The organism is Streptomyces sp. NPDC048507 (genome assembly GCF_043199995.1).
Lineage (GTDB): Bacteria > Actinomycetota > Actinomycetes > Streptomycetales > Streptomycetaceae > Streptomyces.
This window is the reverse complement of the sequence record NZ_JBICWZ010000003.1, coordinates 553138-610172: the sequence shown is the minus strand read 5'-3', so window position 1 is coordinate 610172 and position 57035 is coordinate 553138. Positions and strand designations below refer to the sequence as shown.

50 protein-coding genes, 1 tRNA gene and 1 pseudogene (2 of these 52 only partly in view) are annotated in these 57035 nt (G+C 72.7%); 39 read left to right on the top strand and 13 right to left on the bottom strand.

Translation table 11 applies throughout. From position 1 onward, the window contains the following. The 8 genes from ACGFXC_RS11875 to ACGFXC_RS11840 form a co-directional block, all read left to right on the top strand. Positions 1-499: the 3' end of an amidohydrolase gene (locus ACGFXC_RS11875; RefSeq protein ID WP_393712221.1), read on the top strand. Its footprint begins 746 nt before the window's first position; only the last 499 of its 1245 coding nucleotides appear in the window; the start codon falls outside the window, past its left edge; the stop codon is at positions 497-499. 242 nt (positions 500-741) lie between these two features. Next, positions 742-1803, top strand: a complete 1062-nt coding sequence (locus ACGFXC_RS11870) for a BMP family protein (protein ID WP_393711898.1) — start codon at positions 742-744, stop codon at positions 1801-1803. A 174-nt stretch (positions 1804-1977) separates the two neighbouring features. Then, positions 1978-3723, top strand: a complete 1746-nt coding sequence (locus tag ACGFXC_RS11865; RefSeq protein ID WP_393712219.1) for an ABC transporter ATP-binding protein — start codon at positions 1978-1980, stop codon at positions 3721-3723. After that, entirely contained in the window at positions 3720-4835 is a 1116-nt protein-coding gene (locus ACGFXC_RS11860) for an ABC transporter permease (RefSeq protein ID WP_393711897.1), read from the top strand. Before ACGFXC_RS11865 ends, ACGFXC_RS11860 begins: the two co-directional genes overlap by 4 nt. After that, on the top strand, positions 4832-6094 hold the full coding sequence (locus ACGFXC_RS11855) for an ABC transporter permease (RefSeq protein WP_393711895.1): 1263 nt from the start codon (positions 4832-4834) through the stop codon (positions 6092-6094). The genes ACGFXC_RS11860 and ACGFXC_RS11855 overlap by 4 nt, the downstream gene beginning before the upstream one ends. After that, entirely contained in the window at positions 6091-6489 is a 399-nt protein-coding gene (locus tag ACGFXC_RS11850) for a cytidine deaminase (protein WP_393711893.1), read from the top strand. Before ACGFXC_RS11855 ends, ACGFXC_RS11850 begins: the two co-directional genes overlap by 4 nt. A gap of 102 nt (positions 6490-6591) precedes the next feature. After that, positions 6592-7869 (top strand): thymidine phosphorylase, encoded by a 1278-nt coding sequence (locus ACGFXC_RS11845; protein ID WP_393711892.1) that lies wholly within the window; start codon positions 6592-6594, stop codon positions 7867-7869. Positions 7870-7991: 122 nt separating this feature from the next. Then, positions 7992-8330, top strand: coding sequence for an STAS domain-containing protein (locus tag ACGFXC_RS11840; protein ID WP_393711890.1), 339 nt, complete (start codon positions 7992-7994; stop codon positions 8328-8330). Here ACGFXC_RS11840 and ACGFXC_RS11835 read toward each other — a convergent pair. The 3 genes from ACGFXC_RS11835 to ACGFXC_RS11825 all read right to left on the bottom strand — a co-directional run bounded on the left by ACGFXC_RS11835 (position 8217) and on the right by ACGFXC_RS11825 (position 11468). Then, on the bottom strand, positions 8217-9227 hold the full coding sequence (locus tag ACGFXC_RS11835) for a sigma-70 family RNA polymerase sigma factor (protein ID WP_393711888.1): 1011 nt from the start codon (positions 9225-9227) through the stop codon (positions 8217-8219). The two genes, ACGFXC_RS11840 and ACGFXC_RS11835, sit on opposite strands and share 114 nt — an antisense overlap. Before the next feature lie 79 nt (positions 9228-9306). After that, the gene (locus tag ACGFXC_RS11830; protein WP_393711886.1) at positions 9307-10023 is read right to left on the bottom strand and encodes a L,D-transpeptidase family protein; all 717 of its coding nucleotides are present in this window, start codon (positions 10021-10023) and stop codon (positions 9307-9309) included. Between the two features lie 155 nt (positions 10024-10178). Continuing rightward, complete coding sequence (locus ACGFXC_RS11825) at positions 10179-11468, bottom strand: MFS transporter (RefSeq protein WP_393711884.1); 1290 nt, start codon at positions 11466-11468, stop codon at positions 10179-10181. Positions 11469-11587: 119 nt separating this feature from the next. Between ACGFXC_RS11825 and ACGFXC_RS11820 the strand changes: the two genes are divergently transcribed. Beyond that, entirely contained in the window at positions 11588-12514 is a 927-nt protein-coding gene (locus ACGFXC_RS11820; protein WP_393711882.1) for a LysR family transcriptional regulator, read from the top strand. Positions 12515-12529: 15 nt separating this feature from the next. Here the strand turns inward: ACGFXC_RS11820 and ACGFXC_RS11815 are convergent, their stop codons facing one another. Continuing rightward, entirely contained in the window at positions 12530-13609 is a 1080-nt protein-coding gene (locus ACGFXC_RS11815; RefSeq protein WP_393711881.1) for a LuxR C-terminal-related transcriptional regulator, read from the bottom strand. Between the two features lie 139 nt (positions 13610-13748). Here ACGFXC_RS11815 and ACGFXC_RS11810 point away from each other — a divergent pair, with 139 nt between their 5' ends. Together ACGFXC_RS11810 and ACGFXC_RS11805 are read left to right on the top strand one after the other, a co-directional pair. After that, positions 13749-15182, top strand: a complete 1434-nt coding sequence (locus tag ACGFXC_RS11810) for an ATP-grasp domain-containing protein (RefSeq protein ID WP_393711880.1) — start codon at positions 13749-13751, stop codon at positions 15180-15182. Further along, positions 15169-16656 carry a CehA/McbA family metallohydrolase gene (locus ACGFXC_RS11805; protein ID WP_393712218.1) on the top strand — a complete coding sequence of 496 codons (1488 nt, stop codon included), beginning with the start codon at positions 15169-15171 and terminating at the stop codon, positions 16654-16656. Before ACGFXC_RS11810 ends, ACGFXC_RS11805 begins: the two co-directional genes overlap by 14 nt. A 33-nt stretch (positions 16657-16689) precedes the next feature. Here the strand turns inward: ACGFXC_RS11805 and ACGFXC_RS11800 are convergent, their stop codons facing one another. Further along, the gene (locus ACGFXC_RS11800) at positions 16690-17409 is read right to left on the bottom strand and encodes an alpha/beta hydrolase (protein ID WP_393711878.1); all 720 of its coding nucleotides are present in this window, start codon (positions 17407-17409) and stop codon (positions 16690-16692) included. A 113-nt stretch (positions 17410-17522) separates the two neighbouring features. Between ACGFXC_RS11800 and ACGFXC_RS11795 the strand changes: the two genes are divergently transcribed. The 3 genes from ACGFXC_RS11795 to ACGFXC_RS11785 all read left to right on the top strand — a co-directional run bounded on the left by ACGFXC_RS11795 (position 17523) and on the right by ACGFXC_RS11785 (position 19988). After that, positions 17523-18671 (top strand): adenosine deaminase, encoded by a 1149-nt coding sequence (locus tag ACGFXC_RS11795; RefSeq protein ID WP_393711876.1) that lies wholly within the window; start codon positions 17523-17525, stop codon positions 18669-18671. Positions 18672-18810: 139 nt separating this feature from the next. Further along, positions 18811-19080: a hypothetical protein gene (locus ACGFXC_RS11790; RefSeq protein WP_393711874.1), complete on the top strand. Its 270-nt coding sequence runs from the start codon at positions 18811-18813 to the stop codon at positions 19078-19080. Positions 19081-19208: 128 nt separating this feature from the next. Continuing rightward, positions 19209-19988, top strand: coding sequence for a hypothetical protein (locus ACGFXC_RS11785; protein ID WP_393711873.1), 780 nt, complete (start codon positions 19209-19211; stop codon positions 19986-19988). A 39-nt stretch (positions 19989-20027) separates the two neighbouring features. On the opposite strand, the gene ACGFXC_RS11780 is transcribed toward ACGFXC_RS11785, so the two are convergent. From ACGFXC_RS11780 to ACGFXC_RS11770, 3 genes are all read right to left on the bottom strand, one after another. Further along, on the bottom strand, positions 20028-20240 hold the full coding sequence (locus tag ACGFXC_RS11780) for a PspC domain-containing protein (protein ID WP_393711871.1): 213 nt from the start codon (positions 20238-20240) through the stop codon (positions 20028-20030). Positions 20241-20320: 80 nt separating this feature from the next. Further along, on the bottom strand, positions 20321-20896 hold the full coding sequence (locus ACGFXC_RS11775) for a VanZ family protein (protein ID WP_393711870.1): 576 nt from the start codon (positions 20894-20896) through the stop codon (positions 20321-20323). An 82-nt stretch (positions 20897-20978) separates the two neighbouring features. After that, a complete protein-coding gene (locus tag ACGFXC_RS11770; RefSeq protein WP_393711868.1) occupies positions 20979-21608 on the bottom strand; it encodes a PH domain-containing protein in 630 nt (209 codons plus the stop codon). Positions 21609-21746: 138 nt separating this feature from the next. Here ACGFXC_RS11770 and deoC point away from each other — a divergent pair, with 138 nt between their 5' ends. The 3 genes from deoC to ACGFXC_RS11755 are packed head-to-tail and all read left to right on the top strand — an operon-like array spanning position 21747 to position 25054. Next, positions 21747-22709 carry a deoxyribose-phosphate aldolase gene (gene deoC, locus ACGFXC_RS11765; protein WP_393712216.1) on the top strand — a complete coding sequence of 321 codons (963 nt, stop codon included), beginning with the start codon at positions 21747-21749 and terminating at the stop codon, positions 22707-22709. Positions 22710-22716: 7 nt separating this feature from the next. Continuing rightward, entirely contained in the window at positions 22717-24162 is a 1446-nt protein-coding gene (locus ACGFXC_RS11760; RefSeq protein WP_393711866.1) for an aldehyde dehydrogenase family protein, read from the top strand. After that, positions 24155-25054 (top strand): aldehyde dehydrogenase family protein, encoded by a 900-nt coding sequence (locus ACGFXC_RS11755; RefSeq protein WP_393711864.1) that lies wholly within the window; start codon positions 24155-24157, stop codon positions 25052-25054. The genes ACGFXC_RS11760 and ACGFXC_RS11755 overlap by 8 nt, the downstream gene beginning before the upstream one ends. Positions 25055-25121: 67 nt before the next feature. Here the strand turns inward: ACGFXC_RS11755 and ACGFXC_RS11750 are convergent, their stop codons facing one another. Beyond that, on the bottom strand, positions 25122-25472 hold the full coding sequence (locus tag ACGFXC_RS11750; protein WP_393711862.1) for a hypothetical protein: 351 nt from the start codon (positions 25470-25472) through the stop codon (positions 25122-25124). A gap of 166 nt (positions 25473-25638) precedes the next feature. On the opposite strand from ACGFXC_RS11750, the gene ACGFXC_RS11745 reads away from it, so the two are divergent. Continuing rightward, positions 25639-26274, top strand: a complete 636-nt coding sequence (locus ACGFXC_RS11745; RefSeq protein WP_393711860.1) for a uridine kinase — start codon at positions 25639-25641, stop codon at positions 26272-26274. A 145-nt stretch (positions 26275-26419) separates the two neighbouring features. Here the strand turns inward: ACGFXC_RS11745 and ACGFXC_RS11740 are convergent, their stop codons facing one another. Beyond that, positions 26420-27115 carry a SigE family RNA polymerase sigma factor gene (locus tag ACGFXC_RS11740; RefSeq protein ID WP_393711858.1) on the bottom strand — a complete coding sequence of 232 codons (696 nt, stop codon included), beginning with the start codon at positions 27113-27115 and terminating at the stop codon, positions 26420-26422. A gap of 173 nt (positions 27116-27288) precedes the next feature. Between ACGFXC_RS11740 and afsQ1 the strand changes: the two genes are divergently transcribed. The 6 genes from afsQ1 to ACGFXC_RS11710 all read left to right on the top strand — a co-directional run bounded on the left by afsQ1 (position 27289) and on the right by ACGFXC_RS11710 (position 36214). Then, positions 27289-27966 (top strand): two-component system response regulator AfsQ1, encoded by a 678-nt coding sequence (gene afsQ1, locus ACGFXC_RS11735; RefSeq protein WP_180291024.1) that lies wholly within the window; start codon positions 27289-27291, stop codon positions 27964-27966. Then, complete coding sequence (locus ACGFXC_RS11730; protein ID WP_393711856.1) at positions 27963-29450, top strand: ATP-binding protein; 1488 nt, start codon at positions 27963-27965, stop codon at positions 29448-29450. The genes afsQ1 and ACGFXC_RS11730 overlap by 4 nt, the downstream gene beginning before the upstream one ends. Then, positions 29443-30078: a hypothetical protein gene (locus tag ACGFXC_RS11725; protein WP_393712215.1), complete on the top strand. Its 636-nt coding sequence runs from the start codon at positions 29443-29445 to the stop codon at positions 30076-30078. Before ACGFXC_RS11730 ends, ACGFXC_RS11725 begins: the two co-directional genes overlap by 8 nt. A 1190-nt stretch (positions 30079-31268) precedes the next feature. After that, entirely contained in the window at positions 31269-33575 is a 2307-nt protein-coding gene (locus tag ACGFXC_RS11720; protein WP_393711854.1) for a HelD family protein, read from the top strand. 469 nt (positions 33576-34044) lie between these two features. Continuing rightward, positions 34045-35448, top strand: a complete 1404-nt coding sequence (locus ACGFXC_RS11715) for an NAD-dependent malic enzyme (RefSeq protein WP_393711852.1) — start codon at positions 34045-34047, stop codon at positions 35446-35448. A 484-nt stretch (positions 35449-35932) separates the two neighbouring features. Next, positions 35933-36214 carry an HU family DNA-binding protein gene (locus ACGFXC_RS11710; protein ID WP_007264399.1) on the top strand — a complete coding sequence of 94 codons (282 nt, stop codon included), beginning with the start codon at positions 35933-35935 and terminating at the stop codon, positions 36212-36214. Between the two features lie 196 nt (positions 36215-36410). Here the strand turns inward: ACGFXC_RS11710 and murA are convergent, their stop codons facing one another. After that, entirely contained in the window at positions 36411-37748 is a 1338-nt protein-coding gene (murA, locus tag ACGFXC_RS11705; RefSeq protein ID WP_266577095.1) for a UDP-N-acetylglucosamine 1-carboxyvinyltransferase, read from the bottom strand. A 262-nt stretch (positions 37749-38010) separates the two neighbouring features. Here murA and ACGFXC_RS11700 point away from each other — a divergent pair, with 262 nt between their 5' ends. From ACGFXC_RS11700 to ACGFXC_RS11670, 7 genes are all read left to right on the top strand, one after another. Next, on the top strand, positions 38011-38571 hold the full coding sequence (locus tag ACGFXC_RS11700) for a YqgE/AlgH family protein (RefSeq protein WP_393711850.1): 561 nt from the start codon (positions 38011-38013) through the stop codon (positions 38569-38571). A 29-nt stretch (positions 38572-38600) separates the two neighbouring features. Continuing rightward, on the top strand, positions 38601-38891 hold the full coding sequence (locus ACGFXC_RS11695; protein ID WP_267826198.1) for a DUF3039 domain-containing protein: 291 nt from the start codon (positions 38601-38603) through the stop codon (positions 38889-38891). Positions 38892-39077: 186 nt separating this feature from the next. Beyond that, the gene (locus tag ACGFXC_RS11690) at positions 39078-40733 is read left to right on the top strand and encodes a beta-N-acetylhexosaminidase (protein WP_393711847.1); all 1656 of its coding nucleotides are present in this window, start codon (positions 39078-39080) and stop codon (positions 40731-40733) included. Positions 40734-41146: 413 nt separating this feature from the next. After that, complete coding sequence (locus tag ACGFXC_RS11685) at positions 41147-42058, top strand: FAD binding domain-containing protein (protein ID WP_393711845.1); 912 nt, start codon at positions 41147-41149, stop codon at positions 42056-42058. Further along, a complete protein-coding gene (locus ACGFXC_RS11680) occupies positions 42055-44397 on the top strand; it encodes a 2Fe-2S iron-sulfur cluster-binding protein (protein WP_393711843.1) in 2343 nt (780 codons plus the stop codon). The genes ACGFXC_RS11685 and ACGFXC_RS11680 overlap by 4 nt, the downstream gene beginning before the upstream one ends. An 89-nt stretch (positions 44398-44486) precedes the next feature. Further along, the gene (locus ACGFXC_RS11675; protein ID WP_393712213.1) at positions 44487-46736 is read left to right on the top strand and encodes a xanthine dehydrogenase family protein molybdopterin-binding subunit; all 2250 of its coding nucleotides are present in this window, start codon (positions 44487-44489) and stop codon (positions 46734-46736) included. 144 nt (positions 46737-46880) lie between these two features. Continuing rightward, complete coding sequence (locus ACGFXC_RS11670; RefSeq protein ID WP_393711841.1) at positions 46881-47396, top strand: hypothetical protein; 516 nt, start codon at positions 46881-46883, stop codon at positions 47394-47396. Between the two features lie 19 nt (positions 47397-47415). Here the strand turns inward: ACGFXC_RS11670 and ACGFXC_RS11665 are convergent, their stop codons facing one another. Then, positions 47416-47727, bottom strand: a complete 312-nt coding sequence (locus tag ACGFXC_RS11665; RefSeq protein ID WP_393711839.1) for a hypothetical protein — start codon at positions 47725-47727, stop codon at positions 47416-47418. A gap of 1096 nt (positions 47728-48823) precedes the next feature. On the opposite strand from ACGFXC_RS11665, the gene mycP reads away from it, so the two are divergent. Genes mycP through ACGFXC_RS11645 form a run of 4 tightly spaced genes read left to right on the top strand, consistent with a single transcriptional unit; the run spans position 48824 to position 53261 of the window. Beyond that, positions 48824-49975 carry a type VII secretion-associated serine protease mycosin gene (gene mycP, locus ACGFXC_RS11660; protein ID WP_393711837.1) on the top strand — a complete coding sequence of 384 codons (1152 nt, stop codon included), beginning with the start codon at positions 48824-48826 and terminating at the stop codon, positions 49973-49975. Positions 49976-49995: 20 nt separating this feature from the next. Beyond that, a complete protein-coding gene (locus ACGFXC_RS11655; protein WP_393711836.1) occupies positions 49996-50412 on the top strand; it encodes a hypothetical protein in 417 nt (138 codons plus the stop codon). Between the two features lie 21 nt (positions 50413-50433). Beyond that, positions 50434-52716, top strand: a complete 2283-nt coding sequence (locus tag ACGFXC_RS11650) for a hypothetical protein (protein ID WP_393711834.1) — start codon at positions 50434-50436, stop codon at positions 52714-52716. Further along, entirely contained in the window at positions 52716-53261 is a 546-nt protein-coding gene (locus ACGFXC_RS11645; RefSeq protein WP_393711832.1) for a hypothetical protein, read from the top strand. Before ACGFXC_RS11650 ends, ACGFXC_RS11645 begins: the two co-directional genes overlap by 1 nt. A 62-nt stretch (positions 53262-53323) precedes the next feature. On the opposite strand, the gene ACGFXC_RS11640 is transcribed toward ACGFXC_RS11645, so the two are convergent. Next, positions 53324-53398, bottom strand: a tRNA-Cys gene (locus ACGFXC_RS11640). A 170-nt stretch (positions 53399-53568) separates the two neighbouring features. Here ACGFXC_RS11640 and ACGFXC_RS11635 point away from each other — a divergent pair. The 4 genes and pseudogenes from ACGFXC_RS11635 to ACGFXC_RS11620 all read left to right on the top strand — a co-directional run. Then, entirely contained in the window at positions 53569-55011 is a 1443-nt protein-coding gene (locus ACGFXC_RS11635) for an MFS transporter (protein ID WP_393711830.1), read from the top strand. A 34-nt stretch (positions 55012-55045) separates the two neighbouring features. Then, complete coding sequence (locus ACGFXC_RS11630; RefSeq protein ID WP_393711828.1) at positions 55046-55246, top strand: hypothetical protein; 201 nt, start codon at positions 55046-55048, stop codon at positions 55244-55246. 23 nt (positions 55247-55269) lie between these two features. Continuing rightward, a pseudogene (locus ACGFXC_RS11625) lies at positions 55270-55686 on the top strand (type II toxin-antitoxin system death-on-curing family toxin). Between the two features lie 120 nt (positions 55687-55806). Further along, positions 55807-57035, top strand: partial view of a DEAD/DEAH box helicase gene (locus tag ACGFXC_RS11620; RefSeq protein ID WP_393711826.1) — the 5' portion only. Its footprint extends 556 nt past the window's final position; only the first 1229 of its 1785 coding nucleotides appear in the window; the start codon lies at positions 55807-55809; its stop codon lies beyond the right edge, outside the window.

Genomic DNA, 57035 nt, shown 5'->3' with positions numbered 1-57035 from the left:
GGGCATGTCCGTCACCTGGGGCCGGATCGAGGCCGGGCACGCCTGCAACGTCATCCCGATGCACGCGGAGCTGTCCGGAACCGTGCGCTGCCTCGACCTGAACGCCTGGTACGAGGCCCCCGACATGATCCACGCGGCGATCGACGAGGTCGCCACCATGCACGGGGCGAAGTTCGAGATCAACCACGTGCGCGGGGTCCCGCCGGTGGTCAACGACCCGGTGGTCACCGAACTGCTCCGGGAGGCGATGGCCGCCCGGCGCGGTGCGGCCTCGGTCGAGGACACCGAGCAGAGCCTGGGCGGCGAGGACTTCTCCTGGTACCTGGAGCACGTCCCCGGCGCCATGGCCCGCCTCGGCGTCCGCAGGCCCGGCGACACCGCCAAGCGCGACCTGCACCGGGGCGACTTCGACGTGGACGAGAGCGCGATCGGCTTCGGCGTGGAGTTCTTCACCGCCGCGGCCCTGCTCGACGTCCGCCGCGGAGAGACCGCCGGGTAGGCCGCGAGCGGCAAAGCGGGAGCAAAGTCCGTACACCTGCCGCCGGTCCGCTGGTGGAGCTGTCCAGCCCTTGGTACACAAGGGCTGGACGACCAAGCAGTTACCGATCGGTCACTGTCCGGTTCGCGACGATCCGATAACGACTCATGAACGGGCCTTTAACTGACATCTACGCGCGTTACGATCGCCGCGAAACCAGCGCCGGTCGTGGCGCTTCGGTCAGGTTTTGAAGGAGCCTCCCCTTGCGCCGGATCACCAGGATCGCCACCGTGGGCATCGCGTCCGCGGCGCTGGCCCTCTCGGCCACCGCCTGTGGCGGTAAGAAGTCCTCGGACGCCCCGTCCTCCGACGGCAGCGCCAAGGCCGCCGCCAGCGCCGCCATCGCGTACGACATCGGTGGCCGCGGCGACCAGTCGTTCAACGACGCCGCCTTCGCCGGTCTCGAGAAGGCCAAGAAGGACCTGAAGGTCGGCGGCAAGGAAGCCGAGCCCACCGACGGCGAGGGCGAGGCCGACAAGGTCCAGCGCCTCACCGAGCTGGCCCGCTCCGGCAACAACCCGGTCATCGGCGTCGGCTTCTCCTACGCCCCGGCCATCAAGAAGGTCGCGGCGAAGTACCCGAACACCACGTTCGGCATCATCGACGACACCTCGGTGACCGGCCCGAACATCGCCAACCTGGTCTTCAACGAGGAGCAGGGCTCCTACCTGGCCGGCGTCGCCGCCGCCAAGGCCTCGAAGTCCGGCACGGTCGGCTTCATCGGCGGTGTCGAGGTCCCGCTGATCAAGAAGTTCGAGGCGGGCTTCGCCCAGGGCGTCAAGGACACCAACCCGAACGCCAAGGTGCTCTCCAAGTACCTCTCGCAGCCGCCGAACTTCGAGGGCTTCTCCAAGCCCGACCTCGGCAAGGCCGCCGCGCAGGGCCAGCTCGACGCGGGCGCCGACGTGATCTACGCGGCCGCCGGTCTGGCCGGTTCCGGTGCCATCGAGGCCGCCTCCGCCAAGGGCGCGTGGGCCATCGGTGTCGACTCCGACCAGTACAACCAGGCCGGTCTGTCGAAGTACAAGGAGCACATCCTGACCTCGGTCACCAAGGACGTCTCCGACTCCGTCTTCAACCTGATCAAGTCGGTCAAGGACGGCAAGCCCGAGACCGGTGAGATCCGCTACGGCCTAGACAAGGACGGCGTCGGCCTGGCCGACTCCAACCCGAAGTTCAAGGAGATGACGGACGTCATCGCCGCGGTGGACAAGGCCAAGGCCGACATCATCGCGAAGAAGATCACCGTCAAGACCACGCCGTAAGGCCCCGTCTGACGAACCCTCGTGGTCCGCGGGGTCCGGAAGCGGTCTCTACCGCTTCCGGGCCCCGCGCCGCGTCCGTTCGCCGGTCTCCTCCAGTCCGTGTTCACTTGTGGCCAGTTGGCCGCAAGTTTTCACTTTCGACAGTGCTACGCGCGTAGAGGCATCGTGGACGCGATACCTTCTCTCCCCCGCCCTGTCCCCCCTGCCAACTTGGCTTTCCAGCTCCTTCCGCGCCAAGGAGAGTGCGTCATCAACGCGTCCAGCCCCCCTCTCGCCGTCGAACTGCACGGCATCACCAAGCGCTTCCCCGGCGTCGTCGCCAACAAGGACATCGCGATCAGCGTCCGCAAGGGCACGGTCCACGCCTTGATCGGCGAGAACGGTGCCGGCAAGTCGACCCTGATGAAGATCCTCTACGGCATGCAGAAGCCGGACGAGGGCACCATCGCGATCGACGGCGAGCAGGTCTCCTTCAGCAGCCCCGGCGATGCCATCGCCCGCGGCATCGGCATGGTGCACCAGCACTTCATGCTGGCCGACAACCTCACCGTCCTGGAGAACGTCGTTCTCGGCGGCGAGAAGCTCTACGGCATCGGCGCCAGGGCCCGCAAGAAGATCAAGGAGATCTCGGACGCGTACGGTCTCGGCGTCCGTCCCGACGCCCTGGTCGAAGACCTCGGTGTCGCCGACCGCCAACGCGTGGAGATCCTGAAGGTCCTCTACCGCGGCGCGCAGATCCTCATCCTCGACGAGCCGACCGCCGTGCTCGTGCCGCAGGAGGTGGACGCCCTCTTCGACAACCTGCGCGAGCTCAAGGCCGAGGGCCTGACCGTCATCTTCATCTCGCACAAGCTGGGCGAGGTGCTGAAGGTCGCCGACGACATCACCGTCATCCGGCGCGGCACCACCGTCGGCACCGCCGACCCGCGCAACACCACGCCCAAGCAGCTCGCCGAGCTGATGGTCGGCGCGGAACTGCCGTCCCCGGAGACCCGCGAGTCGACGGTGACCGACGTACCGATGCTGGAGGTGCGGGGCCTGACCCTGGCCGCCGCCGGCGCCGTCGTCGCCGAGCCGGAGACCCTGGTCGCCGCCGACCCGGCCGACTCCGCCGTGCGCGAGCACGTCGCGGTCGGCCGCCTGCTCCTCGACGACGTCACCTTCACGATCCACAAGGGCGAGGTCCTCGGGATCGCGGGCGTCGAGGGCAACGGCCAGACCGAGTTGATCGAGGCCCTCATGGGCATGGCCGCCGCCGACTCGGGCGTCATCGCCCTGGACGGCAAGGACATCACCGACGCCCCCGTGCGCGCCCGTCGCGTGGGCGGCATCGGCTACATCCCCGAGGACCGGCACCGTCACGGCCTGCTGCTGGAATCCCCCCTGTGGGAGAACCGCATCCTCGGGCACGTCACCGAGGCCCCCAACTCCAAGCGCGGCGTCCTCGACCTGAAGGCCGCCCGCAAGGACACCGAGCGGATCGTGCGCGAGTACGACGTGCGCACGCCCGGCATCGACGTCACCGCGGCCTCGCTCTCCGGCGGCAACCAGCAGAAGCTGATCGTCGGCCGCGAGATGAGCCACAACCCCAAGTTCCTGATCGCCGCCCACCCCACCCGCGGTGTGGACGTCGGCGCGCAGGCGCAGATCTGGGACGCCATCCGCGAGGCCCGCCGCGAGGGCCTGGCCGTGCTGCTGATCTCCGCCGACCTGGACGAGCTCATCGGCCTGTCCGACACCCTGCGCGTGATCTACCGCGGCCGCCTGGTCGCGGACGCCGACCCGGCGACCGTCACCCCCGAGGAACTCGGCACCGCCATGACGGGCGCCGCCTCCGGGCACCTGGAAGCAACCGACAACCACTCCGCCGCCGGTACCGGCCAGGCCGCTACCGACTCCCCGGAGGACGAGGCCCGATGAAGAAACTCGACAAGGACCGGCTGCTCCTCGCCATCGCCGGGCCCCTGCTCGCACTGGTCACCGCCTTCCTGCTGACCATGATCGTGCTGGCCGCGACGGGCATCGACCCGATCGACCCGCTGCGCCTCATGGTCGAGAACGCCGGCTACGAGGACGTCCAGGTCCTCATCCTGAACCAGGCCGGCACGTACTACCTGGCAGCCCTGGCGGTCGCCGTCGGCTTCCGCATGAACCTCTTCAACATCGGCGTCGACGGCCAGTACCGCCTCGCCGCGATGATCTCCGCGGTCGTCGGCACGGCGGTCACGCTGCCCGGCCCGCTGCACATCCTGCTGATCGTCCTGGTCGCCATGCTGACCGGTGCCTTCTGGGCCGGCATCGCGGGCGTGCTGAAGGCCCGCCGGGGCGTCAGCGAGGTCGTTTCCACGATCATGCTGAACGCCATCGCGACCAGCCTGATCGCCTGGCTGATCCTGCCGAAGAACCTCGGCATCCAGCCCGAGGGCTCCAACGACCTGACGACCGGCGACATCGCCCAGTCCGGCTGGTTCCCGGCGCTGACCATCGGCGACGGCCTGGAGATCTACGGCTTCACCTTCGTGGCCTTCGCCCTCGGCGTCGTCTACTGGTTCGTCCTCAACCGCACCCGCTTCGGCTTCGACCTGCGCGCCACCGGCGCCAGCGAGTCCGCAGCCCAGGCCTCCGGTGTCGACGCCAAGAAGATGATCATCACCTCGATGCTGATCTCCGGCGCCGTCGCGGGCCTGTCCGGCATGCCGCAGCTGCTGGGCGAGACGCACACGTACAACCTGTCCTTCCCGGTGGGCGTCGGCTTCACCGGCATCACCATCGCGCTGCTCGGCCGCAACAGCCCGGTCGGCATCCTCTTCGCCGCCTTCCTGATGGCCTTCATCGACAAGGCCTCGGCCTCGCTCGACACGGCCGGGTACGCGAAGGAGATCGGCACGATCATGAAGGGCCTGATCGTGATCGCGGTGGTCGTCTCCTACGAGCTCGTCCGCCGCTACGGCATCCGCCGACAGCAGCAGAAGGTCGGCGAGGAACTGGCCGCAGGCCACGCCATCAAGACCGAGAAGGAGGTCGCGGCGTGAGCACCAGCACCGTTCCCGCGAAGAACGCCGCTCCGCAGAAGCCGGCCGGCCGCAAGAAGCTCACCCTCCCGGTGATCATGCTGATCATCGCGGGCGGCCTCGCGCTCGTCTCGCTGGTCCGCGTGATCAGCGGCGCCGATGACCTGACCTCCGTCGGCCAGGTCTCCGGGGCGCTCTCCCTCGCCGTGCCGATCGGCCTCGCCGGCCTCGGCGGCCTGTGGGCCGAGCGCGCGGGCGTCGTCAACATCGGCCTCGAGGGCATGATGATCCTCGGCACCTGGTTCGGTGCCTGGGCCGGCTACCAGTGGGGCCCCTGGACCGGCGTGCTCGTCGGCATCGCCGGCGGCGCCCTCGGCGGCCTGCTGCACGCGATCATCACGGTCACCTTCAACGTCAACCACATCGTCTCCGGTGTGGCCATCAACATCCTGGCGCTGGGCTTCACCCAGTACCTGTCGAACTTCACCTTCGCGGACGCCCCCGGCGGCTCCTCCAAGCAGTCGCCGCGCGTCGAGGAGATCTACAAGATCACCGTGCCGGGGCTGTCCGACTGGATGACCACCCTCCAGGGCAAGCACTGGTTCTTCATCTCGGACCTGGCCGGCGTCGTCGGCGGCCTGGTCACCGGGCTGTCCCTGCTGACGGTCGTCGCGCTGCTGCTCATCCCCGGCACCTGGTGGGTGCTGTGGCGCACCACCTTCGGCCTGCGCCTGCGCTCCTGCGGTGAGAACCCGACCGCGGCGGAGTCCCTGGGCGTCAACGTCTACAAGTACAAGTACATCGCCGTGATCGTCTCCGGCGCCCTCGCGGGCCTCGGCGGCGTGTTCCTCTCCGAGGTCGCCAGCCCGATCTACCAGGAGGGCCAGACCGGCGGCCGCGGTTACATCGGTCTCGCCGCGATGATCTTCGGCAACTGGATGCCCGGCGGCATGGCGCTGGGCGCGGGCCTCTTCGGCTTCGTCGACAGCCTCAAGCTGCGCGGCTCCGAGAACGTCCACGCCCTGCTGCTGCTCATGGCGATCCTGCTGGCGCTCGTCGCCGCCTGGCAGCTGTACAAGAAGAAGTACCTCCCCGGCGTGATCTCCGCGCTCTGCGCCATCGGCCTGCTGGTCTGGTACCTGGTCACCGACTCGGTGCCGAGCCAGTTCGTCGACGCCGCCCCGTACCTGACCACGCTGCTCGTGCTCGCCCTGTCGGCGCAGCGCCTGCGCATGCCCAAGGCGGACGGGCTGCCGTACCGCAAGGGCCAGGGCAAGTGACCGCGGACCGCGCGGTGGACTGGGACGTCCTGCGGACGGCCGCCCGGGAGGCGATGACCCGGGCGTACGCCCCGTACTCGGGCTTCCCGGTCGGGGTGGCCGCCCTGGCCGACGACGGCCGGGTCGTGACGGGGTGCAACGTGGAGAACGCCAGCTACGGACTCGCGCTGTGCGCCGAGTGCGGACTGGTCTCCTCCCTCCAGGCCACCGGCGGCGGCCGTCTCACCCACTTCACGTGCGTGGACGGCAAGGGCGAGGTCCTCGTCCCCTGCGGGCGCTGCCGCCAGCTGCTCTACGAGTTCGGCGGCCCGGACCTGCTGGTGGAGACCCCGGACGGGATCCTCCCGCTGAGCGCCATGCTGCCCCAGGCCTTCGGGCCCGACCACCTGAGATAGCCGTGTCGACGGCCCTTCGCCCCGCCGGGCGGAGGGCCGTCCCGCTTCCCTCCCCCCGAACTCCCTCCCCTCATCTCTATGCGCGTAGAAGGAAGTCACCTCATGGACGTCATCTCCGTCATCCGGACCAAGCGGGACCGCGGCGAGCTCAGCCCCGAGCAGATCGACTGGGTCATCGACGCCTACACCCGCGGGGTCGTCGCCGACGAGCAGATGTCGGCGCTGGCCATGGCCATCCTGCTCAACGGCATGAACCGGGCCGAGATCGCCCGCTGGACCGCCGCGATGATCGCCTCCGGCGAGCGGATGAACTTCGACTCCCTGTCCCGCCCGACCGCCGACAAGCACTCCACCGGCGGCGTCGGCGACAAGATCACCCTCCCGCTGGCTCCGCTCGTCGCCGCCTGCGGCGCGGCCGTGCCGCAGCTCTCCGGCCGCGGCCTCGGCCACACCGGCGGCACCCTGGACAAGCTGGAGTCCATCCCCGGCTGGCGCGCGCTGCTCTCCAACGAGGAGATGCTCAGCGTCCTCGACGGCACCGGCGCCGTCATCTGTGCGGCGGGCGACGGCCTGGCCCCCGCCGACAAGAAGCTGTACGCCCTGCGCGACGTCACCGGCACCGTCGAGGCCATCCCGCTGATCGCCTCCTCGATCATGTCGAAGAAGATCGCCGAGGGCACGGGCTCGCTCGTCCTGGACGTCAAGGTCGGCTCCGGCGCCTTCATGAAGAACATCGAGGACGCCCGCGAGCTCGCTTCCACGATGGTGGCCCTCGGCACGGACAGCGGCGTCAAGACGATCGCCCTGCTCACGGACATGTCCACCCCGCTCGGCCTCACCGCCGGCAACGCCCTGGAGATCCGCGAGTCCGTCGAGGTGCTGGCCGGCGGCGGCCCCTCCGACGTGGTCGAGCTGACCCTGGCCCTGGCCCGCGAGATGCTGGACGCGGCCGGCATCAAGGACGCCGACCCGGCCAAGGCCCTCGCCGACGGCTCCGCCATGGACGTGTGGCGCCGGATGATCTCCGCCCAGGGCGGCGACCCGGACGCGGCCCTGCCCGTCGCGCGCGAGCAGCACGTCGTCACCGCCCCCGAGTCCGGCGTGCTGACCCGCCTGGACGCGTACGGCGTGGGCGTGGGCGCCTGGCGCCTGGGCGCCGGCCGCGCCCGCAAGGAGGACCCGGTGCAGGCCGGCGCGGGCATCGAGCTGCACGCCAAGCCGGGCGACACCGTGGTGGCCGGCCAGCCGCTGATGACCCTGCACACGGACACCCCGGAGAAGTTCGAGTACGCCCTCGCCTCGCTGGACGGCGTCTTCGACATCGCCCCGGCGGGCACGGCGTTCTCCGCCACCCCGATCGTCCTGGACCGCATCGCCTGACCGGCGGGCACCCCGACGCGACGGGACCGGCGGACCCCCGCCGGTCCCGTCGCGCGTAACGGGCCCGTACCCGGCGCACAGCCGCGCCGATGAGTTCCGGGCGCCCGGGGAGTCACCCCCTCGTGAAGATCACCCGGCTCGCCCTGCCCGGCCCGGCCCCCACGCCCGGGGACGCGGCCCGGCTGTGCGCGCGACTGGCCCTGCTCTACGAGGAGGGGGCCACCGCGGTGGTCTGCGACGCCACGGCCGTCACCGCGCCGGGCCTGGGCGCCGTGGAGGTCCTGGCCCGGCTCCGGCTGGCCGCCCGGGGCCGGGGCGCCTTCACCGTGACGGGGGCCGGGCCCGCGCTACGCGCCCTGCTGGACCTCGTAGGACTCGTCGAGCTCCTCGGGCAGCCCGAACAGCGGGAACCACCGGTCGGTGTCGAGGAAGGCGTTGAGCCCGGTGATCCGCCCGCCTGAGATCTCCAGCACCTGGAGCGCCCACGGGGTCCAGCCCGGCCGTCCGTCCTCGCGCGGCCGGTACTGCGCGAAGGCCGGCAGACCGTTCGCCGTGGTCGGCAGCAGCCGGGAGCCCTTGCAGCCGATGCCCTGCGCGAGGTGCCAGGCGGCGATGTCCGCGCGGCCCCGCAGCCACAGGTCGAACGGCGGCATCGACAGCACCGCGTCCTCGTGCAGCAGGGCGGTGAGCCGGGTGATGTCGTAGGCCTCGAAAGCGGACAGGTACCGCTCCAGCAGTTCCGCCTGCCCGGCGTCGAGCGGATCCGCCGCGTCGCTCTCGCGCAGCCCCGAACCGGCCAGGGTCGCCCGCGCCCGCTGGAGCGCGCTGTTGACCGAGGCCACCGTGGTCTCCAGCAGCCCCGCCACCTCGTCGGCCTTCCAGGCCAGCACCTCCCGCAGGATCAGCACCGCCCGCTGCTTGGGCGGCAGGTGCTGGAGCGCCGCCACGAAGGCCAGCCGGACGGACTCCTTGGCCAGGGCCGCCTCCGCCGGGTCGGCGGTCTGCGGCAGCACCCGCCCGTCCGGCACCGGCTCCAGCCAGGTCACCTCGGGCCGCTCGTTCAGCACGGCCGAGGACTGGTGCTGCGGGGCGCTCAGGTCCATCGGACGGGCCCGCTTGTTCCCCGCGTTCAGCAGGTCGAGGCAGACGTTGGTGGCGATCCGGTACAGCCAGGAGCGCAGCGAGGAGCGCCCCTCGAACTTCGCGTGGGCCCGCCAGGCGCGGACGTACGTGTCCTGCACCGCGTCCTCGGCGTCGAAGGCCGAGCCGAGCATCCGGTAGCAGTAGCCGGTCAGCTCCACGCGGTAGCGCTCCATCGCGGAGTCCAGCTCCGGTGAGGTCGTCGCCAGATCGCTCATGTCGTGCCCCCAGGTAGGTCCGTCTCCTTCGGAAACTACCCGAGGGGTACGACAACGGCAGCCGCAGGCGCGGGGACCGTCAGGTTCCGGGCTTGCGCCCGTACACGAACACGTCCTCGCCGTTGCCCAGCAGGCCCCAGTAGGCCTTCGCGTCGGCCGGCGTCATGTTCACGCAGCCGCCCGAACCCGGCGGGTTCCACATGCTCTTGGTGACCGAGTGGAAGGCTATGCCGCCGTCGAAGAACTGCGCGTACGGCATCGCGACGTCGTAGATCGTCGACCAGTGGTCGATGCTGCGGTAGTAGATCTTCTTCGCGCCGGTCCGCGTCGGCGTCTCGGCCTTGCCGGTGCGCACCGGAACCGGTCCGTACTTCAGGACCGCGCCGTCCTGGATCCAGCTGAGCTGCCGGGTCAGGTCGACGCAGGCGATCCGCCCCAGGTTGGTGGGACAGGCGCCGCTCGCGTTCGGGTTCTTGCCCGCCGCCCGCTGCGCGAGCATCGTGCTCATGGTCTGCCAGGTCAGCGGACCGGCGTACCCCGCGGTGGGCGTGATGCCGTGGGTGGCCTGGAAGGCCTGGATGGCGCCGCAGTCGGCGGCCGACTGCACCCCGTCCACGGGCCGCCCCAGGAACTGCTCGACCTGGCGCTGGTACGGCCCCGTCGTCACGTTGCAGGCGGCGGTGCCCGCGGCCTGCGCCGCTCCGCCCCCGGTGACCAGCGTCGCCGCGGCCAGCGCCACCGCCCCGCCGGTCACCGCCGCAGCACGCCGCAGCGCGCGCACGCGTATCCCCGCCATCCGGTCCTCCCCTGACCCGCCCCGGCGTCCCGGGGCCCGGTGCCCCGCGGACGCGGCGGGCCGCTCCGCGAGCGTAGGGTCTGCGGCCGCATCCGTCAGGGGGTCCCGCAGGAAGAGGGGCGGCGGTCCGGCCGCGCCCGGGGCGGCCGGCCGGATCAGCGGGCGGCCGCGGCCCGGTGCGGGAGCCGGCTCGCGCGTTCCACCCGGGCCGCGTGGGACCCGTAGAGGGTGATCGAGGCGACGCCCACCACCGCCAGCAGCGCGATGCCGACCGTGGCCGCCCACCCCGCGGCGTGGTACGCCAGCGCGCCCAGGGTGCCGCCCGCGCTGGAGCCGAGGTAGTACGCGGACTGGTAGAGCGCGGAGGCCTGCGCCCGGCCCGACTTCGCCGTCCGGCTCACCGCCGCCGACGCCACCGCGTGCCCCGCGAAGAAGCCCGCCGTGATCAGCACCAGCCCCGCGAGGATCGCCGCCAGGGAGTCCGCCAGCGACAGCAGCAGGCCCAGCGCCGTCGTGGTCACCGCCAGGTACAGCGCCCCGCGCCGGCCCGTACGGGCCACCAGCCGGCCGGCGGCGGCCGAGGAGACCGTACCCACCAGGTAGACCAGGAAGACCGACCCGATCACGCCCTGCCCCAGCGAGAAGGGTTCGTCGATCAGCCGGTAGCCGATGACCGTGTACACGGCCCCGAAGACGGTCATGAACAGTGCGCCGATCCCGTACAGCCGCAGCAGCAGCGGATCGCGCAGGTGCCCGGCGACCGTACGTCCCACCGCGCGCGGGTTCAGCGACGCCGGACGGAAGAACCGCGCCCGGGGCAGCAGCACCAGGAAGGCCACCGCACAGGCCAGGGCCATCAGCCCGACCGTGAGCAGCCCGGCCCGCCAGCCCCACAGCTGCGCCGCCCAGCCGGTCACGATGCGGCCGCTCATGCCGCCGATGGAATTGCCCGCCACGAACAGACCGATCGCCCCGACCAGGGCCCTGGGCTTGACCTCCTCCGCCAGGTACGCCATCGCGGAGGCGGGGATGCCGGCGATCGCCGCGCCCTGCACCGCGCGCAGCACCACCAGCCACTCCAGGCTCGGCGCGAACGGCACGAGCAGGCCGACGCCGACGGCGGTCACCATCGACCAGGTCATCATCCGGGTCCGGCCGAACCGCTCGGACAGGGCGCTCAGCGGCAGGACGAACAGGGCGAGCGCGCCGGTGGCCGCGGACACCGTCCAGCTGGCCTGACCGGCCGTCACGCCGAAACCGGCGGAGACCGCGGGCAGCAGGGCCTGGGTGGAGTAGAGGAGCGCGAAGGTCGCCAGTCCGGCGGCGAAGAGCGCGAGGCTCATCCGGCGGTAGCCGGGGCGGCCGGGGGAGTGGGCTTCGGGCCCGGGGGACGACGGGGTGGAGGCACCCGGGATGACGGGTGCCCCGGTATGAGCGGGAGGCATACGTCGAAGGTAGGTCCCTGTTTTTCATGCGTCCAATGCACGAATTCGCCATAATCGATCCACTCACGCATCAGCACAGCTCAGGGGCGTACATGTCAACGAACCGTTACGAAGAAGACATGGCCGTGACACGCCTGCTGGCCCCGCGCCTCGCCTACTTCGCCGCCGTCGCCCGGCACGAGCACGTCACCCGCGCCGCCCACGAACTGGGCGTGCCGCAGTCCACGCTGTCCCGGGCGATGGTCCGCCTCGAACAGGACCTGGGCGTCACGCTGTTCGCCCGCAAGGGCCGCACCGTCTCCCTCACCACGGCCGGCCGCACCTTCCTGGCCTCCGCCGGACCCGCGCTGGACGGCATCGCCCGCGCGGCCGAATCCGTCCAGCAGGACGCCGACCCCTCCTTCGGCAAGGTCGCCTTCGGCTTCCTGCACACCCTGGGGCCCGAGACCGTCCCCGGGCTGATCCGCGCCTTCCGGGCCGACCATCCGCGCGTCCGGTTCTCCCTCGTCCAGAACTACGGCGAGGCCATGCTGGAGAAGCTCCGGGCCGGCGAGCTCGACCTGTGCCTGACCTCTCCGCTGCCCGACGCCCCCGGCCTGGTCACCCGCCGCCTCGACGAGCAGCGGCTGCGCCTGGTCGTCCCCGACGACCACCGCCTCGCCGTGCGCAAGCGGATCCGGCTCGCCGAGGCCGCCGAGGAAACCTTCGTCACCCTGGAGGCGGGGTACGGCCTGCGGCGCATCACCGACGACCTGTGCGCCGAGGCCGGGTTCACGCCGAAGGTCGCCTTCGAGGGCGAGGAGGCCGAGACCCTGCGCGGCCTGGTCGCGGCGGGCCTGGGAGTGGCCCTCCTGCCGCCGCCCGCCGTGCCACGGCCGGGGGTGGTGGAGCTGACGGTCACCGCCCCGCGCGCGGTCCGCCAGATCGGCGTGGCCTGGCTCGACGGGCACCCCGACACCCCGCCGGTGGCCGAGTTCAAGCGCTTCCTGCTGTCCCGCAGGGGCCGCCTGATCCCCGACCTGGAGACGCCGGCGGAGCCGGCCTAGGCCGGTCCGGGCCGTCTAGGCCTCCAGCCGGGACTCCGGCGCGAGCGCGGCGGAGGCGGCGGTGCCCGTGGTGGTTGTGGTCGTGCCGGCGGTGGCGGTGGCGAGCAGGTATCCCGCCTGGAAGCGGGACTTGGCGCCGACCGCCCGCATGACCTCCGCGATGTGCCGCTGGCAGGTCCGCTCGGACATCCCCAGCCGCCGCGCGATCACCTTGTCCTCCAGCCCCTCCGACAGCAGCCGCACGATCGTCTGCCGCAGCTCGTCCGAGATCGACCGGGCCGCCTCCGGACTCACCGTCGTCGGGAACGGCTGCGCCCCCAGCCACGACCGCTCGAACGCCGCCGTCATGAAGTGCACGACGCTCGGCTCCCGCACCACCAGCGCCGCACCCGTCCGGTCCGGCACCGCCATCAGCCCCGTCCGCTGGTCGAAGATCAGCATCCGCATCAGCCCGTCGCCCAGGGTCCGCACCTGCGCCCCGAGCGCCGTCACCCGCTCGACGTACGCCGCCGTGGGCCGCGAGTAGCGCGCCGTGTGCTGGTAGATCGTCCGCATCCGGACCCCGCGCGCCAGCAGCGACTCGTCCCGCCCGACCGCCTCCTCCAGCGTCTCCTGCGGCCGCCCGCCGCCCGGCTGCGAGGTCAGCAGCTCCCGCTCGCACCCCGCCACCAGCTCCGCGATCAGCCCGCGCACCGCCCCCAGGTCCGTGACCAGCTCCAGCCGCCCGGACCCGCTCGGGTCCCGGTGCGCCGTCCCCGCCTCGTACGCGGGCACCAGCGCCTCCAGCCGCCCGCGCAGCCGGTCCATCTCGTCGTGGGTCTCCCGTACGAGCAGCGCGAGCGGGGCCAGTGCCCGGGCCGCCGCCGCGCGGGGCGCCACCGCGCTCCAGCGTTCCGGGCCGGGTCCGGGGGCCCGCTGGAGCAGGTGGGCGGCGGCCAGCTCGGTGACGGCGGCGGCCGCGCGGGCGCCGAGCGCCGCGGTGGCCTCGGCCGCGGCGAAGGCCTGCCGCTCCACCGCGTACGCGTACAGACGCCGCGCGGCGGGACTCAGGTCACCGTCGTGCGTGCGCTCGCCCTCGACTCCCTCGGCTGGCATATGCCTATTCGTCCCTGTGCGTGCCCATTCGTAAACCCCTCGTGTTCCCGCAAGGCGGCAAGTCGACGCCCGAACGGCGGCTTCCGGCATATGCCGAACCGGCAGAGTGGGCGCACGGCGTGACGGGGGGAGCGCGGGGATGCCGATCGGGACCACGACCAGCCCACGGCAGCGCCCCGTGGCCTTCCTGCTCGGCCCGGGCCCCGCCGAGGTCGCCGCCGCCCGCCGTGCGGGTGCGCGCGCCGTGGTGGTCGCGCCGGGTCCATCGGTGCCATCCGACCGTGAGGGGGCGGTGCGGCGGGTACGGACGGACTGGCGCGACCACCGCAGCCTGGTCGGGGCCCTCGGCGGCCTGGCGGAGGTCCGCCAGGGCCGGGCCCGCGTCTTCGGCTTCGGGCCCGGCGCGGACCTCGCGGCCGCCCGCGCCAACGAGGCCCTGGGCCTGCCCGGCACCCCGGCCGCCGCCGTGGCCGCCCTCATGGACCGAGCCGCGCTGCGGGCCCGCTCCAACACCCTGCACGCCGCCCGGCCGGTCTCCTTCGTCCGCTGCGGCCGGGCCGCCCTGATCCCCTTCCTCGCGGCCCTCATCGGCTACCCCTGCGTCGTCCGGCCCCGGGCGGGCTCCGGCGGCGAGGGGGTGCGACTGCTCCGGGACGCGGCCGGGGCGGAGGCCGCCGTCCACGACTACCCCGAGGTCACGGACCTGCTGGTGGAGGAGTACCTGGAGGGCCCCGCCCTCACGGTCACCGCCCTCTCCCGCCAGGGCCACCACCGCGTCCTCGGCTGGACCCGCCACCACCCCGCCCCGCCCCAGGCCCCGGCCCGGGCCCCCGGAACCGGCCCGGCCCCGGCGGCCGGGGTGCGCGTCGGGGCCGGGGCCGCGGCCGCAGCCGGGTTCCGGACCGGCCCCGCCGCGGCGGGGCGTCCGCGTTCCGGGCCGGGGGCGGCGCGCCGGCGGGGCCCCGGGCACCAGGTGCCCGTCGCCCTCGACGCCGGGACCGCCGAGGCCGTACGGGCCCTCGTACGGGGAGTGCTCGACCTGGCCGGGCACCGCGACGGCCCCTCGCACGCCGAGGTCGCCCTCACCCCCCACGGCCCCCGCCTGGTCGAGGCGTACGCCCGGCCCGGAGCCGAGGAGTGCACCGAACTGCTGCGCCTGGCCCACGGCACCGACGTGCTCGGTACGGCCGTCGCCGCCGGCCTCGGACTGCCCGAGCCGGTCCGCAGGCCGCCCGTCGCCGCCCACGCGGCCCTGCGCTACGTCGACTTCCCGCCCGGCTGCCGCCTCGACGGCCTCGCCGGCGCCCTCGCCGCCGCCCGCGCCGTGCCCGGCGTGGTCCGCGCGCGGCTGACCGTCCCCGCGGACGCCACCGTCCACCACGCCCCCTGCGGGTCCCTGCACCACGCGTACGTCCTGGCCACCGGCCCGACCCGGCACGCCCTCGCCCGCAGCCTGGACCGCGCGACCGCGCTGCTGTGCGTTCCCGCCCCGGATCCGCCCTCCCACACACCGAATCCACGCGGGATTCACATCCCCCGGCCACGCTCGGGGCATGGCGATGACCAGACGTGATCTGCTGGCGAGCGGTGCCGCCGCCGCGACGGCCCCGCACCTGCCCGCCGGCCCGCCCCCCGAGACCCCCGCCCCCCGGACCACGACCCTGCGCGGCACCCTCCCGCCCGGCGCGCCGGACTACGTCGAGGTACCGCTGGACGTCCCCCCGGGCGTCAGCGAGTTACGCGTCTCCTACACGTACGACAAGCCCCCCGTACCGCCCGGCACCCCCGGCAACGCCCTCGACATCGGCATCTTCGACCCGCACGGCACCGCCCTCGGCGGCCGCGGCTTTCGCGGCTGGTCCGGCGGCGCCCGCGCCGAGTTCTTCCTGCGCACCGACGGGGCCACCCCCGGCTACCTCCCCGGCCCGCTCACCCCGGGCCGCTGGCACCTGCTGCTCGGCCCCTACGCCGTGGCCCCGCAGGGCCTCGCCTACGAGATCACCGCCGCCTTCTCCTTCGGCCCGCCCGCACCCGAGGCCCCCCGCACCTACCCGCCCCAGCGGGCCCGCGGCCGCGGCCGCGCCTGGTACCGGGGCGACTGCCACGTCCATTCCGTGCACTCCGACGGCCGCCGCACCCCGGCCGAGATAGCCGTCCTCGCCCGCGCCGCCGGCCTGGACTTCATCAACTCCTCCGAGCACAACACCCACTCCGCGCACACCGCATGGGCCGGCGTCGTCCCCCCGGAGCTCCTCGTCCTGACCGGCGAGGAGATCACCACCCGCACCGGCCACGTCCTCGCCGTCGGCACCGACCCCGGCACGTTCGTCGACTGGCGCTACCGCGCCCGCGACGACCGCTTCGGCCGCTTCGCCCGCGCCGTCCGCAGCGCCGGCGGCCTGGTCGTCCCCGCCCATCCGCACGCCACCTGCGTCGGCTGCGCCTGGAAGTTCGGCTTCGGCGAGGCCGACGCGGTGGAGGTCTGGAACGGACCCTGGACCCCGGACGACGACGTCGCGCTGGCCTCCTGGGACGCCACCCTGCGCGGCGCCCGGGGCGAGCGCCGGATCCCGGCCGTGGCGGGCAGCGACTACCACCGCGACCCCGACCGGATCGGCTCCCCGCAGACGGTGGTCCTGGCCGACGACCTGACCCGCGGCGCGGTCCTGGCGGGCCTGCGCGCCGGCCGGTGCTACGCGGCCGAGTCCGACCGCGTCACCGTCGCCTTCGACGCGGTGACCTCGCGCGGCGCCCGCGCGGGCATCGGCGAACGCCTGCGCGCCGAAGCCCCCGACGCGGACGTGCTGGTGCGCCTGTCGGCGACGGGACCCGGCGTCGAGGGCTGTGAACTGCGCCTGGTGACCGACCAGGGAGTCGTCCTCAGCGTCCCGGCCGCCGCCGCGGGCGCCCCCGCCCCGCTGGAGTGGCACACCACCCCCGCGCGCTCCGCCTACGTCCGCGCCGAGGTCCGCCACCCGCCGGCGGCCCCGCCGCTACCCGGTGCCCCGGCGGCCCTGACCAACCCGGTCTTCCTCGAAGCCCCCTGACCGGCCCGGCCCGGCCCGGCGGGGGCGAGGGCCTCACCCCCGCAGGGACCGGCCGAACCCCGAGGCCAGCGGCATCCGCAGCCCCAGCGGCGGCGGCGCCGCCAGCGCGTCCGTCACGGGCCGCGAGTACCGGCCGGAGACCATCGCGCCGAGGACGAAGTCCACCGCGAGCGCGACGACTTCCGCCTGGTGCTCGCGCAGTCCGTGACCGTCGGAGTGCACCTCGAACCGGCAGGTGGAACGGTTCGCCTTCTTGGCCCGCGCCGCCAGCAGGAAGGACGCCTCCGGGTCACTGCGCGCGTCGTTGGTGCCGTGCACGATCAGCACCTGCCGCCCGGCGAGCTGTTTCACCGGTTCAGGGGAGGCGTCGTGCCCGGCGTCCGTTAAACAAGGCGCCATCGCCAGCACGGAGTTGACGGCTCCGTGGCCCGCCGCCCGCAGCGCCGCCCCGCCGCCCGCGCCGTGCCCGGCCAGGCACACCGGCACGTCGCCGTAGAGCCGCACCGCCTCGTCCGCCGCCCACCGCGCGGCCTCCTCCCGGGGGCCCGCCCCGTAGCCGACGGCGTGCACCACCAGCCCGTCCTCCCGGCCCGCCCGGGCCAGCGCCCGCGCGAGCGGACGCACCGGACCGGGGGAGAATCTGGACGCTCCGGGAAGCAGGAGGACCACGCCACTGACCGTCGAGACCGAGCCGTTCGCGCCGGCCGCCCGCCCAAGGCGGGCCCCGCGCGCCGGCGGCGCATGCTGTGCCATGGCGGAACAGTCTCAGACCGACAGGTGTACGCCACCCGTCCGTACGGTCTCTGTTACATATCGACCCCGGCCGCCGACCGGCGCTCTACGCGCGTAGGAGCTAGAGTGCCCAGATGACGAGCGAGACCCCCAACCTGCCCACTCCGGATCAGATCCGCCGCTCCCCGAAGGTGCTCCTGCACGACCACCTCGACGGTGGTCTGCGCCCCGGGACCATCATCGAGCTGGCCCGCGAGGCCGGCTACGAGAGCCTTCCCGAGACCGATGCCGACAAGCTGGGCATCTGGTTCCGCGAAGCCGCCGACTCCGGCTCCCTCCCGCGCTACCTGGAGACGTTCGCGCACACCTGCGCGGTCATGCAGACGAAGGCGGCCCTCTTCCGGGTCGCCGCCGAGTGCGCCGAGGACCTGGCCGAGGACGGCGTCGTGTACGCCGAGATCCGCTACGCCCCCGAGCAGCACCTGGAAGCCGGCCTGACCCTCGAAGAGGTCGTCGAGGCGGTGAACGACGGCTTCCGCGAGGGCGAGCGCCGCGCCAAGGCCAATGGCCACCGCATCCGCGTCGGCGCGCTGCTGACCGCGATGCGCCACGCGGCCCGCGCGCTGGAGATCGCCGAGCTGGCCAACCGCTACCGCGACAACGGCGTGGTCGGCTTCGACATCGCGGGCGCCGAGGCCGGGTTCCCCCCCACCCGCCACCTCGACGCCTTCGAGTACCTCAAGCGCGAGAACAACCACTTCACCATCCACGCGGGCGAGGCCTTCGGCCTGCCGTCGATCTGGCAGGCCCTGCAGTGGTGCGGCGCCGACCGGCTCGGCCACGGCGTGAAGATCATCGATGACATCGAGGTCGCCGCCGACGGTTCGGTGAAGCTGGGCCGCCTGGCCTCGTACGTCCGGGACAAGCGCATCCCGCTGGAGATGTGCCCGACCTCGAACCTGCAGACCGCCGCGGCCGCCTCGTACGCCGAGCACCCCATCGGCCTGCTGCGCAAGCTGCACTTCCGCCTGACGGTCAACACCGACAACCGGCTGATGAGCGGCACCAGCATGAGCCGCGAGTTCGAGCACCTGGTCGACACCTTCGGCTACTCGCTCGACGACATGCAGTGGTTCACCGTCAATGCGATGAAGTCCGCGTTCATTCCTTTCGATGAACGACTGGCGATGATCAATGAAGTGATCAAGCCCGGTTATGCGGAGCTGAAGTCGGAATGGCTGTTCCAGCAGACCGCTTCGACCAGCGGTTCTGTCTCCGTCTGAGGCACGGAACAGCGCACGGAAAGCGCCCGGGTGCATCGGCTCCCGGGCGCTTTCTCCTATTGAAGGATGTTTGCGGGCCGGTGTTTGAAGTGGCTAGGTTGCGGAGCCGCCCAATTCCCCTTCGCAAGGACAATCCTTCATGAAGCTGTCAGCTGCCAAGTCCCTCGGTCTCGCCGTCGTCGGAGCCGCCCTCGCCGCGGGCGCGGCCGGTACCGCTTCCGCCGCCGGTCTCCCGGCCGCCAACCTGACGGACGCCCTCGGCTCCGTCACCGGGGCCACCAGCTCGCTCACGAACCAGACCGAGCAGGGCCACGACGGCCAGCAGTCCTCCGACCCCACCGCCCCGGTCACCAGCCTGCTCGGCGGCCTGGCCCCCGCCACCGGCGCGCTGAACGGCCTCGGCGGCTGACGCACGCCCCGCGGATTCGTACGTCCGCACGCGTGGCGCACGCCCCTTCGAGCGGTGTGCGCCGCGTCGCGCGGTGTGCCACGATCACCACCAACTGCCCGCCGACGCACTGGGTATGAGGTTCGGTCATGCGCATCAAGGCACGGTTCACGGTCCCCGCGACGACGCTCGCGCTGCTTCCCGCCCTGCTCCTCGGAGCGGTCGGATGCAGCAGCTCGACGAGCGGTTCCGGGGGTGCGCCGGCGGCCGGGAAGTCCCCGGACCCCAAGGGGTCCGCCGCCGCCCCCGCCCCGGGCGCCCCGGGCAGTCCGGCCGTCTCCGCCGCGCCCAGGGCCAAGGACGCCACCCTGGAGGCGGCCGCCCTCGCGCCGGGCGAACTGCCCGGCTACCAGGTCTCCGCGCAGGGCAAGAACCCGAACGCGCCCGACGGCCAGCCGCAGGCGGACAAGAAGGCCTGCCAGCCGCTCGCCGACATCATGGGCGACAAGCCCGACCCGGCCGCGGTGGAGACCGTCAACCGGGGCATCGGCTCGCAGAAGCAGATCGGCCTCGCCGTCTCCGCCTCCGTCAGCTCCTACTCCGAAGGCGACGCCAAGCGGGTCCTGTCCCGGCTGCGCGACGCGGTCGCCGCCTGCGGCGCCGGGTTCACCGCCACCGTCGAGAAGCAGACCGGCAGCTACCGGGACGTGAAGGCGGTCCCGTACAAGACCGGGGGCGACGAGAGCGTCAGCTGGACCACGACCGCCGCCGCCGCGGGCGTTTCGGCGCAGGTCCACCTGGTCGTCGTCCGCGAGGGGGACCGGGTGGTGCGGCTGATGGCCCTCAACGTGGCGGCCGCCGACAAGAAGGCGCTGGTCCCCCAGGAGGTCGCGGACAAGCAGCTGGAGAAGGTCAAGAGCGCGGGCTGAGCGCCGCTCGCGGCCCGCTCGCACCGGGCCGCGACGGTGTCACCAGGCGGTCTGCGCCGAGCCGGCCGCGGCCTTCTCGTTGGGCAGCAGCAGCCACAGCGCCAGGTAGACGAGGAACTGCGGACCGGGCAGCAGGCACGAGAGCACGAAGATGACGCGCATCGTCCTCGCCTTGATTCCGAACCGCCGCGCGAGCCCGGCGCAGACGCCGCCGATCATCCGTCCGTCGCGGGGTCGGGTCAGCGCGCTCATGGTGTTCTCCTTCGTAGGTGTTCGCGCGTTCCCGGATGTCTTCCGCGAGGGCGTTCCGCGAATGCGTTCCGCGCGATGCCTCAATATTCGCGCGGCACCGCCGAAAGGACCTCGGTCCAGGGGCCGAGGCCGACCCTGGTAATTCTCGGGGTGGACCCCTGAGGCTCCCGCGAGCGCCGCACCCGGGCGCGCAGGGCCGGCAGGACGGCGAGGTGGACGAGGACCACCCCGAGCGTGTTCAGCAGCAGCGAGTCCACGTCCACGACCTGGCCCGGCACCGCCGTCTGCAGCATTTCGATGCTCAGGGAGATCAGCACGGCGGCGGCCGCCGTCCGGGCCAGCGAGACCCAGGCGGCCAGCGGCGTCAGCACCAGCCGGCCCCCGGCCAGCGGCAGCAGCGCCCCCAGCGGGGCGAGCAGCGCCAGCCCGTCGCCGATCCGGTGGGCGGCCTCCAGCGGCCCGTACGAGAGGTCCGCGCGGATCCCCTCCAGCAGGTCCAGGTTCGCGGCCGCCGCCCAGGGGACGTCCAGCGGGCGCAGGGTGAGCCAGCCGACGAGGACCAGATGAGCGGCCAGCAGGGCCCCGCTCAGGAGGCGGAGCCGGAGCGGGAGCTGTGTGGCGGTGGCGGCGCTGCCGCTGCCCTCATGACGGTGCACACCTGCGAGGACGCGCCCCCCGGCGGCGCCGGTTCCGCTCAGCCCGTCCGAGTGACCCACGTCGCTGATCGCCGGCCGCGGGTCAGCCCGTGGCGAGCAGGACGACCAGGGCAGCCGCGCCCAGGACGGCGGGCACGATGATCTCGTACGCCCACTTCACGGTGACGGAGCCCTGGGCGCCGGGCCGGGCGGCCCCGCGCTCGGCGAGCTCGCGCAGCTCGTCCACGGCCCGGTCGGCGGCGGCCCGCTGCGGCCCGTCGGCGTCCGCGGGACCGGCCTCCGCGCCCAGCCCCTTCCCGCTCAGCGCGTCCCGCCGGCTGAGCCTGCGGCCCGCCTTCTTCCGGTCGCGCAGCGACACCGGCACCGACCAGAGCTGGTACGTGGACCCCTCGGCCAGCACCTCCGCCGAGTACCCGGCGCGCACCACGTCCACCGCGGCCCAGGGCAGCGTGATCACCCGGAACGGATTGCGCACCCGCATCCGGTCGTCGTTGGCGAAGACGGCCGGCCGCAGCGTGAAGGCGACGGTCAGCGGCACCGCGAACAGCGCGACGGCCAGCCCGGCCCAGCGCGCCGTGCCCCCGCCGCGGACGACGGCGTCCCCGCACAGCCAGCCGATCAGGGCGAGCAGCAGTACCCCCGTGACGACGGCCATGGGGGAGCGGTAGACGCGGTCGGCGTAGACCGGCTCGTGGGGGGAGGGCGTAGTCATGCCGCCGATTGTGCCGTACGCCGCCCGGACCCTCCCGGCCGCGGCCCCGCGGGCGCACCGATGGCGGAGGTCACGCTCTTATGTGCGCGAGGGGGGGTGACAGGTCGCTACGCGCGTAGATATGCTCAGGTGGTGACCATGCCCACCACCCTCACCGCATTCGCTGACGTGACGACGTCCGACAGCGCGCTGCGCCGCTTCCTGCACGGGCTGCCCGGCGTAGACGCAGTCGGCCTGGAGGCCCGCGCGGCCTCCCTCGGCACCCGCTCGATCAAGACGACGGCCAAGGCGTTCGCCATCGACCTGGCCATCTCGATGATCGACCTGACGACGCTCGAGGGTGCGGACACCCCGGGCAAGGTCCGGGCGCTCTCCGCCAAGGCCGTCCACCCCGACCCCACCGACCGCGGCACCCCCATGACCGCCGCCGTGTGCGTGTACCCCGACATGGTGGCCACCGCCAAGGCCGCGCTGAACGGAGCCGACGTCAAGGTCGCCTCCGTCGCCACCGCCTTCCCGGCCGGCCGTGCCGCCCTGCCCGTCAAGCTCGCCGACACGGCGGACGCCGTCGCCGCCGGCGCCGACGAGATCGACATGGTCATCGACCGTGGCGCCTTCCTCGCCGGCCGCTACCTGGAGACGTACGAGCTGATCAAGGCCGTCAAGGAGGCCTGCGTCCGCCCCGACGGCAGCGCCGCCCGCCTCAAGGTCATCTTCGAGACCGGCGAACTGTCGACCTACGACAACATCCGCCGCGCCTCCTGGATCGGCATGATCGCGGGCGCCGACTTCATCAAGACGTCCACCGGCAAGGTCGGCGTCAACGCCACCCCGGCGAACACGCTACTGATGCTCGAAGCCGTCCGCGACTTCAAGGAGCAGACCGGCATCCAGATCGGCGTCAAGCCGGCCGGCGGCATCCGCACGACCAAGGACGCGCTGAAGTTCCTCGTCCTGGTCAACGAAACCGCGGGCGCGGACTGGCTGACCAACCACTGGTTCCGGTTCGGCGCCTCCAGCCTGCTCAACGACCTGCTGATGCAGCGCCAGAAGCTGAGCACCGGGCGTTACTCCGGTCCCGACTACGTGACGGTGGACTGAGACCATCATGGACAACAAGACTTCCCTCTTCGCGTACGCACCGGCCCCCGAGTCGCGGTCCGTCGTCGACATCGCCCCCTCCTACGGGCTCTTCATCGACGGCGAGTTCACCGACGCCGCCGACGGCAAGGTCTTCAAGACGGTCTCCCCCTCCTCCGAGGAGGTCCTCGCCGAGGTCGCCCAGGCCGGCGCCGCCGACGTGGACCGCGCCGTCAAGGCCGCCCGCAAGGCCTTCGCGACCTGGTCCGCGCTGCCCGGCTCCGAGCGCGCCAAGTACCTCTTCCGCATCGCCCGGATCATCCAGGAGCGCAGCCGCGAGCTGGCCGTCCTGGAGACCCTGGACAACGGCAAGCCGATCAAGGAGACCCGCGACGCGGACCTCCCGCTCGTCGCCGCGCACTTCTTCTACTACGCGGGCTGGGCCGACAAGCTCGACCACGCGGGCTACGGCGCCAACCCCCGCCCGCTCGGCGTGGCCGGCCAGGTCATCCCGTGGAACTTCCCGCTCCTGATGCTCGCGTGGAAGATCGCCCCGGCCCTCGCCACCGGCAACACCGTCGTCCTCAAGCCCGCCGAGACCACGCCCCTGTCGGCGCTGTTCTTCGCGGACATCTGCCGCCAGGCCGGTCTGCCCAAGGGCGTCGTCAACATCCTCACCGGCTACGGGGACGCGGGCGCGGCCCTCGTCGAGCACCCGGACGTCAACAAGGTCGCCTTCACCGGCTCGACGGCCGTGGGCAAGAAGATCGCCCGCCACGTCGCCGGCACCGACAAGAAGGTCACCCTGGAGCTGGGCGGCAAGGGCGCCAACATCGTCTTCGACGACGCCCCGATCGACCAGGCCGTCGAGGGCATCGTCAACGGCATCTTCTTCAACCAGGGCCAGGTCTGCTGCGCGGGCTCGCGCCTGCTGGTCCAGGAGTCGGTCCACGACGAGGTGCTGGACTCCCTCAAGCGCCGCCTGTCCACCCTGCGCCTGGGCGACCCGCTCGACAAGAACACCGACATCGGTGCGATCAACTCCGCCGAGCAGCTGGCCCGGATCACCGCGCTCGCCGAGACCGGCGAGGCGGAGGGCGCCGAGCGCTGGTCCCCGGCGTGCGAGCTGCCGTCCTCCGGCTACTGGTTCGCCCCGACGCTCTTCACGAACGTCACCCAGGCGCACACCGTCGCCCGCGACGAGATCTTCGGCCCGGTGCTGTCCGTGCTGACGTTCCGTACGCCCGACGAGGCCGTGGCCAAGGCGAACAACAGCCAGTACGGCCTGTCCGCCGGCATCTGGACGGAGAAGGGCAGCCGCATCCTGGCGGTGGCCGACAAGCTCCGCGCGGGCGTCGTCTGGGCCAACACGTTCAACAAGTTCGACCCGACCTCGCCCTTCGGCGGCTACAAGGAGTCGGGCTTCGGCCGCGAGGGCGGCCGCCACGGCCTGGAGGGCTACCTCGATGTCTGAGTCTTCTGCGACGCGTCTGAGCGTCTTCAAGACCTACAAGCTGTACGTCGGGGGCAAGTTCCCCCGCTCCGAGAGCGGCCGGGTGTACGAGGTGAGCGACTCCAAGGGCAAGTGGCTGGCCAACGCCCCGCTGTCCTCCCGCAAGGACGGCCGTGACGCGGTCGTCGCCGCCCGCAAGGCCTTCGGCGGCTGGTCCGGCGCGACCGCCTACAACCGCGGTCAGATCCTCTACCGCGTCGCCGAGATGCTGGAGGGCCGCCGCGAGCAGTTCGTCCGCGAGGTCGGCGAGGCCGAGGGCCTGTCCAAGTCCAAGGCCGGGGCCGTCGTCGACGCCGCCATCGACCGCTGGGTCTGGTACGCGGGCTGGACCGACAAGATCGCCCAGCTCGTGGGCGGGGCCAACCCCGTCGCGGGCCCGTTCTTCAACCTCTCCACCCCGGAGCCCACCGGCGTCGTCACCGTCGTCGCCCCCCAGGACTCGTCCTTCCTGGGCCTGGTCTCCGTGATCGCCCCGGTCATCGCGACGGGCAACACCGCCGTCGTGATCGCCTCGGAGAAGTCCCCGCTGCCCGCCCTCTCCCTGGGCGAAGTGCTGGCCACCTCCGACCTGCCGGGCGGCGTCGTCAACATCCTGTCCGGCAAGGCCGCCGAGATCGGCCCGCACCTGGCGTCCCACCAGGACGTCAACGCGATCGACCTGGCCGGCGCGGACGCCCCCCTGGCCAAGGAGCTGGAGATCGCCGCGGCCGACAACCTCAAGCGCGTCCTGCGTCCACAGCCTGTGGACGACTGGAGCGCCGACCCGGGCACGCACCGCATGACGGCGTTCCTGGAGACCAAGACGGTCTGGCACCCGACGGGTTCGCTCGGCGCGGGCGGCTCCTCCTACTAGGAGCCCACGAGACCGGCCCCGGCAGCGTCCCCCGCGCTGTCGGGGCCTTCCCGTACCCGCTCCCCGCCTACTTCGGCAGTACGGGCCCCAGCAGCGAGGAAACGGCCGCGCCCGGCAGCTCGCCCACCGAAGACCCCCTGGTCAGGCTCCCGGTCACCATGCCCGTACCGACGGACGGGAAGTCCGCGACCTTGGTCGCCACCCCGTTGTCGAGCGGATCCACGCCCGTGTTCGCCAGCGGGTTCACCTTCAGGTTCGCGATCGGATCCGCCACCCCCGACAGCGCCGCCGGGATGTCGAGCTCACCGGCCTGCGCCCCGCCGGCCGCCATGGCCAGGGCCGCACCGGCCATCGAAAGGGTCAGGCCCGCGGTGCGGAGCCGCTGCGCCGAGGAGTGGGGGGCTGCGTGACGTGCCATGGGTTCCCGCCTGTGGTCGTAGTCGCGTGCGCACACAGGGTAGTCGAGAGGCCTTCCCCGATTCCAACCGGCGAACCGCGACCGCCCGCCGGACCGGTGTGAGGGTTGTCGCAGGCGCCGTCGGCGGTATGTCGATACCGCCGGTCATGCGCCACACTGGTGACCCGTGAGCTGTTCATCTCCCCTTCCCACGCGCGTCGTCCTGCTGACCGGTCCCTCGGGATCCGGAAAGTCCCGGCTCGCGGCCCGCTCGGGCCTGCCCGTGCTGCGCCTGGACGACTTCTACAAGGAGGGGACGGACCCGACCCTCCCCCTGGTCGAGTCAAGCTCCGACATCGACTGGGACTCCCCGCAGTCCTGGGACGCGGACACCGCCGTCGCCGCCATCGCCGAACTCTGCGCGACCGGCCGGACCGAGGTCCCCGAGTACTCGCTGGCCACCTCCTCGCGGACCGGCACCGAAGCCCTGGACATCGGGCGGACCCCGCTGTTCATAGCCGAGGGGATCTTCGCCGCCGACATCGTCGCGCGCTGCCAGGAACGCGGCCTCCTCGCCGACGCGATCTGCCTGCGCGGCCGCCCCTCGACCACCTTCCGCCGCCGCTTCGTCCGCGACCTGCGTGAGGGCCGCAAGTCCGTCGCGTTCCTGCTGCGCAGGGGCTGGCGCCTGATGCGGGCCGAGCGGGGCATCGTCGCCCGCCACACCGCCCTCGGCGCCCACGCCTGCGGCCGCGACGAGGCCCTGGGCCGGCTGGCCGCCGCCGCGGCGGGCCGCCACCGCGCCGCCCGCACCCCGGCCTGAGCGCACCGGCCCCGCACGCGCGCCCCGGAACGCCGAAAAGGCGGGACCACGCGGACCCCCGTCCGCCTGATCCCGCCTTTCCCCCGTCGGCCGCCGTCCCACCCCCGCAGGACGGACCCCCCGGCCCGTGGTCTTGTTGGCCGCCTTACGCGACGAGCTCCCCGAAGGACTCCGCCTCGTCCCGCCCGAAGCTCAGCACCTCGTCCTCGCGCAGCCGGCGCAGCGAGCGCCAGATGCTCGACTTCACGGTGCCGACGCTGATGCCCAGGATCTCCGCGATCTCCGGGTCCGTACGGCCCTCGTAGTAGCGCAGCACCAGCATCGTGCGCTGCGGCTCCGGGATCCGGGACAGCGCCTGCCACAGCACCGCGCGCAGCTCCGTACCGCGCATCGAGTCCGTGTCCGAGGCCGTCTCCGGCAGCTCCTCGGTCGGGTACTCGTTCAGCTTCCGCCGGCGCCACGCGCTGATGTGCAGATTGGTCATCGTGCGCCGCAGGTAGCCCCCGACCGCGGCCTTGTCGCTGATCCGGTCCCAGGCGCGGTACGTGGAGAACAGCGCGCTCTGGAGCAGGTCCTCCGCCTCGTGACGGTCACCGGTGAGGTGGAAGGCCGTCGCGAACAGCGCGGCCCGCCGCTCCTGGACGTACGCCGTGAACTCCGCCTCCGAGCCGGAAGACGGGGTCCGCGCCGCGGGAACCGCCTGGTACTGGTTCGCGTCAATGGCTGTGACGTGTGCCGGCCGCGGACGGGCGACCGTCACGTTACGGACACCCGCCCGACGGTTCACATCGTGCAGCCGCGTGACAACCGCGCTGGTCGTGGTGCTGTGCAGCGTGTTCATCTCGCGCCCCCCGTCGTGGAGTCTGCTTCGGTCCGTGCTTGATGACAGAAGCCTGCCCCCCCGACATAACCGGGCTGTCCTGCGACTGTCACAGGCCTGTCACAGCCGTCCGCGAGCGGATCCGCGGGGCGTGACGGTCGAAGTCCCGACGGCCGATGGGACAGAATGAGCCCGTGCCTTTCCTGTTGCTGATCGAGGACGACGACGCCATCCGCACGGCCCTCGAACTTTCCCTGTCACGCCAGGGCCACCGTGTGGCCACCGCGGCGACGGGCGAGGACGGCCTGAAACTGCTGCGCGAGCAGCGGCCGGACCTGATCGTGCTGGACGTGATGCTGCCCGGGATCGACGGCTTCGAGGTGTGCCGGCGCATCCGGCGCACCGACCAGCTGCCGATCATCCTGCTCACTGCCCGCAGCGACGACATCGATGTCGTCGTGGGCCTGGAGTCGGGAGCCGACGACTACGTCGTCAAACCCGTCCAGGGCCGGGTGCTCGACGCCCGGATCCGGGCCGTGCTGCGCCGCGGCGAGCGCGAGGCGAGCGACTCCGCCGTGTTCGGGTCCCTCGTCATCGACCGCGCCGCGATGACGGTCACGAAGAACGGCGAAGACCTCCAGCTCACCCCCACCGAACTGCGGCTGCTGCTCGAACTCAGCCGCCGCCCCGGTCAGGCCCTGTCCCGCCAGCAGTTGCTGCGCCTGGTCTGGGAGCACGACTACCTGGGTGACTCGCGCCTCGTCGACGCCTGTGTGCAGCGGCTGCGCGCGAAGGTCGAGGAGGTCCCGTCCTCCCCGACGCTGATCCGTACCGTGCGCGGCGTCGGCTACCGGCTGGACTCCCCGCAGTGATCAGAGCCCTGTTCGCGGGCCGGCGCTGGACCAGCCTGCGGCTGCGGCTGCTGGTGGTGTTCGCGCTGGTCGCGCTGACCGCCGCGGTCTCCGCGTCCGGGATCGCGTACTGGCTCAACCGCGAAGCGGTCCTCACCCGTACCCAGGACGCCGCCCTCGGGGACTTCCGCCAGGAGATGCAGAACAGGGCCGCGGCCCTGCCCGCCGACCCGACGGCCGAGGAGATGCAGCGCACCGCCGAACTGATGGCGGGCAGCAGCCCGGGGTACAGCGTGCTCCTGGTCCACGAACGCAAGGACGGCCGCAAGGTGTTCGGCGCGGCGGGGGCGGACTCCTTCGGGCTGGACGACGTACCGTCCTCGCTCCAGCACGCGGTCAACGACCGGCAGAAGACGACGGTCGCCAACGACGCCGAGTACCACATGTACTGGCAGCGCACGAAGCCGAACGGCAATCCGTACCTGGTCGGGGGGACCCGGATCGTCGGCGGCGGGCCGACCGGCTACATGTACAAGTCGCTCGCCACCGAACGGGCCGACCTCAACGCCCTGGGCTGGTCACTGACCATCGCGACGGGCCTCGCGCTGCTCGGCTCGGCGCTGCTCGCGCAGGCGGCGGCGCGGACCGTGCTCAAGCCCGTGCAGCGCCTCGGGGACGCGGCGCGCCGGCTCGGCGAGGGGGAGCTGGACCACCGGCTGGAGGTGTCGGGCACCGACGAACTCGCGGACCTGGCGCACACCTTCAACATGACGGCGGAGGCGCTGGAGAAGAAGGTCGCCGACATGAGCGCGCGCGAGGAGGCGAGCCGGCGGTTCGTGGCGGACATGTCGCACGAACTGCGCACGCCGCTGACGGCGTTGACGGCGGTGGCCGAGGTGCTGGAGGAGGAGGTCGACGACCTCGATCCGATGATCGCACCGGCGGTCGGGCTGGTCGTCAGCGAGACGCGCCGGCTCAACGACCTCGTGGAGAACCTGATGGAGGTCACCCGCTTCGACGCGGGGACGGCGCGCCTGGTGCTGGACGACGTGAACGTCGCCGACCAGGTCACGGCGTGCATCGACGCCCGGGCCTGGCTCGACGCGGTCGAACTCGACGCCGGGCGCGGGATCGTGGCCCGGCTCGACCCGCGGCGCCTCGACGTGATCCTGGCCAACCTGATCGGCAACGCCCTCAAGCACGGCGGTTCCCCGGTGCGGGTGTCGGTGGCCGTGGAGGGGGACCGGCTGGTGATCGCGGTCAGGGACAACGGGCCGGGCATCCCCGAGGAGGTGCTGCCGCACGTCTTCGACCGCTTCTACAAGGCGAGCGCGTCCCGGCCGAAGTCGGACGGCAGCGGGCTGGGGCTGTCGATCGCGATGGAGAACGCGCACATCCACGGCGGTGACATCACGGCCGAGAACGGGGCGTCCGGCGGAGCCGTGTTCACCCTGCGGCTGCCGATGGACGTGGGGAAGGTGATCGCCGGTGACGCGGATGCGTAGGGCGCTGGTGGGTCTGGGCGCGGTGGCGGGGCTGCTGGTGCTCGCCGGGTGCGGGATCCGGGCGACGACCGTCCCCGTGGACGTGGGCGCGGCGCCCTCCCGGGTCTCCTGCGACACCCCGGCGCGGCCGGCCGGGGAGAGCGGCGTACAGGGCTTCCGGGCCACCCTTGAACTGGTGTGCGGATCACAGCTGGTCGGTGTGGACCGGGTCGTGCCGGTGCCCGAGAAGCGGGTCGTACGCGATCCCGTGGTGCTGGTGGCGCAGGCCCTGCTGGAGGCGCTGGAGAAGGCCCCCTCGGGGGAGGAGCGCGACGCGGGCTTCACGACCGGGGTCCCGGACGGACTGACGGCCGGTCCGGCCCGCCCGGGCGACCCGACGGGCACGGTACGGCTCAGCCGCAAGCCGGAGGACCTGCCGCCGGTGGCGCTGGCGCAGGTGGTGTGCACCCTGTCGGCGAGCGACGCCGTGTCGGCCGGGTCGGGACCGGTGGTGCTCGGCGGACCGGACGCGGACCCGCCGCGGGCGTGGGAGTGCACGGACGCGGTCCGCTCCCGCCCGGAGTCGGTCCCCACCCTGGGCGAACTGGTCCGCCCGGGCACATCGCCGTCGGCGGGGTCGGGGAGCTGAGCGGCGGCAAGGCCGCCCGGGGGCGGGGGAGGGCGGGGTCCAGCGGGGCGGCATCAGGGAGGGTTTGGTGGTCTCCCGTCAGTCTCATCGTCCTTCCGCGTCGGGCCGGCCCGTCAAGGGCGCTCCTTCGTCGCGTCGCTTCGCGATGGCCTTCGGCCACCCTTGACCGACCGTCCCGCCACGGAAAAACGAAGACTGCCGGGAAACCCCCAAAAGAACGTTCACGGGGCAGTGGACCTGTCCTGTCCCCATCAGCGATGCGCAACCCCGCCCGCTAGCCGTCTGGGTGGACCCGACATCCACCCCTGACCATCGAATCCCGGGCCAGGGGCAGCCAGACCACCCCAAACAGCGACCAGAACAGCCTCCCGGTACCTCAGGCGCGTCAGATCGCTACGCGCTTCGCCCGGCTTGGCGTCTGCGGTCCGTCCGTGGCCGGACATAAGCCGCCCAGGGCGGCGAAATGGTCCTCCTGGACGGGCGACTGACCCCCGGCAGACGGCAATCGGCCCCAGACCGCAGGAAAAGACACCTGCGTCGCTTTCTCACTCCACCAAGCATTCCACCAAGCCGCAGACGCGTGACCACGCAGGCAACTGATGGCCGTGGGCGGCTTATGTACGGCCACAGACGGGCCGCAGACGCCAAGCCGGGAAGGATTGCTGGCGATCTGACGCGCGGGGGCTTCTGCCGTGCCCGCAGGCTCGTCGTGTCGCTGTTTCGGGTGGTCTGGCCACCCCCGGGCGGGGATTGCCACGTCCAGGGCCCGGATGCCCGGTTGGGCCGGGCGGGGAGGGGTCGAGGGTCCCTGATGGGGACAGGACAGGTCCTCTGCCCCGTGAACGTTCTTTTGGGGGTTTCCCGGCAGTCTTCGTTTTTCCGTGGCGGGACGGTCGGTCAAGGGTGGCCGAAGGCCATCGCGAAGCGACGCGACGAAGGAGCGCCCTTGAGGGACCGGCCCGACGCGGAAGGACGATGAGACTGACGGGAGACCACCAAACCCTCCCTGATCCGGACCGGCCGAGACTCCTCTCCCCGCCCCCGGGCGGCGTTGCCGCCCCGGCCGGGGGGCTCCGCCCCGTACCGGCACGTACCACCCCGATTCGGCCGCCGCGCGGAACGGGCGTGCGGACCGGGGCTGGATTCGCGTACGGTTGACGGTCGCCCATGCACGTCAGAAGGGGGCCTTGGTGGCCGCGCAGAATGCCGCTGTCGACAGCACGGCGGATTCCGTCCGCGATCGCGAGATCGCGGCCGAGCAGACGCACCTCGATCAGGTGTACCGACGCCTAGAGGAGAAGATCCACGAGGCCGAGTTCCTGATGAACGACGCCGCCAAGCGGGGGCAGGTCGGCACGCCCGGCGCACTCGCCGAGCGCGACGCCCAGGTGTTCCGCGCCGGGATCCACCTCAACCGGCTGAACAACGAGTTCGAGGACTTCCTCTTCGGACGCATCGACCTCGTCCTCGGCAAGGACGGTGAGCGCGGCCCCGACGGCGCGTACACCTCCGTCGAGCCCGCCGACGACGCGATCCGCGCCGACCTCACCGCCGACATCGCCGAAACCCTGCACATCGGGCGCATCGGCGTACTCGACACCGACTACGCGCCGCTCGTCATCGACTGGCGCGCCCCGGCGGCGGCGCCGTTCTACCGCTCCACCCCCAAGGACCCCGGCCGCGTCGTGCGCCGCCGGGTGATCCGCTCCAAGGGCCGCAAGGTGCTCGGCGTCGAGGACGACCTGATGCGCCCCGAGCTGACCGCCTCCCTCGACGGCCGGGAGCTGCCCGTCATCGGCGACGGCGCCCTGATGGCCGCCCTGGGGCGGGCCCGTACGCACTCGATGCGGGACATCGTCTCCTCCATCCAGGCCGAGCAGGACCTGGTCATCCGGGCTCCCGCCGCCTCCGTCGCCGAGGTCGCGGGCGGCCCCGGCACCGGGAAGACGGCCGTCGCCCTGCACCGGGCCGCGTACCTGCTTTACCAGGACCGGCGGCGCTACTCCGGCGGCATCCTGATCGTCTCCCCGACGCCGCTGCTCGTCGCGTACACCGAAGGCGTGCTCCCCTCCCTCGGCGAGGAGGGCCAGGTCGCCATCCGGGCGCTCGGCTCGCTCGTCGACGGCGCCGAGGCGACCACGTACGACGACCCGGCCGTGGCCCGGATCAAGGGCTCCTCCCGGATGCTCAAGGTGCTCCGCAAGGCCGTCCGGGGCGCGCTGGAGCTCGGCGCGGCCCCCGAGCGGCTGCGCGTGGTGGCCTTCGGGCGGCGCCAGGAGCTGGAGGCCTCCGACCTGGACCGGATCCGGCAGACGGTGCTCAGCGGGACCGCGCCGGTCAACCTGCTGCGTCCGCGCGCCCGCAAGCTGCTCCTGGACGCCCTCTACGCGAAGTCCGGCGGCGCCGGCCGGCACAGCGACCCGGAGCTGGCGGCCGAGCTGCGGTCCGCCTTCGACGAGGACATCTCCACCGAGGACGACTTCATCTCCTTCCTGAACGCCTGGTGGCCGGAGCTGACCCCGCGGGGGGTGCTGGCCGCCATGGCGGACGAGCGGCGCCTGGGCCGCTGGTCGCGCCGGGACCTGAGTTCCCGCGAGACCCGCCAGCTGGCCCGTTCCCTGCGCCGGGTCGGCCCGGACGGCAAGGGCCCCCTGTCGGTGCACGACGTGGCCCTGCTCGACGAGCTCCACCAGCTGCTCGGCGCGCCCGCGCGGCCCAAGCGCAAGCGGGAGATGGATCCGCTGGACCAGCTCAGCGGGCTGGAGGAGCTGATGCCGACCCGGGAGGAGACCCAGTGGGAGCGGGCCGAGCGGCTCGCGGCCGAGCGCACCGAGTACGCCCACGTGATCGTGGACGAGGCGCAGGACCTGACGCCGATGCAGTGGCGGATGGTGGGCCGGCGCGGCCGTTCGGGGACGTGGACGGTGGTGGGCGACCCGGCGCAGTCCTCCTGGACCGATCCCGAGGAGGCGGCGGCCGCCCGTGACGAGGCGCTGGGGCGCCGGCCGCGCAGGCGGTTCACGCTGACCGTGAACTACCGCAACCCGGCCGAGGTGGCCGAGGTGGCCTCCCGGGTGCTGAAGCTGGCGATGCCGGACATGGAGCCGCCGACCGCGGTGCGCTCCACGGGCCTGGAGCCGCGCTTCACGGCCGCCGCGGAGGATCTGGCGACCACGGTCCGGGAGGAGACTCGGCGGCTGCTGGAGCAGGTGGACGGCACCGTGGGCGTGGTCGTGGCGATGGACCGTCGGGCGGAGGCCGCGGCCTGGCTGGCGGACCTGGGCGAGCGGGCGGTGGCGCTGGGCAGTCTGGAGGCCAAGGGGCTGGAGTACGACGCCACGGTGGTCGTCTCCCCGGCGGAGATCGCCGAGGAGTCCCCGGCGGGCCTGCGCGTCCTGTACGTGGCCCTGACGCGCGCCACGCAGCAGCTGACGGTGGTCTCGGCGGCGGCCGACCGGCCCGGCGCGGACGGGGTGCCCGAGCTGCTGCGGCGGTGACGGACGGGCCCCGCCGGAGCCCCGTCCGGGCGTGCGCCGGTGCCTGGGGGCCGGATGGCCCGCGGCCAGGCGCGTGAGCCGGGGAACGGACTCGCGGGAGGGGGGATCACATCCGGCGATCCTTTGTTAGCCTGGTTACGACACCGGCTCGATCCAAGCCCCCGGGCCCAACCTTCGTCGCCTAGAGCGACCACTTGCCGCGAGGCGAGCATGGCGGGTCGGTGTCGTCAGTCTTGGTGAGAAGAACAGGTCCGCGTCCCCCACCCGTGGGGGGCGCGGACCTGTTTTGTATTAACCCACGATTCCGCCGGCCCCCGGTATCTCGTATGGTGGAAGTGTTCTTCCGAAATTTGTAGCTGGTTACCTTGTACCGGCTGGTAGGTGGGACGATCGGACAACGGGTCCCGTCACATCAGTGGTGTGCGGGCCCTGTGTACAGCGAAATCAGGGACAGAAGAGGAACACGGCCATGGCAACGGCGCCCAGCGTCTCGTATTCGATGACGGTCCGTCTGGAAGTGCCCGCGAGCGGAACCGCGGTCTCCCAGCTCACCACCGCCGTGGAGTCTTCCGGGGGGTCGGTCACCGGCCTCGACGTGACCGCATCGGGCCACGAGAAGCTCCGTATCGACGTCACCATCGCCGCCACCTCCACCGCGCACGCCGACGAGATCGTCGAGAAGCTGCGCGGGATCGAAGGCGTCAGCCTCGGCAAGGTCTCCGACCGAACCTTCCTGATGCACCTCGGCGGCAAGATCGAGATGGCGTCCAAGCACCCCATCCGCAACCGTGACGACCTCTCGATGATCTACACCCCGGGCGTGGCCCGCGTGTGCATGGCCATCGCCGAGAACCCCGAGGACGCGCGGCGCCTGACCATCAAGCGCAACACCGTCGCAGTCGTGACGGACGGCTCCGCCGTGCTGGGCCTGGGCAACATCGGCCCGATGGCCGCCATGCCGGTCATGGAGGGCAAGGCGGCCCTCTTCAAGCGCTTCGCCGACATCGACGCCTGGCCGATCTGCCTGGACACCCAGGACCCCGACGAGATCGTGGCCGTCGTCAAGGCCATCGCCCCGGGCTTCGCCGGCATCAACCTGGAGGACATCTCCGCGCCGCGCTGCTTCGAGATCGAGGCCCGGCTGCGCGAGGCCCTCGACATCCCCGTCTTCCACGACGACCAGCACGGCACCGCCATCGTCGTCCTCGCCGCCCTGACCAACGCACTTCGCGTGGTGGGCAAGGCGGTTGGCGACGTCAAGGTGGTCATGTCGGGCGCCGGCGCGGCCGGTACCGCCATCCTGAAGCTGCTCCTCGCGGCGGGCGTCAAGAACGCGGTCAGCGCCGACATCCACGGCGTCGTGCACGCGGACCGCCCCGACCTCGTCGACGCGGCCCCCGACTCCCCGCTGCGCTGGATCGCCGACAACACCAACCCCGAGGGTTACACCGGCACCCTCAAGGAGGCCGTGGTCGGCGCCGACGTCTTCATCGGCGTCTCCGCCCCGAACGTGCTCTCCGGCGAGGACGTCGGCGCCATGGCGGAGGGCGCCATCGTGTTCGCGCTCGCGAACCCGGACCCCGAGGTGGACCCGGCCGTCGCCCGCCAGACCGCCGCCGTCGTGGCCACCGGCCGCTCGGACTTCCCGAACCAGATCAACAACGTGCTGGTCTTCCCGGGCGTCTTCCGCGGCCTCCTCGACGCCCAGTCGCGGACCGTGAACACCGACATGATGCTGGCCGCCGCGGCCGCCCTCGCCGACGTCGTCGGCGAGGACGAGCTGAACGCCAACTACATCATCCCGTCCGTCTTCAACGACAAGGTGGCCGGTGCGGTCGCCGGAGCCGTCCGCAAGGCCGCCACGGCCGTCTAGCCGACGCAGGGGCCCGGGCCGGCGGCCCGGGCCCGGTGCGGAGCCGGCGCCCTGACGGTCCGGCGGCCCGGCAGCGGCCCGCGGCCCGCCCGCGCCGCCCGCAACGCACTGTGACGGTCCCCACGGTCCCCGCGGTCCGATTCCGGCGCGTCGCGAGATGCGGGCCCGGCAGGGCGCCTCTAGGGTTGCGGGGATGCCCGCGTGGCCCGCGGTCCGCATCCACGGCGGTCCGCCGGGCCCACCCGGGCCCACGGACCCGTCGGAGCCTTTGGTGCGGACGGAGCGTCACCGCGGCGTGACTGTGGCGCTTTTCGTGTGACCCTGGCGGGTGCCGGATTGGCTTTCCCGCCGCTGGTGGGGGCAGGATGCGTAACCGGGCGAGAGGGTCTGACGTTCAGACCCGGGTCCGGGGACTGTCCGAGGACCCTGGCAGCATCGGCTTCGATCTCACGCCTCTAAGGCACGTTGAACACGGGAGTACAACATGAACCGCAGTGAGCTGGTGGCCGCTCTGTCCGAGCGCGCCGAGGTGACCCGCAAGGACGCCGACGCCGTTCTGGCCGCGCTCGCCGAGACCGTCGGCGAGATTGTCGCCAAGGGCGACGAGAAGGTCACCATCCCCGGCTTCCTGACCTTCGAGCGCACCCACCGTGCCGCTCGCACCGCGCGCAACCCGCAGACCGGCGACCCCATCCAGATCCCGGCCGGCTACAGCGTGAAGGTCTCCGCGGGCTCCAAGCTCAAGGAAGCCGCCAAGGGCAAGTAGCACCGCCCTTGTGCCGAGGGCCGCACCGGCCCTCGGGACGGCAGTGGTACGTAGCACTGAGCAACGCCGAAGGGCGGCCACCCCCCGCGGGGGGTGGCCGCCCTTCGGCCTGCCCGGCCCCGTCCAGCCGGCCCTCAGGGGCCCGTACGGGGCCTTCCGGGGCCCGTCGGGGGCCCCGGAAGGTGATCGGGCGGGATCAGACGAGGTCGCCGTTCGGCAGCTCGACCTTGGCGCCCAGCTCGACGAGCTTCTCCATGAAGTTCTCGTAGCCGCGGTTGATGAGGTCGATGCCGTGCACGCGCGAGGTGCCCTCGGCGGCCAGCGCCGCGATGAGGTACGAGAACCCGCCGCGCAGGTCGGGGATGACGAGGTCGGCGCCCTGGAGCTTGGTCGGGCCGGAGACGACCGCCGAGTGCAGGAAGTTGCGCTGGCCGAACCGGCAGGCGCTGCCGCCCAGGCACTCGCGGTACAGCTGGATGTGAGCACCCATCTGGTTGAGCGCCGAGGTGAAGCCGAGGCGGGACTCGTAGACCGTCTCGTGGACGATCGACAGGCCCGAGGCCTGCGTCAGGGCGACGACCAGCGGCTGCTGCCAGTCCGTCTGGAAGCCCGGGTGGACGTCCGTTTCCAGCGCGATGGCCTTCAGCGGGCCGCCCGGGTGCCAGAAGCGGATGCCCTCGTCGTCGATCTCGAACGCACCGCCGACCCGGCGGAAGGTGTTCAGGAACGTCATCATCGAGCGCTGCTGCGCCCCGCGGACGTAGATGTTGCCGCCGGTCGCCAGGGCCGCGGAAGCCCACGAGGCGGCCTCCAGGCGGTCCGGGAGCGCCTTGTGGTTGTAGCCGCTCAGCCGGTCCACACCGGTGATGCGGATGGTGCGGTCGGTGTCGACGGAGATGATCGCGCCCATCTTCTGCAGGACGCAGATGAGGTCTTCGATCTCCGGCTCGACGGCCGCGTTGCTGAGTTCGGTCACGCCCTCGGCCAGGACGGCCGTCAGCAGCACCTGCTCGGTCGAGCCGACCGAGGGGTAGGGGAGGCGGATCTTGCAGCCGCGCAGGCGCTGCGGGGCCTCCAGGTACTGGCCGCCTTCGCGCTTCTCGATGGTCGCGCCGAACTGGCGGAGCACGTCGAAGTGGAAGTCGATCGGACGGCCGCCGATGTCGCAGCCGCCCAGGCCCGGGATGAAGGCGTGGCCGAGGCGGTGCAGCAGCGGGCCGCAGAAGAGGATCGGGATCCGGGAGGATCCCGCGTGCGCGTCGATGTCGGCGACGTTGGCGCTCTCGACGTAGGTCGGGTCGAGGATCAGCTCGCCCGGCTCCTCGCCGGGCCGCACGGTCACGCCGTGCAGCTGGAGCAGCCCGCGCACGACCCGCACGTCACGGATGTCGGGAACATTGCGCAGCCGGCTCGGCTCGCTGCCGAGCAGGGCGGCGACCATGGCCTTCGGCACGAGGTTCTTCGCGCCGCGGACACGGATCTCGCCCTCGAGCGGGGTTCCGCCGTGGACAAGCAGGACATCGTTGCCGGTCATGGATCTCGCGTTCCGGAGAGGATGGGCAGGGGGCCAGTGAAAAGGGTAAGGGTCACTACCCCCTTGTTTGTATGGCTGACGCGGCCGTAGGACTGTCATGAATTCGGTACAGCACCCTCAGTGTGCGGAAGGTGGCGGAGTGTCGCGTTCCGGCGGCCCGGGCGGCGCGCGCGGCGTTCTGCCGCCGTGCGCCCTGAGCTGCGCGTGATCGGATACGGCCGCCCGCTCCCCCTGAAGGGCGATTGTGCGGGATCATGTCCGCATGACCGAGGTGTCCTCCCTCACAGGGCGGCTGCTCGTGGCCACCCCCGCCCTCGCGGACCCGAATTTCGACCGCGCGGTCGTGCTGCTGCTCGACCACGACGAGCAGGGCTCCCTCGGCGTCGTCCTCAACCGGCCCACGCCGGTGGACGTCCGCGACATCCTGTTGCCGTGGGCGCCGTTGGCCGGTGACCCGGGGGTGGTCTTCCAGGGCGGTCCGGTCGCGCTGGACTCGGCGCTGGGCGTCGCCGTGATCCCGGGCGAGGAAGGACCGCTGGGCTGGCGCCGGGTGCACGGTGCGATCGGCCTCGTCGACCTGGAGGCCCCGCCGGAACTGCTCGCCGCCGCCCTGGGCGGCCTGCGCATCTTCGCCGGTTACTCCGGATGGGGGCCGGGCCAGCTGGAGACCGAGCTGCGCGACGGTGCCTGGTACGTCGTCGATTCCGAGCCCGGAGACGTCTCCTTCCCCGACCCCGAACGGCTGTGGCGGGCGGTGCTGCGGCGCCAGCGCAGCGAGCTGGCCATGGTCGCCACCTATCTGGACGACCCGTCGCTGAACTGACCCGCGCGGGGTTCAGTACCCTGGATTTCATGAGCACTCTTGAGCCCGAGCGCGGGACTGGTACGGGGACCCTCGTAGAGCCGACGCCGCAGGTGTCCCACGGCGACGGCGACCACGAGCGCTTCGCCCACTACGTCCAGAAGGACAAGATCATGGAGAGCGCGCTCGGGGGCACCCCCGTCGTCGCGCTCTGCGGCAAGGTCTGGGTACCGGGCCGCGACCCGAAGAAGTACCCGGTCTGCCCGATGTGCAAGGAGATCTACGAGTCCATGGGCGCCGGCGGCGACAAGGACAAGGACAAGGGCGGCAAGGACAAGTAGCGGCGGGACGCCCCCCGCTTCGACGGCGGAGGCCCTCGGTGCGCAGTGATGCGCGCCGGGGGCCTTTTGCACGTCCCGAAGGCCTTTTGCGCGTCCTGGGGGCGGGTTAGGGTCGGCGCCAAGAGCACTCTGTGAAACAGGCGTTGCGCAGGGTGCAACGGGCTTGTCGTTGCGAAGGGCTGACGCATGGACCTGGACCTGGACCTGATCCCCGCACCCCGGGTCGCCGTCGTGGACGGCGAGGGCCGCCGCCACCGCTTCGGCCCGGATCCCGCGCTGTCCGCCGGACCCGGCGCCGAGGGCGTCGCCCGGTGGGTGCGCCGGGAGATCGGGGCCGCCACCGGCTGGGCCCTGCTGCCGCCCGCGGCCCCCGGCGCGCGGGCCGACGTACGGCTGGCCGTGGACCCGGCACGGGCCGGCGGGCACGGGCCGGAGTCCTACCGGCTCACCGTCGGCGCCGACGGGGTGGAGCTCACCGGAGCCACCGCCGCCGGGCTCTTCCGGGGCGCACAGACGCTGCGCCAGCTGCTCGGCCCCGACGCCCACCGCAGGGCCCCGCTGCCCGGACGGCCCGCGCGGGAGATCCCGTACGCGACGATCGAGGACGGGCCCCGCTTCGCCTGGCGCGGGCTGATGCTGGACGTCGCCCGGCACTTCACCCCCAAGGACGGGGTGCTGCGCCACATCGACCTGCTGGCCGCGCACAAGCTGAACGTGCTGCACCTGCACCTGACGGACGACCAGGGCTGGCGCGTCGAGATCAAGCGCCACCCGAGGCTCACCGAGGTCGGCGCCTGGCGGGCGCGCAGCCGCTGGGGGCACCGGGCCTCGCCGCTGTGGAACGACACCCCGCACGGCGGCTTCTACACCCAGGACGACATCCGCGAGATCGTCGCGTACGCGGCCGAACGGCACGTGCGGATCGTCCCCGAGGTCGACATCCCCGGGCACTCGCAGGCCGCCATCGCCGCCTACCCCGAGCTCGGCAACCGCGACGTCGTCGACACGGCGGCGCTGGGCGTGTGGGACGACTGGGGGGTCAACGAGAACGTCCTGGCCCCCACCGAACACGTACTGCGCTTCTACGAGGACGTGTTCGAGGAGCTGCTGGAGCTGTTCCCGCCGGAGGTCTCGCCCTTCGTGCACGTGGGCGGCGACGAGTGCCCGAAGACGCAGTGGCGCGCCTCGGAGCTGGCCCAGGAGCGGATCCGCGAACTGGGCGTCGACGGGGAGGACGGCCTCCAGGCCTGGTTCATCCGCCACTTCGACCGCTGGCTCACCGCGCGCGGACGCCGGCTCATCGGCTGGGACGAGATCCTCCAGGGCGGGCTCGCGGAGGGCGCCGCCGTCTCCTCCTGGCGCGGGTACGCGGGCGGGATCGCGGCCGCCGAGGCCGGGCACGACGTGGTGATGTGCCCCGAGCAGCAGGTGTACCTGGACCACCGTCAGGCGCCCGGCCCGGACGAGCCGGTGCCCATCGGGTACGTGCGCACCCTGGAGGACGTCTACCGCTTCGAGCCGGTACCGCCGAAGCTCTCGCCCGAGGCCGCCGCGCACGTGCTGGGCGCGCAGGCCAACGTGTGGACCGAGGTGATGGAACACCAGGGCCGGGTCGACTACCAGGTGTTCCCGCGGCTGGCCGCCTTCGCCGAGGCGGTCTGGTCCCGGCTGCCCGAACCGGAATCCCGGGACTACGCCGGGTTCGAGACCCGCATGACGGCGCACTACGCGCGGCTCGACGCCCTCGGGGTCGAGTACCGGCCACCGGCGGGACCGTTGCCTTGGCAGCGCCGTCCGGGACTCCTCGGACGCCCGCTCGAAGGTGCGCCCCCGATCGTGTGACCCGGGTCCCCGGCCGCCGCCCCCGCGCCGTACGGCCGGAAGCGGAACTCTTCGGAAACCTTTGGAACTCTGCCTCGAATGAGGTGGATCCGGCGGAAAACGGGCTTTCCGGGGAGGCTCGCGGGCATCCGGGGACGGCGGGCCACCTCGCGCGTCGGAGGTGCGCGGGGTGCGCGTGGGGGGTGCGGGGGGTGCGGGGACGGCGTGCAGGCCGTCTCCGCACCGTGCGGCGGCCGCGCCGGGGCCCGTCCGGCACCCCGCCGGCCCGCGGAACGGGCGGCGCCGCCCGGCGGACCCTCGCGCGGGGCGGCCCCGAAGATGTGCCAGAGTTGCCACGTCCCGGCGGTGAGCACGTACCGTACGGCGGACAGGCGTGAGCGCCGGGACCGGGACATCGGGAAGGGGCAGCTGGGTTGACCACGCACGCACCGCACGCATCGCATTCGACTCAGGGGCCGCAGGCGGCCCGGGCGGCGCAGTCCGTGACGCTGCCGGCCTCGCTCGACGAGGCCGTGGCGGCACTCACCGCCATGCCCGCGGCCGTGCCCGTCGCGGGCGGCACCGACCTCATGGCCGCCGTCAACGCCGGGCTGCTGCGCCCGGCCGCGCTGGTCGGCCTCGGGCGCATCAACGAGATCCGCGGCTGGCAGTACCAGGACGGGCACGCGCTGCTCGGCGCCGGACTCACGCACGCCCGGATGGGACGGCCGGATTTCGCCGCTCTCATCCCGGCGCTCGCGGCCGCCGCCCGCGCCGCGGGCCCGCCGCAGATCCGCAACGCCGGCACCCTCGGCGGGAACATCGCGACGGCCGCGCCGACCGGTGACGCCCTGCCCGTGCTGGCGGCGCTCGAAGCGGTGCTGGTCATCGTCGGACCCGGCGGCTCGCAGCGCGAGATCCCGGTCTCCCACCTGCTGGCCGGCCGCGACATGCTGCGCCCGGGCGAACTGATCGGCTTCGTACGGGTTCCGCTGCTGCACGCGCCGCAGGTCTTCCTGAAGGCCACGGGGCGTACGGGCCCGGGGCGCGCGGTGGCGTCCGTGGGGCTCGTACTGGACCCCGCGCGCCGGGGCGTGCGGTGCGCGATCGGCGCGGTGGCCCCGATGCCGCTGCGGCCGCTGGAGGCCGAGCAGTGGGTGGCCTCGCTGATCGACTGGGACGGGGACCGCAGCCTGGCCCCCGAGGCGCTGGAGGCCTTCGGCGAGTACGTCGCGGCCGCCTGCGTGCCCGACCAGGGGGAACCGGTGTCCTCCGGAGTACTGCATCTGCGGCGGACGGTGGCCGTGCTGGCGCGCAGGGCCCTGGGGAGGGCGCTGACCTCATGAGTGAGAACGAGAACGTGAGCGGAACGACCGGGAATTCGGGCCACGCGGACGGCACCGGCGGGGCGGGTGGCGCGGGCAACGGCTGGGGCTGGGAGCCCGTGCCGCAGGGCGGCGAGTACGACAACGAGGCCACGGCCTTCGTGAAACTTCCGCAGGACATGCTGGACGCCCTCGACAACGGGGAGCCCCTCGCCGCCCCCGGACACGGGTACGTGCCGCCGCCGATGATCGTGCCGCTGGGCTCGGCCAGCGCCGACCCCGGTGCCACCGGGACCTGGACGATGCCGGTGCAGTGGCCCGAGCCGCAGGCCGCCCAGGCCCCCGCGCCGGCGCGCGGGCCGATCCCGGCCTCCATCCCGCTGCCGCCGTCGGTGGCGGCGGCCTTCGGGGAGCCCGAGCAGGCCGGTGGGGCAGGCGGGGTCGGGGACTACGGGTCCACGGCCGAGTGGCAGTTCCCCGAGGAGGTGCACCAGCAGCCCGGGGCGCACGGCCTGGGGACGGCGCACCTGCCCGAGGAGCACGCGGCCACGGGGCAGTGGACGCTGCCGGCCGGCGGCGAACCGCTGCCGGGTGCGGGGGAGTTCCCGGGTGCGGGTGAGTTCCGGGGTGATGGGTTCCCGGGCGGAGAGTTCCGGGGTGATGGCTTCCGGGACGGTGACCGTCCGGGTGGTGAGCTCCGGGACGGCGAGTTCCGGGACGGCGTGTTCCGGGACGGCGAGTTCCCGGGTGGTGGCTTTTCGGGTGGTGACGTCCGGGAGGGCCGGTTCCGGGCGGGTGAGGGGTTCCGGGGCGGCGAGGGCCTCGGGGACGACGGGTTCCGGAGCGACGTCTTCGGGGGCGGTGGCGGTGCTGACGCGGGCGGTTCCGCGGGCGCTCCGGGTGCCGGGGACTGGAGCCAGGCTCCGGCGACGCTGCCCGGCGGGGCCGCGGCTCCGTGGGCGCAGCCCGGGGCCGACGGACAGATGAGCTCGGGGGTGCTGCCGGGCGAGGGGCCCGGGGCCGGCGCCCTGGGACGCGGACCGCGGGTGTTGGGCGGCCCGGGGGTCGGGACCCCGCTGCCGGAGGGCTACCCGCAGCCCGGGCCGGAGCCGGAGGGCGTGCCGCACGCTGCCCCCGACATCGACGCCGCCCACGGCCCGGCGCAGGCGCCGGTGGAGGAGCAGCGGCCCCGCCCGGCGGACGCCGAAGCCGGGGCCGGTGCCGAAGCCGATGTCGTCCCGGGACCGGGCGCGTTGGCTCCGGCCGAGGGGCCGGAGCCCGAGCAGGGGCACGGCTTCGCGGCGGACGGGTCCGCCGGTGCCGCGGAGGAGGCGGATCCCGCCGCCGAAGCGGGGGCCGCGCCGGTGCCGGGCGAGGACACCTCCGACAGCGCTGTGACACCCCCGGACGAGGGGGGCGCCGAAGGTGTGCCGGTGCGGGAGGAGACGTACGGGGACGAGGGAATCCCCGCCGTCGCGCACCACGAGCACCCGTCGGCTTCGTACGTCCTGCGCGTCAACGGCGCCGACCGTCCCGTCACCGGGGCCTGGATCGGCGAATCCCTGCTGTACGTGCTGCGCGAGCGGCTCGGCCTGGCCGGCGCCAAGGACGGCTGCTCGCAGGGCGAGTGCGGCGCCTGCGCGGTGCAGGTCGACGGCCGGCTCGTCGCCTCCTGCCTGGTCCCGGCGGCCACGGCGGCCGGCAGCGAGGTGCGGACCGTGGAGGGCCTCGCGACCGACGGGGAACTGTCGGACGTCCAGCAGGCGTTGTGCAGGTCGGGCGGGGTGCAGTGCGGGTTCTGCGTGCCCGGCATGGCCATGACCATCCATGACCTGCTGGAGGGCAACCACGCCCCCAGCGACCTGGAGACCCGGCAGGCACTGTGCGGCAACCTCTGCCGCTGCTCCGGCTACAAGGGCGTGATCGAGGCGGTCCGCGAGGTCGTCGCGGAGCGCGAGGCGACCGCCTCCGGCGAGGCGGCCCCCGCCGCCAGCGGCCCCGGCGCTCCCGAACCGCGGATCCCGCACCAGGCGCCGCCCGGCGAGGGCGGCGTCCACGGCGGGTACGGCGCCCACGACGGGTACGGCTCCGACGGCCCCGATAGCACCTTCGGCGGCCAGGGCCTCCAGGGCCTCCAGGATCCGCAGACCGGCCACGACACGCTCGGCGGCCAGGGGCACGACGTGCTCCACGGCCAGCTCGGGCACGACGGGCGGCAGCTCGGGCACGACGGGCAGTTCGGGCACCACGGGAACGACGGGCAGCCCGGGCACGACGGGAACGACGGGCGCGACGGGCAGCCCGGGAACGACGGGAACGACGGACCCCACGGGATCCACCACAACGGAGGCATGGCGTGAGCGGGCACGACGCGGCGGCCACGGCGACCACGGCCGTCACCACGGTCGGCGGCGCGGCGGAAGGCGACGAGCCCCAGCCCCCGTCCGGCCTGCGCGGAATCGGCGTCTCCCTCCCCTCGGCGGACGTCCGCGCCAAGACCGAGGGCACCTTCCCCTACGCCGCCGACCTGTGGGCCGAGGGCCTGCTGTGGGCCGCCGTCCTGCGGTCCCCGCACGCGCACGCCCGCATCCTGTCCATCGACACCTCGGCCGCCGCCGAGATGCCCGGCGTGCGCGCCGTCATCACCCACACCGACGTCCCGGGCGCCACCACGCACGGCCGCCGCATCGCCGACCGGCCGGTCTTCGCGCACGACGTGGTCCGCCACCACGGCGAGCCCATCGCCGCCGTGGCCGCCGACCACCCCGACACGGCACGTCTCGCCGCGGCCGCCATCGCGGTCGAGTACGAACTGCTGGACGCCGTCACCGACCCCGAGCAGTCCTTCGGCGCCGTCCCCCTGCACCCGGACGGCAACCTGATCCGGCACATCCCGCTGCGCTACGGAGACCCCGAGGCGACGGGGGAGGTGGTGGTCGAGGGCCTCTACCGGATCGGCCGCCAGGACCCCGCCCCCATCGGCGCCGAGGCCGGGCTGGCCGTGCCGCGGCCCGACGGGGGCGTGGAGATCTACACCGCCTCCACCGACCCGCACACCGACCGCGACCTCGCCGCCGCCTGCTTCGGGCTCGACCCGGACCGCGTCCGCGTGGTCGTCACCGGCGTCCCCGGCGCCACCGCCGACCGCGAGGACCCCGCCTTCCAGCTCCCGCTCGGCCTGCTCGCGCTGCGCACCGGCTGCCCCGTGAAGCTGGCCGCCACCCGCGAGGAGTCCTTCCTCGGCCACGCCCACCGCCACCCGACGCTGCTGCGCTACCGCCACCACGCGGACGCCGAGGGCCGGCTGGTCAAGGTCGAGGCCCAGATCCTGATGGACGCGGGCGCCTACGCCGACTCCTCCGCCGAATCCCTCGCGGCGGCGGTGGCCTTCGCGTGCGGCCCGTACATCGTTCCGCACGCCTTCGTGGAGGGCTGGGCGGTCCGCACCAACAACCCGCCGTCGGGGCACGTGCGCGGCGAGGGCGCGATGCAGGTCTGCGCCGCGTACGAGGGCCAGATGGACAAGCTCGCGGCCGCGCTCGGCATCGACGGTGCGGAAGTGCGCATGCGCAACGTGCTGTCGACGGGCGACCTCCTGCCCACCGGGCAGACGGTGACCTGCCCGGCACCGGTCGCCGAACTGCTGCGCGCGGTAAGGGACTTCCCGCTCCCCTCGCTCCCGAAGGACACTCCGGAGGAGGAGTGGCTGCTGCCCGGCGGCCCCGAGGGCGCGGGCGAACCGGGCGCGGTGCGGCGCGGGGTCGGCTACGGCGTCGGCATGGTGCACATGCTCGGCGCGGAGGGCGCCGACGAGGTCTCCACCGCCACCGTGAAGGTGGTCGGCGGCACGGCCACCGTCATCTGCGCGGCCGTCGACACCGGGCAGGGCTTCGCCACCCTCGCCCGTCAGATCGTCCAGGAGGTCCTCGGCGTCGACGAGGTGGCGACGGCCCCCGTCGACACCGACCAGCCGCCGGCCGGCCCCTCGGCCCACGGCCGCCACACCTGGGTCTCGGGCGGCGCGGTGGAGCGGGCCGCGAAGATGGTCCGTACGCAGCTGCTCCAGCCGATGGCCCACAAGCTCGGCATGTCGACCGAGCTGCTGCAGATCGCGGACGGCCGGATCACGTCGTACGACGGCGCCTTCTCCACCACCGTCGCGGAGGCGATAGAGGGCAAGGAGCTCTGGGCGACGGCCCAGTGCCGGCCCCACCCGACGGAACCGCTGGACGCGGACGGCCAGGGCGACGCCTTCGTCGGCCTGGCGTTCTGCGCGATCCGCGCGGTGGTCGACGTGGACATCGAGCTCGGCTCGGTACGGGTGGTGGAGCTGGCGGTCGCCCAGGACGTCGGCCGGATCCTCAACCCCCGCCAGCTGGAGGCCCGTATCGAAGCGGGCGTCACCCAGGGCGTGGGCGCGGCCCTCACGGAGAACCTCCGCTCGGTCGCGGGCCTCGTACGCCACCCGGACCTGACGGGCTACGCCCTGCCGACGTCCCTCGACGCCCCGGCGGTGCGCATCGTCCGGCTGGTCGAGGAGCGGGACGTGGTGGCGCCGTTCGGCGCGAAGGCGGCGAGCGCGGTGCCGGTGGTGACCACCCCGGCGGCGGTCGCCTCGGCGGTCCGCGCGGCCACGGGACGCCCGGTGAACAGGATCCCGATCCGGCCATCGGCGGCGGTGGCGGCGCCCAACTCGTGACCCTGTGACCCGCATTGCACGTGCAACCCGAGCTTGGGCCTGTCGGCGCTCATCGATAGAGTGATCGCCGGCGCCCGGAACGTGCGGGTGCGAACGGGGGCGGGCGCTGTGCCCGCGGGGTGACGGGGATGCGGGGAGGCCATCGTGGCAGGGGAGAACGGTCCGGGGCTGTTCGGGGTGAACGTCGGCGCGAGCGTGGCGGATTCGCTCATGAGCCAGGCGAAGGCCCTCGAAGTCGAGTACGAGTCGATGACCGGCTACAAGAAGCTGGTCGACGACCTGCTGAAGAAGCTCGACGGCTCCGAGGCGGACGACAAGCGCCTCGCCCACGGCACCCTGCCGACGGGCACCCTCGGCACGGGCTTCCCCGAGGCGGACGACCTGTTCAAGGCGTACTCGACGGTCCACACGGAGCTGCAGAAGCTCTCCCAGGGCCTGGCCGGCCAGATCGAGGCGCTCGGCATCGCGATCCTGACGGGGGGCAAGGGCTACGTGGACGTGGACGAGGAGACGCAGGCCCGGATGCGCACGATCATCCGGCAGTCGAAGAAGGACTACGTCGCGGACCGCGACCCCCTGGAGCGCGAGCCGAAGCCCGCCACGCCGACGCCGACGGCGACACCGGCCCCCACTCCGAGCACGTCGAAGGGTTCCTTCTGATGGCGACGGACTTCGAGGGTTACACGCACGAGCAGCTGCTGGCGATGATCGCCTCGCTGGACGCGGAGACGGTGAAGGCGCGGGCGACGCAGCTGTCGAAGGCGGCGGAGGCGATCAAGCAGATCGGCGAAAGCCTGAAGAAGCACCAGGTCAAGGGCTGGGAGGGCGAGGCCGCGCAGGCGTTCCGCGACTGGGTCAGCCGCGCGGGGAGCGCGACGCTGCGGCTGGGGGAGTACAGCGCGGAGGGCAGCAAGTGGATGACGCACGCCGCCCAGACGATGATCGAGGTGAAGGCGAACACCCCGAAGTACGACGCCTCGGCCGCCGCCAACCTGGAAGCGGCCCACCGCTTCCACAACGACCCGGACGCCCAGCAGATGGGCCAGACGGCCCACTCCAAACTGACCGGCGACCACCACGAGGCAGTCCAGCAACTGACGAAGCTGGCCCAGTCCTACGAAGCCTCGACCACCCAACTAACCCGAGCCGAAATCCCCACCTTCCCCCCGCCACCAGCGGACTTTGATCCCGTGACCTACAACCGCCTTCAGTACGTTGACCGTGAAGGCGGCGCTGGCAGTGGGGCGAGCGGTGGTTCGTATGCACCGTCGGCGTCCTATGGCGGTGGTGGTGCTGCCTTTGGGGCTGAAGGCGCGTCAGGACAGCGCAGCGCAGCCGCAGGGACGCCATCGTCAGGTGGACCTGGACCCACACCCGTACTTCCGGACCGCGCGGTCGAGGTGGGACTTGACCATGTGGGGTCTTTCCCGCAGGCACCCCCATCGCCCGTGAGTACTCTGCCTGGCGGGGGACCGACGCTTCCCGGCGGTGCGCCGAGCTCCGTGCCACCGATGCCGCCGTTGTCGCTTCCCCCGACCCGCGGCCTGCCAAGCGCAGGGGGTGGTTCGCTGCCGGGTGGGAGGCCCCCAAGCGGGCTGAGCGGTAAGGCCGGTCTACCGCCTCGCGATGCCGGCATCGTGGGCGGGCGCCCCGTTTCGGCCGGCCCCTCTGGTGCGGGCCTTCCGCGCGGCACCGTCATCGGTGCAGAGGGGACGCAGCCTGTTGGTCGTGGGATGGGCGGACCGATGGGTGGTGGAGTGGGGGGTCCACAGGGACCCCGCGACGGTTCCCCGGCGGGCCGCCGACTTGCGACGCAGCCGGGTGGCGTTGTCGGTGGACGACAGGCGGGCGCGAGCGGCCAGCCGTTCACCCAAGGAGGCTCCGGTCTGGTGCGCAACGGTTCCGGCCCCGGCGCAGGTGGGCGCCCAATGGGCCATGGCGGTGCGGGCACGCCTACTTCGACTGGACGGCGCAAGAGTTCTGGGAGCGGCCGCCCTGACTACCTGGCAGAGGACGAAGAGACCTGGCAGGGCGACCGTCGCGTCGTTCCACCGGTGATCGACTGAAGGGAAAGGACGTTGGCCGTGATGAATCTGCGCAAAGCACTCTCGGTCCTGATGGGTCTCCTCCTGGCCGGAGTCGCTGCGACACCAGCACATGCGCAGACGATCCGAGAGAAACAGTGGCACCTCGATGCCATGAAGGCCGACGACATCTGGAAGACCAGCACGGGCAAGGGCGTGACTGTCGCGGTCATCGATACGGGTGTCGGCCGCGTCTCCGAGCTGGGGGGCCAGGTTCTCCCCGGGAAGAATTTCGCTACGTCGCAAGATGGAGACGAGCGAACTGACTACGACAACCACGGCACGTCAATGGCCGCGATCATCGCGGGAACCGGAAGGCACCCCAGTGGGGATGGGGCGATCGGATTGGCGCCGGGAAGCAAGATCCTTCCGATCCGGGTTCCGAATGAGAGTGACCCGGCACATCCTGGCTGGACTCAGGCGATCCGCTATGCGGCGGACACTGACGCAAAGATCATCAGCATCTCGCTCGGCACTGATCAGGATGATCCCGCGCGCGCCGATGCGGTGAGGTACGCCCTTTCCAGGGGGAAGCTGATCTTTGCTGCGGTAGGGAACGACGGAGACTCGCTCAACACCCTGAGGTATCCGGCCGCGACGCCGGGAGTGGTGGGTGTCGGTGCGATCGGCCCTGACGGAGGTGCCACCAAGGAGTCCCAGCACGGTCCCCAGGTCGACCTGTCGGCCCCGGGTGTTGATATCTACTCAGCCTGTGTGGGCAAGTCGGAGGTCTGTTCCAGCCACGGGACCAGTGACGCCACCGCCCTCGCGTCCGCATCCGCCGCCCTGCTCTGGTCCGCGCATCCCGACTGGACCAACAATCAGGTGCTCCGGGTTCTGCTGAACACCGCCGGCAAGCCCGTCGACGGGGTCCAGCGGAACGATTACGTCGGGTATGGGGTCGTGCGGCCGCGGGTGGCCGTGCCCACGCCGGGGGATCCGGGGCCGGCTGACGTGTACCCGCTGCCCGATCTGGCCGCCGCCGCAGGGAAAACGGCCGAAACTGGCGCCCCGAAGCCCGCACCGCAGGCTCCGTCAGCCGTTAAGAAGGGGGACGACGGCAGTAGCCTGCCCTGGATCGCGCTCGGGATCGGGGCCTGCGTCCTCATCGGGGGCGCCGTCGCCGCCGTTGCAGTCCGCCGACGCAACCGCTGAACCCCCGCCAGGAGGCCCTGATGTCGTTCGACGAAGAGTGGGCCGCCGCCCGCACCACGGCCGCCGCCAAGGTCTCCACGCGGCTCAACGGCGCCCCCGGCCCCGCCGGCGCCGGCGGGGACCTCGAACTCAACCAGGACCACATCGGCGCGGTCGGCACCGAGGCGCACAAGCTGCACTCCCGCCTCCAGACCGACGGCAAGCACGCCGCCACGGCCACCGCCGAAGCGGCCGGCGCGCTCGCCAAGGAGGGCTTCGCGAGCGGAGCCGCCCTCACGCAGCTGAACTCCCGCTGGGAGGGCCAGGTGAAGACCCTCGTGGCCGCCTGCGCGCAGATCTCCAACGGGCTGAACTACTCCCTCTCCTCGCACGCCAAGGAGGAGCAGCAGCTCTACGCCGAGTTCACGACCTCCAAGCTCGACGAGTACCTGAAGTAGGAAGCAGGAGGACGGGATCCCGTGCTGACGTACGAGAACGTGCTGAACGCCCCCCTCGACAAGCTCCAGACGGCTGCCACCGACTGGCAGACGATGGCCGCCAAGCTGGCGGAGCTCGCCGAGGCGGCCCGGGGCGGCATGAAGGCCAAGGCCGACAAGGCCGAGTGGAGCGGGGTCACCGCCGGCGTGGCCCGGCCCTTCGTGGCGAAGACGGCCAAGGAGTTCGAGGACGCCGCCAAGGAGGCCAAGGGCGTGCACGCGGTGCTCGCCGACGCCCACGCGACCTTCGCGGCCGCTCGGGAGCAACTCAGGAAACTGGCCGAGGACGCGCCCGCCGCGGGGTTTCGGATCGACGAGCACGGCGGGGTGCAGGTCGTCCCCCTCGCCAATGACACCGAGCGGTACGCCGCCCAGCACGACCCCGACTACCAGGCGTCCCTGCGCAAGAACCGGGACCTGTGGCAGGAGCGGGTCCACCGGGCCGTGGAGGACGCGCAGGACGCCGACGACTCACTGGTCCGCGTCCTGCGGGCCAACGTCGCCGACGACCACGACTTCGGCGGTCCGGCCTTCGAGACCCTGGACGCCGAGCAGGTCGCCCGCGCCGCGGACCTCATGAAGAAGGTGACCGGCGAGGGCGGTACGGCACGCAACGTCGAGGCCCTGCGCGAGCTGGAGGACCTCCTCGACGACAACCGGGACGATCCCGAGTTCGCGACGGGCTTCTTCCGGACCGTCGGGCCCGACGCCACGCTGGAGTCGTACTCGAGGATGTCGCTGGACGCCACGAGCCTGGGCCCGACCGGCCGCGACCGGCAGGTCATGGTGGCCGGCATCCAGAGCGACATGGGCGCGATGCTCGGTCTCGCGACGCACAAGGACGTCCCCCACCACCTCGATGCCGCGTGGACGACGGCGCTGATGAAGGCCGGCCGCAAGGAGATGGCCGTCGATGGCGGCCTGACGAAGGTCTACGGGTACCAGGCGCTCGGCGCGCTGATCCGCGAGGGGAAGTACGACACGGAGTTCCTGACATCGGTCGGGCGCGACATGGTCGCCGTGGACCGCAAGGACCCGAAGGCATGGGAGTACCACGTGCCGTTCGCCCAGGAGGCGACGCTCCACCACGGCGCGGGCGGTGACCGCGGTTTCTACCCGCTGACCGGGCTGATGACGGCCCTCGGCAACAACCCGGACGCGGCCACGGCCTTCTTCAACGAACCGGTCCGCGAGGACAGCAACCACGACGGCATCGTCACCACCGCGGACAAGCCCGTGAGCGGACAGCACGGCAAACCGCAGGGCATGGTCGACTACATGCTCGACAAGGATCCTTACGCGGATTCCTTCGACACGGCCAGGTACGGCGAAGGCCGTTCGGCGCAGAAGGCGGTCGGCGACGCCCTCATGGCGGCGGTCTCCCACCGCGGCCCCGGTGACGAGGACGCGCCGCCGGTGCCGCACTCCAAGGAGATGGCGGCCGTCATGGAACGGGTCGTCGAGAAGATCGGCGACAAGCCGGAGCTGGTGGCGGCGAAGCCGGGGGAGGACGCACCGCTGAAGGACCTGGCCGGTCACTTCGGGCAGATGGCGGCCGAGTACATGCCGGACATCCAGGCCTCGGCGGAGAACGGCAGCGGCCAGATCAGGGCCAATGGTGAGATGGCGGAGTTCGACAAGGCGACGATGGCGTCCTTCATCGGAGCGGTGGGACAGGACCCGGACGCGTACGGCGCGATGACGACGGCCCACCGGACGCTGACCACGGCGCTCGTCAACGATGTCTTCACGCACCGCAACGAGTACGACGACGTCGACGCGGCGATCAAGAGTGCGGTGCATCCGGGTGGGCAGATCGCCGGGATGCTTTCCCAGGCGCGGGCCGAGGGCGCCTTCGGAGAGACCGCCCACCAGCAGGAGGAGTACGTCAAGGGCGTCGAGGACAACGCCAAGTGGGTCAACCGCGGCATCACGGCGGCGGGTGGCAAGTACCTGGAGCTGCTGCCCCTCGCGGGAGACGGTCTGGAGTGGCTCCAGGAGGACATCACGGAAAGCGTGGTCAAGGGCGCGGAGGAAGACGCGGCGAAGAAGGCCGAAGAGAACAATCAGAAGACGGGAGCCGCGTTCGTGGCGGCGCAGACCGGGGCGTCGAGGTCGGCGGCGGACTCGGTCCGCATCGCTGCACAGGGTGCGGGTCTGTCCGAGCGCACCATCGGCTCGTACCAGGGCGTGGCGTCCACCGAGACGGCCAACGCCTACGCGGTCGGCCGTGACCTCGTTGCGACGATGAAAGGTGGCTCCTGATGTCCGGGCGCGTCCGGTGTCCCGTCGTCCTCATCACGGTCGCCGTTGCGGCGGCCCTGGTGGGCTGCGCCGGAGGGCGTCCGGCGGCGGCTCTCGAACCTCCGGCCACCACGTGCTTCGGGGCCTTCAGCCCTGCGGAGATCGCGCCGTTCATGGGAACGGGCAAGGATGTTCAGGTGCGCGGCCCCGCCGTCCTCCGCCTGAGCAGGCAGCGCGAGCGGGAGAACTGCACGATCGACGTCGATGGGAAGAACCGCTTCTTCGCACGCGCGTACCGTCAGCCGGTAGGCGGTGTGCACAGCTGGCCTTCCCTGCTCGCCGACAAGCACCCTGAGCCGCTGGCGGGCGCCGATGACGGCAAGCTCTGGGACGACGGTGCCGCCGTCGTCCTGAGCTGCGAGGGCCCTACGGATTCCTTCGTGCTGGAACTCTGGGTCGGCGGTGTGGTCGACGGCATCCAAAAGGAAGACCGCCGGCCCACACTCGCCGCTCTCATGAAGAGGTACGCGGAGTTCGCCAAGCAGCAGACCCGCTGTGGCGCTTAGCGGCGCGGAGCTCGTGGCGCGGCAAGTCGCCGCGGGGGCAGGAGCCGCCTCGGCGGGTGTGGTGGAAGCCGTGACCGGAATCGAACCGGCGTAACTCGCTTTGCAGGCGAGTCCCTCAACCACTCGGGCACACGGCTGGGTGGTGGTGCTGAGACGAACGTACGGGGGGTGCGGCGGGGGTGGAAGGGGGGTGGTGGGGCTGCAATGTGACTGCCATGTTGCGTTCACAGTCCTAGGTCCCGGGGACCAGGGGGAGTCCGACCAATTGACAGGGGCGTAACCGGCCCGTGCCGCTTACTCTGGGGCGATGAGCGCCCTTGAACCCCGGATATCCGTGCCCGCCGCCGCCCCGCCTCCGCCGGGCGGCGTTCTCGGGGCGGCGTACCGGGCGCTCAGCATCGGGATCATCTCCGTCGTGTTCCTGATCGCGTTCGAGGCCACCGCCGTCGGGACGGCCATGCCCGTCGCCGCGCGGGATCTGGACGGGGTCGGGCTGTACGCGTTCGCCTTCTCCGCGTACTTCACGACGAGCCTCTTCGGGATGGTGCTGTCCGGCCAGTGGGCCGACCGGCAGGGCCCGCTGCGTCCGCTGACCGTCGGCATCGGGGCCTTCGCCGCCGGGCTGGTGTGTTCCGGGACCGCCCAGGTCATGGGGGTGTTCGTGCTCGGCCGGGCCGTGCAGGGCTTCGGCGGCGGGCTGGTGATCGTCGCCCTGTACGTGGTGGTCAGCCGGGCGTACGAGGAGCGGCTGCGGCCCGCCATCATGGCCGCCTTCGCCGCGAGCTGGGTGGTGCCGTCGATCGTCGGGCCGCTCGCCGCCGGGTCGGTGACGGAGCACCTCGGCTGGCGCTGGGTGTTCCTCGGCATCCCCGCCCTGGTCGTAGTCCCGCTGGTGGTGGCGCTGCCCGCCATCCGGCGCACCGCCTCCGGGCCGGTGGACCCCGGGGCGCCCGCGGCGTTCGACCGGCGCCGGATCCGGTTCGCGTTCGGCATCTCGCTGGGCGCCGGGCTGCTCCAGTACGCCGCCCAGGACCTGCGGTGGCTGTCGCTGCTGCCGGGCGCCGCCGGGGTGGCCCTGCTGCTGCCGGCGGTGCGCGGGCTGATGCCGCGCGGGACGTACCTGGCCCGGCGCGGACTGCCGTCCGTGGTGCTGTTGCGCGGGGTCGCGGGGGGCGCCTTCATCGGGGCCGAGAGCTTCGTGCCGCTGATGCTGGTCACCCAGCGGGGTCTGAGCCCGACGCTGGCGGGCTTCTCGCTCGCGCTGGGCGGGCTCACCTGGGCGGTCGGCTCCTGGGTGCAGTCCAAGGGGCGGATGGCGCCCTACCGGGAGCGGCTCATGGTCATCGGCATGGTGATGGTGGCGCTCGCCATCGCCGCCGCCCCGGCGGTGCTCATCGAGTCGGTGCCCGTCTGGACGGTGGCGCTGGCCTGGGCGGTGGGCTGCCTCGGCATGGGGCTGGTGATCGGCCCGACCAGCGTGCTGCTGCTGGAGCTGTCGGCGCCCGAGGAGGCCGGGGCGAACTCCGCCTCCCTGCAGATCTCCGACGCCCTGGCGAACGTGGTGCTCCTCGCCGCCGTGGGGGCCGCCTTCGTCGCGCTCGGCGGCGGCGCGGTCGGTGCCGGGCACTCCCTCACCGAGGGCGCCGCCACCGCCTCGCACCCCGGGGCCTTCCTGGCGGTGTTCCTGCCGATGTCCGTCGTCGCGCTGGCGGGGGCGTGGGTCGCCACCCGGCTGGACCCGAAATCCTGAGGAGCGGCGGGGCGGGAGCGGTTAGGTTCGGCGGATGGACCAGCTGAACCGCCCCCTCACCGACGCCGAGCGCGCCGAGCTCCGCGACCTCGCCGACGCCACCGGCCGGCCCCTCGGGGAGCTCGCGCCGGACGCCGTACGGGAACTCCTGCGCGCGGAGCGCGAGCGCGTCGGGCGGGCCGCCGCGCGGCTCGCCCGGGCGCACGCCCCGCTGCTGGACAGGCTCGGCCGGTGAGCGCGCCCGGGGCCGCCCGGCCCGTGCGCCACCTCACCCTCGCCGAGGTCCTGGACCTGGCCCGGTACGCCTGCCTGGCCCGGCGGCAGCCCGTGGAGCTGCGCGCCCCCGGGCTGCTGGAGTCGGCCGTGCACCGGCCGCGGGCGCGCGGGGGCCCCTCCCGGCGGTAGCCGGGGGAGTTCGGGACGCCGGCGTACGAGGACCCGTACGAGCAGGCGGCCGTGCTGCTCCACGGCATCGCGGCCAATCACCCCCTGGTCGACGGGAACAAGCGCACGGCCTGGCTGGCCGCCGCCACCTTCCTCGCCGTGAACGGGGTGGACCTGGCGGCGGCGGACCAGGACACCGCGTACGCGCTGGTCATCGACGTCGCGGCCGGTCACGAGGCGGATCCCGCCGTGATCGCGGAGCGGCTGCGCGCGCTGGCGGCCGCGGTGTGACGCTCGCCGCACCCGCCGAGGTCACGGGCCTGTCCCTCCGGGAAGGGCGGGCCGGGGCCGGTAAGGTGGCCCGGTTGTCCTACGTACGACCGCGACCGTGACTGAGACGAACCGGAGACCGTGACTACTACCGCCTCCCACCACCTCTCACCCGCCTTCCCCGGCCGTGCGCCGTGGGGCACCGCGAGCAAGCTGCGTGCCTGGCAGGAGGGTGCCCTGACCCGGTACATCGAGACGCAGCCGCGGGACTTCCTCGCGGTGGCGACCCCCGGCGCGGGAAAGACCACCTTCGCGCTCACCCTCGCCTCCTGGCTGCTGCACCACCACGTGGTGCAGCAGGTGACGGTCGTCGCGCCGACCGAGCACCTGAAGAAGCAGTGGGCGGAGGCCGCCGCCCGGATAGGCATCCGGCTCGACCCCGAGTATTCGGCCGGGCCGCTGAGCAAGGACTACCACGGGGTAGCCGTCACGTACGCGGGCGTGGGCGTGCGCCCGATGCTCCACCGCAACCGCTGCGAGCAGCGCAAGACGCTGGTGATCCTCGACGAGATCCACCACGCGGGCGACTCGAAGTCCTGGGGCGAGGCCTGCCTGGAGGCCTTCGACCCCGCGACGCGCCGGCTGGCCCTGACCGGAACGCCCTTCCGGTCCGACACCAACCCGATCCCCTTCGTCACGTACGAGGAGGGCAACGACGGGATCCGCCGTTCCTCGGCGGACTACACGTACGGCTACGGCAACGCGCTGGGCGACGGGGTCGTGCGGCCGGTCATCTTCCTCTCCTACAGCGGCAACATGCGCTGGCGCACCAAGGCGGGCGACGAGATCGCGGCCCGCCTCGGCGAGCCGATGACCAAGGACGCCATCTCGCAGGCCTGGCGCACCGCGCTGGACCCGCGCGGCGACTGGATGCCGAACGTGCTGCGCGCCGCCGACCAGCGGCTCACCGAGGTCAGGAAGGGCATCCCGGACGCGGGCGGGCTCGTCATCGCCGCCGACCAGGACGCGGCGCGCGCGTACGCCAAGCTGATCCGCGAGATCACCGGGACCAAGGCCACCGTCGTGCTGTCGGACGACACGGGGGCCTCGAAGAACATCGACGCCTTCAGCGCGAACGACGACCGTTGGATGGTCGCCGTCCGCATGGTGTCCGAGGGCGTCGACGTGCCGCGCCTGGCGGTCGGCGTGTACGCGACGACGATCTCGACCCCGCTGTTCTTCGCGCAGGCGGTCGGCCGCTTCGTGCGATCGCGCAGGCGCGGCGAGACCGCGTCCGTGTTCCTTCCGACGATCCCCTACCTCCTCGGCTTCGCGAACGAGATGGAGGTCGAGCGCGACCACGTCCTCGA

Coding starts and splice junctions, on each gene's coding strand:
- ACGFXC_RS11860 (WP_393711897.1), top strand. CDS start 3,720: ATGAAGAAACTCGACAAGGACCGGCTGCTCCTCGCCATCGCCGGGCCC.
- ACGFXC_RS11845 (WP_393711892.1), top strand. CDS start 6,592: ATGGACGTCATCTCCGTCATCCGGACCAAGCGGGACCGCGGCGAGCTC.
- ACGFXC_RS11835 (WP_393711888.1), bottom strand. CDS start 9,227: ATGAGCGATCTGGCGACGACCTCACCGGAGCTGGACTCCGCGATGGAG.
- ACGFXC_RS11830 (WP_393711886.1), bottom strand. CDS start 10,023: ATGGCGGGGATACGCGTGCGCGCGCTGCGGCGTGCTGCGGCGGTGACC.
- ACGFXC_RS11825 (WP_393711884.1), bottom strand. CDS start 11,468: ATGCCTCCCGCTCATACCGGGGCACCCGTCATCCCGGGTGCCTCCACC.
- ACGFXC_RS11820 (WP_393711882.1), top strand. CDS start 11,588: ATGGCCGTGACACGCCTGCTGGCCCCGCGCCTCGCCTACTTCGCCGCC.
- ACGFXC_RS11815 (WP_393711881.1), bottom strand. CDS start 13,609: ATGCCAGCCGAGGGAGTCGAGGGCGAGCGCACGCACGACGGTGACCTG.
- ACGFXC_RS11810 (WP_393711880.1), top strand. CDS start 13,749: ATGCCGATCGGGACCACGACCAGCCCACGGCAGCGCCCCGTGGCCTTC.
- ACGFXC_RS11805 (WP_393712218.1), top strand. CDS start 15,169: ATGACCAGACGTGATCTGCTGGCGAGCGGTGCCGCCGCCGCGACGGCC.
- ACGFXC_RS11800 (WP_393711878.1), bottom strand. CDS start 17,409: ATGGCACAGCATGCGCCGCCGGCGCGCGGGGCCCGCCTTGGGCGGGCG.
- ACGFXC_RS11795 (WP_393711876.1), top strand. CDS start 17,523: ATGACGAGCGAGACCCCCAACCTGCCCACTCCGGATCAGATCCGCCGC.
- ACGFXC_RS11790 (WP_393711874.1), top strand. CDS start 18,811: ATGAAGCTGTCAGCTGCCAAGTCCCTCGGTCTCGCCGTCGTCGGAGCC.
- ACGFXC_RS11785 (WP_393711873.1), top strand. CDS start 19,209: ATGCGCATCAAGGCACGGTTCACGGTCCCCGCGACGACGCTCGCGCTG.
- ACGFXC_RS11780 (WP_393711871.1), bottom strand. CDS start 20,240: ATGAGCGCGCTGACCCGACCCCGCGACGGACGGATGATCGGCGGCGTC.
- ACGFXC_RS11770 (WP_393711868.1), bottom strand. CDS start 21,608: ATGACTACGCCCTCCCCCCACGAGCCGGTCTACGCCGACCGCGTCTAC.
- deoC (WP_393712216.1), top strand. CDS start 21,747: ATGCCCACCACCCTCACCGCATTCGCTGACGTGACGACGTCCGACAGC.
- ACGFXC_RS11760 (WP_393711866.1), top strand. CDS start 22,717: ATGGACAACAAGACTTCCCTCTTCGCGTACGCACCGGCCCCCGAGTCG.
- ACGFXC_RS11755 (WP_393711864.1), top strand. CDS start 24,155: ATGTCTGAGTCTTCTGCGACGCGTCTGAGCGTCTTCAAGACCTACAAG.
- ACGFXC_RS11750 (WP_393711862.1), bottom strand. CDS start 25,472: ATGGCACGTCACGCAGCCCCCCACTCCTCGGCGCAGCGGCTCCGCACC.
- ACGFXC_RS11740 (WP_393711858.1), bottom strand. CDS start 27,115: ATGAACACGCTGCACAGCACCACGACCAGCGCGGTTGTCACGCGGCTG.
- ACGFXC_RS11725 (WP_393712215.1), top strand. CDS start 29,443: ATGCGTAGGGCGCTGGTGGGTCTGGGCGCGGTGGCGGGGCTGCTGGTG.
- ACGFXC_RS11715 (WP_393711852.1), top strand. CDS start 34,045: ATGGCAACGGCGCCCAGCGTCTCGTATTCGATGACGGTCCGTCTGGAA.
- ACGFXC_RS11710 (WP_007264399.1), top strand. CDS start 35,933: ATGAACCGCAGTGAGCTGGTGGCCGCTCTGTCCGAGCGCGCCGAGGTG.
- murA (WP_266577095.1), bottom strand. CDS start 37,748: ATGACCGGCAACGATGTCCTGCTTGTCCACGGCGGAACCCCGCTCGAG.
- ACGFXC_RS11700 (WP_393711850.1), top strand. CDS start 38,011: ATGACCGAGGTGTCCTCCCTCACAGGGCGGCTGCTCGTGGCCACCCCC.
- ACGFXC_RS11695 (WP_267826198.1), top strand. CDS start 38,601: ATGAGCACTCTTGAGCCCGAGCGCGGGACTGGTACGGGGACCCTCGTA.
- ACGFXC_RS11690 (WP_393711847.1), top strand. CDS start 39,078: ATGGACCTGGACCTGGACCTGATCCCCGCACCCCGGGTCGCCGTCGTG.
- ACGFXC_RS11680 (WP_393711843.1), top strand. CDS start 42,055: ATGAGTGAGAACGAGAACGTGAGCGGAACGACCGGGAATTCGGGCCAC.
- mycP (WP_393711837.1), top strand. CDS start 48,824: ATGAATCTGCGCAAAGCACTCTCGGTCCTGATGGGTCTCCTCCTGGCC.
- ACGFXC_RS11655 (WP_393711836.1), top strand. CDS start 49,996: ATGTCGTTCGACGAAGAGTGGGCCGCCGCCCGCACCACGGCCGCCGCC.
- ACGFXC_RS11645 (WP_393711832.1), top strand. CDS start 52,716: ATGTCCGGGCGCGTCCGGTGTCCCGTCGTCCTCATCACGGTCGCCGTT.
- ACGFXC_RS11635 (WP_393711830.1), top strand. CDS start 53,569: ATGAGCGCCCTTGAACCCCGGATATCCGTGCCCGCCGCCGCCCCGCCT.
- ACGFXC_RS11630 (WP_393711828.1), top strand. CDS start 55,046: ATGGACCAGCTGAACCGCCCCCTCACCGACGCCGAGCGCGCCGAGCTC.